At 45.8% G+C, this 57,671-nt stretch carries 46 protein-coding genes (1 of these 46 running past the window's edge); 24 read left to right on the top strand and 22 right to left on the bottom strand.

Annotated features, from left to right (window positions below):
• Positions 1-85: 85 nt before the first annotated feature.
• Positions 86-1,357, bottom strand: a complete 1,272-nt coding sequence (locus tag ACYQ2M_RS11205) for an FAD-dependent oxidoreductase (protein WP_459916429.1) — start codon at positions 1,355-1,357, stop codon at positions 86-88.
• 70 nt (positions 1,358-1,427) lie between these two features.
• A complete protein-coding gene (locus ACYQ2M_RS11210; protein ID WP_459916430.1) occupies positions 1,428-3,134 on the bottom strand; it encodes a thiamine pyrophosphate-binding protein in 1,707 nt (568 codons plus the stop codon).
• A gap of 660 nt (positions 3,135-3,794) precedes the next feature.
• Here ACYQ2M_RS11210 and ACYQ2M_RS11215 point away from each other — a divergent pair.
• Complete coding sequence (locus ACYQ2M_RS11215; protein ID WP_459916431.1) at positions 3,795-4,496, top strand: GntR family transcriptional regulator; 702 nt, start codon at positions 3,795-3,797, stop codon at positions 4,494-4,496.
• A 66-nt stretch (positions 4,497-4,562) separates the two neighbouring features.
• On the opposite strand, the gene ACYQ2M_RS11220 is transcribed toward ACYQ2M_RS11215, so the two are convergent.
• Positions 4,563-6,602 (bottom strand): acetate--CoA ligase family protein, encoded by a 2,040-nt coding sequence (locus ACYQ2M_RS11220; protein WP_459916432.1) that lies wholly within the window; start codon positions 6,600-6,602, stop codon positions 4,563-4,565.
• Positions 6,603-7,708: 1,106 nt separating this feature from the next.
• Between ACYQ2M_RS11220 and ACYQ2M_RS11225 the strand changes: the two genes are divergently transcribed.
• Complete coding sequence (locus ACYQ2M_RS11225; RefSeq protein WP_459916433.1) at positions 7,709-9,109, top strand: MFS transporter; 1,401 nt, start codon at positions 7,709-7,711, stop codon at positions 9,107-9,109.
• Positions 9,110-9,690: 581 nt separating this feature from the next.
• On the opposite strand, the gene ACYQ2M_RS11230 is transcribed toward ACYQ2M_RS11225, so the two are convergent.
• The 16 genes from ACYQ2M_RS11230 to ACYQ2M_RS11305 form a co-directional block, all read right to left on the bottom strand.
• Positions 9,691-10,407: a GntR family transcriptional regulator gene (locus ACYQ2M_RS11230; RefSeq protein ID WP_459916434.1), complete on the bottom strand. Its 717-nt coding sequence runs from the start codon at positions 10,405-10,407 to the stop codon at positions 9,691-9,693.
• Positions 10,408-10,587: 180 nt separating this feature from the next.
• On the bottom strand, positions 10,588-11,538 hold the full coding sequence (meaB, locus tag ACYQ2M_RS11235) for a methylmalonyl Co-A mutase-associated GTPase MeaB (protein WP_459916435.1): 951 nt from the start codon (positions 11,536-11,538) through the stop codon (positions 10,588-10,590).
• Between the two features lie 50 nt (positions 11,539-11,588).
• The gene (locus tag ACYQ2M_RS11240; RefSeq protein ID WP_459916436.1) at positions 11,589-13,220 is read right to left on the bottom strand and encodes a hypothetical protein; all 1,632 of its coding nucleotides are present in this window, start codon (positions 13,218-13,220) and stop codon (positions 11,589-11,591) included.
• A gap of 314 nt (positions 13,221-13,534) precedes the next feature.
• Positions 13,535-14,854 carry a hypothetical protein gene (locus tag ACYQ2M_RS11245; protein ID WP_459916437.1) on the bottom strand — a complete coding sequence of 440 codons (1,320 nt, stop codon included), beginning with the start codon at positions 14,852-14,854 and terminating at the stop codon, positions 13,535-13,537.
• A 66-nt stretch (positions 14,855-14,920) separates the two neighbouring features.
• Positions 14,921-15,106, bottom strand: a complete 186-nt coding sequence (locus tag ACYQ2M_RS11250; protein WP_459916438.1) for a hypothetical protein — start codon at positions 15,104-15,106, stop codon at positions 14,921-14,923.
• Between the two features lie 234 nt (positions 15,107-15,340).
• On the bottom strand, positions 15,341-16,654 hold the full coding sequence (locus ACYQ2M_RS11255) for a TRAP transporter large permease (RefSeq protein WP_459916439.1): 1,314 nt from the start codon (positions 16,652-16,654) through the stop codon (positions 15,341-15,343).
• A gap of 3 nt (positions 16,655-16,657) precedes the next feature.
• Positions 16,658-17,200 (bottom strand): TRAP transporter small permease, encoded by a 543-nt coding sequence (locus ACYQ2M_RS11260; protein WP_459916440.1) that lies wholly within the window; start codon positions 17,198-17,200, stop codon positions 16,658-16,660.
• 68 nt (positions 17,201-17,268) lie between these two features.
• Positions 17,269-18,291, bottom strand: a complete 1,023-nt coding sequence (dctP, locus tag ACYQ2M_RS11265; protein ID WP_459916441.1) for a TRAP transporter substrate-binding protein DctP — start codon at positions 18,289-18,291, stop codon at positions 17,269-17,271.
• Positions 18,292-18,649: 358 nt separating this feature from the next.
• Positions 18,650-20,671 (bottom strand): 3-hydroxyacyl-CoA dehydrogenase/enoyl-CoA hydratase family protein, encoded by a 2,022-nt coding sequence (locus ACYQ2M_RS11270; protein ID WP_459916442.1) that lies wholly within the window; start codon positions 20,669-20,671, stop codon positions 18,650-18,652.
• 235 nt (positions 20,672-20,906) lie between these two features.
• Positions 20,907-22,097: a thiolase family protein gene (locus ACYQ2M_RS11275; RefSeq protein ID WP_459916443.1), complete on the bottom strand. Its 1,191-nt coding sequence runs from the start codon at positions 22,095-22,097 to the stop codon at positions 20,907-20,909.
• 24 nt (positions 22,098-22,121) lie between these two features.
• Complete coding sequence (locus tag ACYQ2M_RS11280) at positions 22,122-22,655, bottom strand: hypothetical protein (protein ID WP_459916444.1); 534 nt, start codon at positions 22,653-22,655, stop codon at positions 22,122-22,124.
• A complete protein-coding gene (locus tag ACYQ2M_RS11285) occupies positions 22,655-23,317 on the bottom strand; it encodes a nitroreductase family protein (RefSeq protein ID WP_459916445.1) in 663 nt (220 codons plus the stop codon). The genes ACYQ2M_RS11280 and ACYQ2M_RS11285 overlap by 1 nt, the downstream gene beginning before the upstream one ends.
• 47 nt (positions 23,318-23,364) lie before the next feature.
• Positions 23,365-24,303 carry an amidohydrolase family protein gene (locus ACYQ2M_RS11290; RefSeq protein ID WP_459916446.1) on the bottom strand — a complete coding sequence of 313 codons (939 nt, stop codon included), beginning with the start codon at positions 24,301-24,303 and terminating at the stop codon, positions 23,365-23,367.
• Positions 24,304-24,455: 152 nt separating this feature from the next.
• Positions 24,456-24,854, bottom strand: coding sequence for a cobalamin B12-binding domain-containing protein (locus tag ACYQ2M_RS11295; protein ID WP_459916447.1), 399 nt, complete (start codon positions 24,852-24,854; stop codon positions 24,456-24,458).
• 41 nt (positions 24,855-24,895) lie between these two features.
• Entirely contained in the window at positions 24,896-26,566 is a 1,671-nt protein-coding gene (locus ACYQ2M_RS11300; protein ID WP_459916448.1) for an acyl-CoA mutase large subunit family protein, read from the bottom strand.
• 618 nt (positions 26,567-27,184) lie between these two features.
• On the bottom strand, positions 27,185-27,928 hold the full coding sequence (locus ACYQ2M_RS11305; protein ID WP_459916449.1) for an SDR family oxidoreductase: 744 nt from the start codon (positions 27,926-27,928) through the stop codon (positions 27,185-27,187).
• Between the two features lie 349 nt (positions 27,929-28,277).
• On the opposite strand from ACYQ2M_RS11305, the gene ACYQ2M_RS11310 reads away from it, so the two are divergent.
• Entirely contained in the window at positions 28,278-28,916 is a 639-nt protein-coding gene (locus ACYQ2M_RS11310; protein ID WP_459916450.1) for a TetR/AcrR family transcriptional regulator, read from the top strand.
• A 93-nt stretch (positions 28,917-29,009) separates the two neighbouring features.
• Here the strand turns inward: ACYQ2M_RS11310 and ACYQ2M_RS11315 are convergent, their stop codons facing one another.
• Together ACYQ2M_RS11315 and ACYQ2M_RS11320 are read right to left on the bottom strand one after the other, a co-directional pair.
• Positions 29,010-30,344 (bottom strand): CaiB/BaiF CoA transferase family protein, encoded by a 1,335-nt coding sequence (locus ACYQ2M_RS11315; protein WP_459916451.1) that lies wholly within the window; start codon positions 30,342-30,344, stop codon positions 29,010-29,012.
• Positions 30,345-30,346: 2 nt separating this feature from the next.
• Complete coding sequence (locus ACYQ2M_RS11320) at positions 30,347-31,696, bottom strand: CaiB/BaiF CoA transferase family protein (RefSeq protein WP_459916452.1); 1,350 nt, start codon at positions 31,694-31,696, stop codon at positions 30,347-30,349.
• A gap of 674 nt (positions 31,697-32,370) precedes the next feature.
• On the opposite strand from ACYQ2M_RS11320, the gene ACYQ2M_RS11325 reads away from it, so the two are divergent.
• The 13 genes from ACYQ2M_RS11325 (at position 32,371) to ACYQ2M_RS11385 (ending at position 45,735) form a co-directional block, all read left to right on the top strand.
• Entirely contained in the window at positions 32,371-32,577 is a 207-nt protein-coding gene (locus ACYQ2M_RS11325) for a hypothetical protein (protein WP_459916453.1), read from the top strand.
• A 29-nt stretch (positions 32,578-32,606) separates the two neighbouring features.
• On the top strand, positions 32,607-33,401 hold the full coding sequence (locus tag ACYQ2M_RS11330) for an SDR family NAD(P)-dependent oxidoreductase (protein ID WP_459916454.1): 795 nt from the start codon (positions 32,607-32,609) through the stop codon (positions 33,399-33,401).
• Positions 33,402-33,422: 21 nt separating this feature from the next.
• A complete protein-coding gene (locus ACYQ2M_RS11335) occupies positions 33,423-33,560 on the top strand; it encodes a hypothetical protein (protein WP_459916455.1) in 138 nt (45 codons plus the stop codon).
• 246 nt (positions 33,561-33,806) lie between these two features.
• Entirely contained in the window at positions 33,807-34,928 is a 1,122-nt protein-coding gene (locus tag ACYQ2M_RS11340) for a sodium ion-translocating decarboxylase subunit beta (RefSeq protein ID WP_459916456.1), read from the top strand.
• Positions 34,929-35,153: 225 nt separating this feature from the next.
• Positions 35,154-35,369, top strand: coding sequence for a biotin/lipoyl-containing protein (locus ACYQ2M_RS11345; RefSeq protein ID WP_459916457.1), 216 nt, complete (start codon positions 35,154-35,156; stop codon positions 35,367-35,369).
• 365 nt (positions 35,370-35,734) lie between these two features.
• On the top strand, positions 35,735-36,136 hold the full coding sequence (locus tag ACYQ2M_RS11350) for a VOC family protein (protein WP_459916458.1): 402 nt from the start codon (positions 35,735-35,737) through the stop codon (positions 36,134-36,136).
• Positions 36,137-36,294: 158 nt separating this feature from the next.
• The gene (locus ACYQ2M_RS11355; protein ID WP_459916459.1) at positions 36,295-37,860 is read left to right on the top strand and encodes an acyl-CoA carboxylase subunit beta; all 1,566 of its coding nucleotides are present in this window, start codon (positions 36,295-36,297) and stop codon (positions 37,858-37,860) included.
• 222 nt (positions 37,861-38,082) lie between these two features.
• Entirely contained in the window at positions 38,083-39,291 is a 1,209-nt protein-coding gene (locus ACYQ2M_RS11360; protein ID WP_459916460.1) for a thiolase family protein, read from the top strand.
• An 11-nt stretch (positions 39,292-39,302) separates the two neighbouring features.
• On the top strand, positions 39,303-40,082 hold the full coding sequence (locus tag ACYQ2M_RS11365; protein ID WP_459916461.1) for an enoyl-CoA hydratase/isomerase family protein: 780 nt from the start codon (positions 39,303-39,305) through the stop codon (positions 40,080-40,082).
• A gap of 64 nt (positions 40,083-40,146) precedes the next feature.
• The gene (locus ACYQ2M_RS11370; RefSeq protein ID WP_459916462.1) at positions 40,147-40,998 is read left to right on the top strand and encodes a 3-hydroxyacyl-CoA dehydrogenase family protein; all 852 of its coding nucleotides are present in this window, start codon (positions 40,147-40,149) and stop codon (positions 40,996-40,998) included.
• A gap of 41 nt (positions 40,999-41,039) precedes the next feature.
• Positions 41,040-41,813 (top strand): glucose 1-dehydrogenase, encoded by a 774-nt coding sequence (locus ACYQ2M_RS11375; protein WP_459916463.1) that lies wholly within the window; start codon positions 41,040-41,042, stop codon positions 41,811-41,813.
• Positions 41,814-41,863: 50 nt separating this feature from the next.
• The gene (locus ACYQ2M_RS11380; protein ID WP_459916464.1) at positions 41,864-43,648 is read left to right on the top strand and encodes an acyl-CoA dehydrogenase family protein; all 1,785 of its coding nucleotides are present in this window, start codon (positions 41,864-41,866) and stop codon (positions 43,646-43,648) included.
• 278 nt (positions 43,649-43,926) lie between these two features.
• Positions 43,927-45,735: an acyl-CoA dehydrogenase gene (locus ACYQ2M_RS11385; protein ID WP_459916465.1), complete on the top strand. Its 1,809-nt coding sequence runs from the start codon at positions 43,927-43,929 to the stop codon at positions 45,733-45,735.
• A 556-nt stretch (positions 45,736-46,291) separates the two neighbouring features.
• Here the strand turns inward: ACYQ2M_RS11385 and ACYQ2M_RS11390 are convergent.
• Positions 46,292-46,645, bottom strand: a complete 354-nt coding sequence (locus tag ACYQ2M_RS11390; RefSeq protein WP_459916466.1) for a PilZ domain-containing protein — start codon at positions 46,643-46,645, stop codon at positions 46,292-46,294.
• Between the two features lie 1,025 nt (positions 46,646-47,670).
• Between ACYQ2M_RS11390 and ACYQ2M_RS11395 the strand changes: the two genes are divergently transcribed.
• The 8 genes from ACYQ2M_RS11395 to ACYQ2M_RS11430 form a co-directional block, all read left to right on the top strand.
• Positions 47,671-48,549: a 3-hydroxyacyl-CoA dehydrogenase family protein gene (locus ACYQ2M_RS11395; protein WP_459916467.1), complete on the top strand. Its 879-nt coding sequence runs from the start codon at positions 47,671-47,673 to the stop codon at positions 48,547-48,549.
• Entirely contained in the window at positions 48,550-50,337 is a 1,788-nt protein-coding gene (locus tag ACYQ2M_RS11400; protein WP_459916468.1) for an acyl-CoA dehydrogenase, read from the top strand.
• Positions 50,338-50,354: 17 nt separating this feature from the next.
• Positions 50,355-51,608 (top strand): acetyl-CoA C-acyltransferase, encoded by a 1,254-nt coding sequence (locus ACYQ2M_RS11405; protein ID WP_459916469.1) that lies wholly within the window; start codon positions 50,355-50,357, stop codon positions 51,606-51,608.
• Positions 51,609-51,800: 192 nt separating this feature from the next.
• On the top strand, positions 51,801-52,991 hold the full coding sequence (locus ACYQ2M_RS11410; protein ID WP_459916470.1) for a thiolase family protein: 1,191 nt from the start codon (positions 51,801-51,803) through the stop codon (positions 52,989-52,991).
• Positions 52,992-53,350: 359 nt separating this feature from the next.
• The gene (locus ACYQ2M_RS11415; RefSeq protein ID WP_459916471.1) at positions 53,351-54,505 is read left to right on the top strand and encodes an acyl-CoA dehydrogenase family protein; all 1,155 of its coding nucleotides are present in this window, start codon (positions 53,351-53,353) and stop codon (positions 54,503-54,505) included.
• Positions 54,506-54,563: 58 nt separating this feature from the next.
• Positions 54,564-55,718 (top strand): acyl-CoA dehydrogenase family protein, encoded by a 1,155-nt coding sequence (locus ACYQ2M_RS11420; protein WP_459916472.1) that lies wholly within the window; start codon positions 54,564-54,566, stop codon positions 55,716-55,718.
• 18 nt (positions 55,719-55,736) lie between these two features.
• Positions 55,737-56,510, top strand: coding sequence for an enoyl-CoA hydratase-related protein (locus tag ACYQ2M_RS11425; protein WP_459916473.1), 774 nt, complete (start codon positions 55,737-55,739; stop codon positions 56,508-56,510).
• 185 nt (positions 56,511-56,695) lie between these two features.
• Positions 56,696-57,671 carry the 5' portion of an acetyl-CoA hydrolase/transferase family protein gene (locus ACYQ2M_RS11430; RefSeq protein ID WP_459916474.1) on the top strand. Its footprint extends 413 nt past the window's final position, so 976 of the gene's 1,389 nt are visible here — the first part of the coding sequence; it begins with the start codon at positions 56,696-56,698; its stop codon lies beyond the right edge, outside the window.

A 57,671-nucleotide genomic window follows, 5' to 3' on the forward strand; every position in this document is an offset into this window, starting at 1 on the left:
ATATGAAAGCATAGGCATGCCTAACATAGCTTTCATCCTTTTTTATGGGTGAACCCGGAACGGAATTTTGATTCGCCCGTGGCGGTTATTGTTTTAGGAATACATCCGTAAGTCCTGCATCTGATACCCTTCTTTTAATGACGTCAATATCGGTGGTATACAACCCCTTTTCCTGCATTCGTTCAAAAAGAACCGACCCTGAAAATGTAAATTTTAAATCCAGCCGGTTGTGGTCGATCATCTGATTGCGTACATAGGCAATGGCATCTCCGATTGCCAGGCTTTCAGGTAATGTCATGGTTTTGTTTTCTTTCCTGGCCGCATTAAAACCTGCCAGTGTTCCGGTACAGATGGCCTCGGTATGGCCCACCAGAAGCCCTGCTTTTTCACCGCCACAAAACAGATTTTCAACCCCCTCCACCTTGAGATGGTTGTCCCGGGGAGACATGGCCATGAATCGGACTGAATTTCCAATTCCCCCGGCATAGGGATCTTCATATCTTGCATTTTCAAGACCGGGAATTTCCCGTAACCGATCCAGGGGAAAAAACGGGCTCATAAGCTTGGCATGGCCGGTATCGAGCAGCACAATATTCTCTGCAAACGCTTTGATGGCATATTGCTGGCAGGCCTTCATGGCTAACTTCTCTTCGGTTCGAAGTGATGTCGGAATGGGGATAACAGCCTTTCCCTCTTTTTCAAGCATTTCCTGAATTTCAGGAGACAATGACCCCTTGTGCAATTTGCAGGAGCCGCTCATGGCACCGGTCTGATCCGGTTTGCGGCCCACCATCTCCGTGACTCCGGCTTTTTGGGCCACGCTCACCCGGCCCCCAAAACTGTGGCACCGGAGAATACACATGGCACACCCTTGCCCATGCTGGATGCACAAAGCAGGCGGCCCGGCCGTACCGGTTGTGTCAATGAACACATCTCCCTGAAGTTCAAACGGCTCCTTGTGGCTTTTTCCAGTAACGGATCTGATTCGATTTTCATCCATGGCGACATCGGTGATGCGGCTGCTCAATTTCACGGTCACGCCCCGGGCCGTCAGATACTTGCGCACTGCCGGTTCCATGGTGCCGACATTGTACAGGCTGGCATGGCGATGACCGGGAAAATCAATATTTTTGTGCAGCAGATGGGTATCAATCAGCTGGAAAAGCTCACCCCCTCCCATGGCAATCAACTCCTCTGTTGCCGTAAATCGCCCGTTATTTCGCATGATTCCGCCGACAAGCCCTGTGCCTAAGAGCATGTCTGTTCGTTCCAGCAGAGTGACATTTGCCCCCTGTTTTTTAGCCGCAATTGCTGCAGCACATCCTGACCATCCCCCGCCGATAACTACTATTTCCATCTCTATATATCTCCTTTTGAGCGCTGTGCCTTATTGTGTGTATGGGTTAAGTTCCTGCCTCTGATTTTCATCAAGTTTTGTTTTTCTTGGCCATCCAGGAATAGACCGGCGGCAGTTCGGTTACCTCGGACTCTGTGATTACATCGATGAAAACAGGACCTGACGATGAAAAGGCTGTTTTAAAAACAGAATCAAGCATATCAGGCGATGTAACCCTCATGGCGGTCATTCCAAACCCCTCTGCCACCTTTGCCGGGTCCGTGGGTGAGAAATCAACGGAAAAGAACTTGCCATCGGCATGCAGGGCCTGAAGGGCTTTGATCCAGCCGAAACAGGCATTGTTAAAGTGAATCAGAACCGCCGGAATATTCAGCCGAACCAGGGTTTCCAGCTCACCGGCTGACATGCCGAGGCTTCCGTCACCGAACAATCCCACCAGGGGCGCATCCGGCCGGGCAAAATGGGCTCCGACTACGGCGGGAATGGCATACCCCAACCCCCCAAAGGCCCTGGGGATAATAAATGTGGATTGATGATCCACCAGTTTTAAATACCGGGTGATATAGGGAGTCGGTGTACCGGCATCGGAAATGACAATGGCCCCCGGTGCCAGATATCTGTTCATGCATTCAATCACCTGCTGGGGCTTAATGGGTGAGGCCGCGGAGCGTATATTTTTTTCTGACTCCTGCCAGAAAAGTTCCCGACTGTGGTTCAGATCATTGAGCCAGGTTGTTGGATATTCTCTGCTTTCGGCAGTTTCCAAAAGGAGAAGCAGATCCCTGAGAACAAGCTTGGCATCCCCGGCCACACTGATGCTGTTTCTGTAATTATTACCCAGCATCACCGGGTCAAGATCTATCTGAAGTATTTTTCTATGGGGATTGTAGGAAGGAAGGGTCCACTTAATGGTGGATACGGAGCCGATTTTACATCCAACATACAGCAGAGTCTCACTCTCTTCAACGGCCCGAATGGCATGGGGATGGAACCCATTATCCCCGATCACCCCCAGGGCCATGGGGTGGTCATCAGGCATGATCCCCTGACCGGAAATGGTTGTCACCACCGGTATCTGCATTCGCTCGGCCAATGACTTCACTTCCATTTCCGCCTGGGAATGTTTGGCACCTCCCCCTGCGACGATAACCGTTTTCCCCCCGGTATTCAGTACCCGGGCAAGCTGTTCAAGACCGGTTCTACTGCCCCGGGTCCTGAAGGCCGGATAACTTACGCATTCATCTTCACTATAAATCGTTTCGCTTTCCTGCTCATATGTACCTTTCAGGCTCTCCTGGGGGATGGCCAGATGGACAGCCCCGGGACGACCGGTTGTGGCAATCCGGAATCCCCGCCGGATAATCTCCGGTATTCTGGAAGTGTCTTTGACCAGGCAGGACCATTTGGTAACCGGCTCGAACAATCGCTGGCAGTCAAGTTCTGTAATGGTCTTTTTACCCTCCCCATTGATGGCGTTATCCGAGGTAAGAAGGATCACGGGCACGGAAGAGGCATCTGACTCTGCCACCCCGGGAAGAGAATAAAGCGCCCCGGCACCGCTGGGGCATTCGCAGATGCCCGGCTTGTGAGAGATCCTGGCATAGGCATCTGCCATAAATGAAGCGGAGCGCTCATCCCGGGCCATGATATGCCGAAGGCCGTCCTTTGAATCATAGAGCGCTTCATATAAGGGGATACTTGTGTCACCGGGTACACCGAATATCACCTCGACTTCATAAAGCGCTAACATTTTGACAAGAACTTCTGCACCTTTCATATTTGTATTCCTATGATTTAATGTGTTGGTATTATGCAAAATCAGACCTTGAAATTTAGGAAAAAATATATTTTTAATTAAATTATATAATTTTAAATACTTTATTTTATTAAGAATAAGAATTTATATTTTTTTTAAATATATTTTTTGTTTAAATTTAATCAAATTTGAATAAACATTAATCAATTGCTTTCGCATGTGTCAAGTGTTTTTTTTAATATTATATTTTAAATGGGCATGATTTGAAGATAACATCATATATATTCAGCACATTATGAATTTAAAAAATATATGATGATTGACAATTTGAATCGTTACAGGTATTTTGGTTTTTGATTAAATTTGAAATTTTACATTATGATCTTGTCAATCATACGTTCTTTGCGTTTTTGCTTAATGGATACCGGATCAAAAAATCGATACATATAGCATGGACAAGGAGAATTTTTGATGCACGAATTGAGATCTTAATTTTGAATAACTGCCATGGGCAGACCTTATTTTGATCTCGTTCTGCCCACAACGAAGCATGAAAGAGTGTTAGACTTACCTACTCTTTTTTATAAACCAACATGGCAGAAGCACCTGCCACAACGAAAAATGAAACTTCAATCATGACAGCCTATTGGACGGAGTTTCTTATGAAAGGCAAAGAAATACGTGACCGGAAAAAAAAATAAACCCACCAAGTCAGACTCCAACCACACGCAAATTGCTTATGAAGGCATCAAAAAGATTCTTTTTACCAATGAAATTCCTCCCGGCCGAAAAATATCCTATCGCCAGCTGGCAGAACATCTTGGCATGAGCCTGACGCCCATCATTCAAGCCCTTAAGCGACTTGAATTCCAGGGGCTTGTCAGGTATGAGCCCAATAAGGGCTATTCCACTGAACCCATGAGCATGCAGGAGATTGCGGAGATCTATGACATGAGGGAACTGATTGAAGTGTCCCTGCTGCCGGATGTCATTAATAATCTCAATGAAGACGGCATTAGAGCACTTCAAGCACTTTTAAAAAGCAGGGATAAATCAGAAGGAGTTCCTTCTCGCGAAGAGGAGCCTTATCTCAACGAACGATTGTTGAACGACAAGGAGTTCCATTTAGCTTTGGCGGGGTTGTCAGGAAGAAGAATTCAAGTGCAGATGCTCCGATATCTTTTTGACCTGCTGTATCTCAAGTATGGGGGAAGCCTTCTTTTTATACAGTCCAAAGAGCCTGTGGGGTCCCAGCACCAACGAATTTTCAATGCAGTGGTATCCCATGATATGGAAGAGGCAGGTAAGGCATTAAAAGCGCATTTCACACAGATAAAATCCCAGGCGCTCAAAGTGCTGGGCGAAATGATTGCCGACAATTAAGGGACGGGCGGCTGAAAGCTCAGTTGCCACCGGAGACACAGTCCGCCTGTCTTTTCAAGAGCAATTTTAAATTATCAGTGCGTCCAATACCATTATTCCCTTTTCATAAACCCTCACAGGATTGAGGTCTATTTCTTTTATTTCATCATGGGTTACCAAAAGAGAGGCAATTTTTACCAAGGCATCGGCAACGGACTGTTTATCGTACTTTGATCCCCCGCGCCATCCATCAAATAGAGGACTGAGTTTCAGCCCATCAATCATATCCATGGCATCATCAAGAGAAAGCGGTGCCAGGCGAATGCTGATATCATCCATGGCTTCAGCCACCGTTCCTCCAATACCCAGCAATACCGTTGGCCCAAAACTATCATCATTTTTTCCGCCAATTATGATTTCAAGGCCTTGAGCCGCTTCTTCTTCAAGCAGATATTTTTTTTCATCTGCCGTTTTGATGTTATCAATTTTTTGCAAAGCGTGAACAAGCTGGGTTTCGTTTTTAATATGAAGGTGAACACCGCCTAACTCGGTTTTATGCGAGATAGCTGCAGAAAGAATTTTCACAACACATGGCTTTTTCAACTCCTTGAAAGCAGCAATGGCCTCTGTATGGTTTTTACATATTTTATTTTTGGGTATTGGAATATTTAATTTTGTCAGTAACGTTTTGGCCTCAGCTTCATCAAGGTTGCCCGGCAATGGTTCAATGGGAAGCTTTTGTTCCCTTGCATTACTTTGATGCTGTTTTCGGTATAAAGCCCTGGAATCTTCCACCAGTGCCCAGGTTGCGATCGCGGCACGCTCCGGTGAAGAAAAGGCGGGAATATCTATTGAGCCAAGATCACGCAGTGTTGTAGCAAGATCTTCCGGTGCACCCGAGGTTGCGAATATCATTGGTTTGTTAATACTTTGTTGCATTTTTTGGTAAAGTTTTATCGGGTCCACGCACATGGGCTCATACATGGCGTAGGTCAGCATTGCATCGATATTTGCATCTGCCGCTATCTTTGAAAAGACATTTTCAAAAATATGATGAAGGGGCCGAGCTGTATCAACCGGATTTTTTATAAATGTTTTTATCGGCAGCTCTTCTCGTATCGCATCCACAGTTGCCACCTCTAATTCCGGAACACTTACTTTATGGCCACGCAAATAGTCAGTCATTATCAGGGCAGGACCAGCTTGCCCGGACAATATCCCAATTCCGGGATTTGGATTTGGAGCAAGCCGCATTTTGGATAGAATATGAGCAGCATCAATAAGATCATTGCTCGATGAAACAACGACAGCTCCGGCCTGAATTAAAGCAGCTTTCTTAAGCGCATAAGAACCCATAAGGGCACCGGTATGGGAAGCGGCAAACTGACCGATATCCGCCTGGCCGACGGTAAATACAACCACCGGTTTTTTGGGGGTTGTTTTTGCGATAGCGTCATAGATTTTTCGTCCATCGACGACCCCTTCCAGATATACCGCAATTACTTTTGTCTCCTGGTGGTCGGCCAGATATTCCAGTATCTCGCCTGCTGAAATATCCGGGCTGTTGCCGACGCCAACTCCGATGCTTATTCCGAGGCGATTGGTCTGAAGCACGGTGCCAAGAACAATACTCATGGAACCGCTTTGGGAAACAATCGCCACATCCCCTGATGGAAAATAACTGACCAGGGGATTAAAATTTGCCATGACACCCAGCTTTGGATTGAAAAAACCAGCTGTATTGGGGCCTAACAACCTAATTCCGTGTCGCCGACAGGCAGCGACAATTTCATCCTGCAGGGATTGCCCTTCATGGTCCGCCTCAGCGAACCCCCCTCCAGTAATAACGATCACGCCTACCCCGGCTTTAGCTGCTTCCTCGATTGCATGCAGACAGGCTTTGGCCGGAATACATAACGCTGCCACATCGATGGGATGACCGATTTTTTTAAGGCTGGAATACGCTTTTATTCCTTGTATCTCCTCAGACTTTGGGTTGATTGGAAATAATTTGCCGGGAAAGTTCCTTAAAGCATACAGCAACTGATAACCAACCTTATCTTGATTGTTGGATGCTCCAACCACGGCAATTGATTTAGGTTTGAAAAGCTTATCCAGATGACTCATCACAAAAAATGTTCTCCCTTGATAGCTGAATTTGCAACCGTTCATCGGGTATGATAAGTGCTGGTTGGAGGGACTTACTGCGCTCGCCTTCCAACCAAAAGTTGCAACAGACACGCTTAGCATACTGATGAACTTTTGGCTCTACCCGATATCTGTAAGCGGCCAGCGAACAGCTCATGCTTTTACCTGGGCGTCAAAACGCTAAATTTAGTAAGGCTATGCACATTCGTTTTCTTTATTTTGCAGGTAAATATGTTTTATTCACTGTTTATATTAATTTTAAATTTAATGAAATAGTGGTGTATTGTCAAGGCGTATTTGTTGTTTGATATAATGCTCAAATTTATTTATAGTGATAACATGTTGATATAAAATTTAAAAAGATAGATCTCTATTATAGACTCAAAAAAATATTGATAATTTGTAAGGCTTTTGGTTAAAAGCGCTTCTTATAATTTAATTAAATTTATAGGTGTGTATACAACTGCCATGGGCAGACCTTATTTTTATGCCCGCAACGAAGCATGAAAGAATGTTAAATTGATTTATTCTTTTTTATAACGGCCATGTCCTTACGAACACAACGAATATTGGGTTGTAGACGCGGAGCCAAATGGCATTATGACGGTCAATGGGCCCGGACCGGAACTGTCGACAGCTCGATTGTCCGGTTCCTATTGCCCATCGGGGGAGGGGCTCTGCTGAGGTAGACTTGAAGGCTACCTTTTCATATAAAAAAACATAAATGGTTGTAAGCACCAGTCACAACGAAAATTGAGAACCCCAACAATTCAAAATTATTAGACAAAATTTTAGTAAGTTCTCAATAACACCGGGGTGGGGAGTGATAAAGCCCTCTTTGGCCGTAAACCCAGGGGATATTCAAAAGAATCACCTGAATGCCCTGACTTATTGAGAATTTACAAATTTTATATAACCCACATGGCAGTAACCAGCTGCCACAACGAAGATTGAAACACTAATGATTCCAAATGTCTGGTCGGAGTTTCATATAAAAAATTAAATAATGTCGCATGTTAAAAGGCAAAAAAGCATGTATTGATTTTTTTTCTTAGCAACTTATACTCAATGTGGAGGGCTTCCAGGTGTCGAAACAAAATATTCGTGTAGGGGATATGTTTAACGAAATACCATTTTCATTATTTCAATATCGTGTCTGCTCACTGTGTTTTCTTATATGTTTGCTTGATGGATTCGACCTGACTGTGATCAGCGTAGCCCTTCCAAAAATTTCTGAACATCTGCACTGCACTTCATATTCTCTGGGGATAGCGCTCGGAGCCGGTCAACTCGGCCCCCTGGTCGGGGCGCTTGTTTTGGGCACACTCGCCGACCGTTGGGGCCGTAAATGGATGCTCTTTTTTTGCACGGTGCTTTTCGGTTTTTTTACCCTGGCGACTCTAACTATTACCAGCGCCGAAGCGCTTGCTATTTATCGATTTTTGGTTGGTATAGGTCTTGGCGGTGCCATTCCTAATTCCCTTGCCATTTCCTCTGAATATGCTCCTAAACGATCAAGGGCTTTTATTGTTGCAACCATGTATACAGGTATGCCCACAGGGGCAATGATGGGCGGATTACTGGCGGCTTATTTCATCCCTCAATATGGTTGGCAGTCTCTGTTTATGATCGGCGGTTTGGCTCCATTTGTGCTGAGCTTTTTCATTGCCTTTCTGTTACCGGAATCCCTTGAATTTCTGGTCTCCCGTAACAGCGCTAAGGACAATGCACGTATCCGTCATATTGTCAAAAAAATTAATCAGTCCATTCCCAATGATACCTCTATCGAATTTATCAGTACCGAAGATGTCAGCTCAGGTACTCCAATAAAACGACTGTTCACAGAAGGACGAGCAACGACCACCCTGCTTTTATGGATTATCGGAACGGGTGCGCTTTATCTTCTTTGGGTACTCAACACATGGGCACCAACCCTGCTAAAAAATTCAGGGGCTACTGTACAACAATACAGTATTGGCTTTGCATTCCTCTCTCTTGGTGCCATTATTTCCTCTCTCTTCATCGGGCGAACGATAGATCGCTACAATCCGTTTCGTGTCCTTCAGATCGGCTTCATACTGGCTGCTACAAGTTTAGTCGCCTTTGGAATTGGTGCAGAAAATGGTTCTTTTATGCTCATTACGGTTCTGTCCGTAATTTGCGGATTATTCATTTACGGCAGTCAGACCGGCACACTCACTGTGGCCGCTCTTGCTTACCCTGCAGATATACGAGGCACAGCTATTGGTTGGGCCTATGCCGTTGCCAAAACCGGAGCTATGCTGGCCCCGGTTATTGGCGGGTATCTGCTTGATATGCACTGGAGTATCAGTGAGATATGCGGTGCCAATGCGATCGTGGGGATATTTACAGCGGGAGCTCTTGTCCTTCTGCAAAAAAACGTAGAGACACAGGACAGGAAGCGGGAAGAGATACGAGTACATGAGTCAATTTATGTAGATAAAAGGAGCCCAGCTTCTCACTGATGCCGATTTTTATGGCCGAGGTCCCATCAATCCAGTCCTGCTATTCCGGAGTAAAAGAAGGATTACCCGGAAAAAAATTGTCGAAAGGGCGAAAAGCTTAATCGTTAAACCGAGCTTATTGAAAACTTACTATTGGGAGATATGCAATGGCGTTGGTTTCAAAAAATGATAATTGGTTTCCACAGCCCATCGGCAAAATCTTCACTTATTTGGGCGGTGCCTGCGTAGCACTTATGATGTTCGTAGTGGCGATTGACGTAATCCTACGCTATGGGCTATCCATGCCAATCTCATTTAGTGTAGAATTTACTCAGATTCTTTTGTTGATTGCCATCTATGGGAAATGGCAAAGCTCATTGCCGAGGTGGCCGCCCGACGGGGACATGCATAACCAGCTTAAATTCTTTCTCAAATTTTTCAGCTCCGCCCAGATGTATATATGCCGGTGGGGAAAAAGGTGGTGATTGTGGGCGGCACCCTTCATGGATTCGAAATGCCCAGAAGGGTATATTTGCGCATATCCGGCCGGAGACGGTTTTTCCTAATTTAAGCCTTGAGCAAAAGAAACTCATACAGCAACTCTATAGCTCATCTTCCATTGCCAGATCCTGCTCGGAGAGGCAGGCGATGACATTGTCCCTGTCATTGATAATATGATTACGAATGACCTCTACACTTCCAAGTACATCTTTTCTTGTCATGTGTGAGATAAGGCGCTGGTGTTCTTTGGGGGCCTCTTCCATGCGAGCCTTGTTGTAAGCATCTAAATTGGCTCTGAGATAAACATGTTCCAGATTGACTTTTAAATGCCATGTCAAGATGCGGTTTCGGGTCATCCTGGCAATTTGCAAATGAAACTCCGCATCCAGTAAAATTTTCTTTTGATCATAATAATTGGGGGCATAGTCTTCATGGGCCCGGAGCTTTTTTTCGAGTTCCTGCATGTCCTGGGGACCACCTGTTTTTATTGCCTCAGCAACGGCATAGGTCTCTAAGGCTTCACGCAGACCAAACGCATCCCAAGCTTCCTGGATATTCATGGGTTTGACACAGAATCCTCGATATGATTCAGAAATGACAAGCCCCTGCTGCTCAAGTCTGTTAAGGGCGTTGATGATCGGGGTACGAGACATGTCAAGCAATTTGCCCAGGTCGTTGTAGACAAGACGTTGCCCGGGAACAAGTTTTCTTTGGAAAATTAGCATTTTTATTTTTCTGTATGCATCTTCGATTAGCGGCTTGGATTCTTTGCCTGAATGTTTTTTCCCGGCATCGTTTTTTGTTTTTTTCTCTTTCATCAATGTTCTCTTTTACCCAATCAATTATTGTCAAGTTAAGCGCATACTGAATTTAAAAATATCTTTTTAAGTTTTTAAATTGACAGTCCCCTATGAACGCTTGATGAATAATTTAATGCAAAAATTAATTTTGTCCATCCCTGCCCCAAGGAAAGGGGCTGATTTGCCGATGAGCGGGTTTCAAGGCATCGGGGGGAAATATTGAAAAATCAAATCATCAATAACGGTGTAAGTGTCCTGACAACGAGACATCGCTCGCTCAACCGCTCGTTCAAATTCACCCGTTGGTAAACAGTTTTGGGTAAAGTGATCGGCCAGTTGTTTTTGTAAGAGTTCAAGCAGTTCTCTGCGGATTAAAGTGCTGTGTTTCTCGCTTCTTTTTTGGTGGTAGGATAATAACTCATGGAGATTGTCGACAATGGCGGATATCCCCTCACCCTGGGATGCAGATACCTTCAGTACAGGTGGTTTGTGCCCGGATGGGTTCTCCAGTGAAAGCATGGACTGAATTTCATGGGCTGCCGCATCGGCACCGGGCAGGTCTGCCTTATTTACCACAAACAAATCAGCCGCTTCAAGAATGCCGGATTTAAGAGCCTGGATACTGTCACCCTGCCCTGGAGCGCACACCAGCATAACCAATTCAACAATATCTGTGATATCCACTTGGTTTTGGCCGATTCCAACTGTTTCTACCAGCACGTAATTTTTACCAAATGCATCCATGATGCGGATGGTATCCATGGCCGCCCTGCAAATGCCACCTGGAAAATTCCGGGATGCCATGGAACGAATAAAAATTGAGCTGGAATGGGAACTTACCTGCATGCGAATGCGATCCCCCAGAAGGGCACCGCCGGTGAAGGGGCTGGATGGATCAATGGCTATGATACCAACTGTTTTTCCCTGTTGAGCCAGTATTGTGGCCAGTTGACCGGTGAGCGTGCTTTTACCGACACCACCAAAGCCTGTAATACCTATAACACGGGCGTTGCCGGTCTTTGGAAAAATAACTTGCAGTATTTTGTTCCACCCGGGTTTGCGGTTCTCCACATGGCTGATCAATTTGGCCAGCCTGGAATCCGAACCGAAATTTATGTTCTCAATATATTTTTCCCAATCGTTTTTCATAGGTATCTCATTCTTGGATGCGTTTGTTTTTTGATAAGAAATACCCCTTACTATAATGGAAATAAAGTCAGATAACTTCTGCCTTTGGTTTTTATTCCCCGGGCCTGTTTGACCACTGCGACCACCATCTCAAGCCTGCCGTCGCCATCCATATCCACAAGAGCTGAATCGGCAATAAATTTGGATACATTCAAAGTTTGCATGGCCGGTCGAATTCCCTGGCCATAAAATTTAAGCCACTCCAATCGCCCTTTGTTGTAAGACCGCTTCCCAACAAGTGAGCTGATACCGAATTCCGACTCATTATTGATGACCATCATTTCCTGGATACCGTCGCCATCAATATCATATAGGTGTATTCTTGGGGGCAGGAAAACAATGTTTTTTTCATCCCATTGATCTTCAGGTGTATATGAAATTGAATTTACCCCCCCTCCATATTTTTCACTGGTAGACCACACCGTTTCTCCAGCCTGATTCTGGATTTCCACAAAATTGTCCGGATTGTAGCATACCACGTCCCGACTGTTTGTAGAACGGACGGTGCCCCAGGCAAATCCAAAAATGGGTAGTTGCCGTGTCAGCGGCAGCGCTTTTCCTGGGATATATTTGTTGTCCCGCCATATCATTTTATGGATGCCCTCACCAAAGAGAGCCTCCATCCCCTGGCGCTGCCCCACCAGTATTTTATTTCCATGTGAGATAGTAATCGATCGGAAATACCAGGGCATATGCGTTGCCAGCCGCTGAAATGTGTTGCCATCCCATTCCAGTATAAATGAACTCGCTCGACTTTGCATATTGTCAAAATTAGTTATAAAAATTTCTTCTCTACCATTTTCATTGACATCTGCGGTGTCAACCCCGATAAAATTACCGGAACCGTTAAATTGGGCCAGGATATTCCATTGATCTTTTATCATGGTATAAATCAACAGGTCATCGGCAGTGATGACAACAATATCCATGGTGCCGTTGCCATCCACATCGCCTGCTGCCAGACCATTTAGCTGGGCTTTGAATTCAGGAATACCATCCATTGTAATGGGTATGATTTCCCGGGGAATCCGGTTCTGATTGTCAACCAATGCTTTTTGGGGGAGGGTGCCGGGTAATTCTTTGTACGTTCCATGGGTATGCGTAGATATTTCAAGGGAGTGTGAAACAGGTGCGGTGGATGTCGATTCCTTTTTCAGCATTTTACCGCTTTCAATTAATTGACTGTTGATTGTGGAGACCAGTTCCTCCAGATGAGCAAAGACATCTGAGTGTTGTTGGCCGGTTCGAGCAAAAGACAATACAGAGCGGTCTACATCCCCCCCATCCAGAACACGGATATTGGTACTTATTCGATTGCCCAGTACAATGAGGCTTCCGGTGATGATATAATCAGCTGTATTTTTAAGCGCAAGGGCACGGATGTCGTGATCCGGATCTGAAATCCTCATGACAACCATATTCTTTTTAGTTTCCAGATTCGAAACCAACATGTCGGAAACGCCCTCTTGTAAAAAGCTTAAATCTTCTCCTGCATGAATAGTAAAAGGCATCACAAGAATGCGGGGATGCCCGTCACAATTGCCTGTGTGCATGGTTGCAAGGATGATAAAAAAAGTCGTAACCATGATTTTTATGCCAAGGAAAAAACATTTGCCTGAGTGGAGACATTGTAATCTATTCATTGGGTACCATTCTTGTCATTTTAGTGTTGCCTTTTGGGGTTGGATTTTTATTTCTGATTTTCTTGCGGAAACAACATGAAAATCAGAAATAAAAATCTAAAGCTTAAATATAACGGCCATGGGCAGATTTTATTTTGATCTCGTTCTGTTCACAACGAAGCATGAAAGAGAATTAGGCCTATCTACTTTTTCTTATAAAATAAAATGCTGGAGATAGAACACAGTATAAAAGGTTGATAAATTCAGGAAACCCGCCATTGACAGGTTCCCTGATTACACATGATTATGATCTTATGCGGTTTGGGCCAATCACTTTAAAACATTACTCTCATCCGGATGGTATAAATAGAAGCCGGACCGGGATCTCTGTCGTCCATGAATGATGCATCCACTCTTTCATAGACCCCATGCAGAGAGGTGTGGGCGGTAAGCTGATAACCTGCATATAAAACTAAATTGGTGGCATTGTCAAATTCACCCACAATACCCAGATCGTTGTCTGCTGCAGTCATGTACTGGGCAATTCCCATAAATGTCCAGGAACCAAAACCCGTGTACATTGCGCCGAGGCCTCCACCAATGGAGCCGGCCCCTGTTTTATAGGGATCAAAAACATCTCCTCCACCCAGTGGTCCCCCTTTACATACGATGGCAATGGCGGGCAATCTTGCCGTTATAAGATCATCCCATCCCATGGAGCCACCGGCAAAAATGTCTTTGGTTGCAAAGGGATTACCCATCAATGTGATTTTGGTTTCATCGGAATCGGCGGCACTTGAATACCAGGCATCGGCCATTAAGGTAAACGCATCACCGAATTTTTTGGAGCCATTTAGATTCAATTGGGTACCGGTGTAATCCGTTCCATTTCCATTATCACCACCAAATACGGCCAACTCGCCTTTTACATAGATGTCTCCGAGGTTGCCCCGGGCATATATACCGGCGACACTGGGTTCATCTTTATAGTTGCTTACCCCATCGGTGCTGTCATCTTTTTGCATAACGTAAAAAGCATTGACTTTTAATGAATCGCTTTTATAGCTCAAATCAATGAGAAATCGATCGGTATCTTCATTGGTGCTTCCATCTTCGCTGAGTGCGCTTGTGGCACCCGTTCCGATACTTTCACTGACCTTAATATATCCAAGTCGAAGGCCAAACGGGGTCGGGGTGTTGATATTAAGCTGAATGGCGGGTTGATTGTCCCGGAACACTTGCATTTGCCCTACGTTGACAAATTGCAGTCCCACTCTCAATCTGTACATTTCTTGTGTGATATCAACATATGCACGATCGACCTGAAGCTCGGCACTGTCACCATTTGTAGTGGTATCTCCTGCCCGGACAGAGGCAAATCCCTGATCTTGTCCCCAGATGCCCTCAGCAAAATCAAATCGCAATATCCCTTTGATACCTTTTGAGGCTTCAAACATGGGTTGAACACGAAATCGCTGGTAAAAAAAATTGAGATTATCGCTATCTCCCTGATCTGTTCCGGTTGATGATCTTACTTCATCGAAATCATTTACGCTGAGCCCAACAGCTTCGTAACTTGCTTTTAAGGTCAATTCACTTGCCATAACCGGGGTGATAAACGCCAGTAACAGCAATCCTACCATCATCTTTTTCAATTTTCTCTCCTTTGGTGGCACTGGGTCCATACGATTTCGCACACAAACTATGGTGGCATGAAATCACTAGAAAATATCATCTTCTGTTAATTTTCCAATGCGTGGAACGGTATGAACCCGAAGGCCTTTTCCTGGGTTAAAATAAATTGAGCAGTATGCTCCTATGATATCAGCACTCTTGAGGCTATTTATGTCAAAGAATAGAATATCGTGCTTATCTTTTTCTCCGTCTTCTGCCTTGGGCTTTTCCATACATTAACCACTATGTATGGAAAGCCCTGTCGTGAATACGAATAAAAATCCTGTGCAGTCCGAGATATTATTATTTGCCAATAGCCTAAGCGCAGAATGCTCATATGATCGGCATCCCCATATCAGGCATACCGAATCATTTGATGATCGGATGTTGGTTTTTCCCTCTGAAAATATTAAATATGTGTCAAAAACAAACGGTTTCAAAGGCGAGGTTTAGACAATGTCCAGGTCCTACATCAGACCTGGAAGCCACAACGCTATTTGCGGAAATGTCATGATCAGCAAAATACCAATGATGTCGATGAGGATAAAAGGAAGCGTTGCTTTGTAGATGTCCATCATGGACACATCCGGGGGCACAATGGCTTTCATAACAAATAAAAGAAAGCCGAAGGGAGGCGTTTTCATTGAAATTTCCATGCTTATCAGTGTGATTAAAGCAAACCAGATCTCACTGAATCCCAGATTTTTAACCACGGGAAGAAAAATCGGCATGCTGATCATCATGATGGCAACCGGTTCCATGAAAGTACCCAGCACCAAAATAACGCCTTGCATGATCAGCAGGATTACCAGCGCTGGAACGTCTAATGAGGAGGTGAATTCAACCAGACCTGCGCTGGCACCACTGTACGCCAGAATTTGACTGAAAGCCAGCGATCCTGCCAGTATCATAAACATCATGGAGATGATTTGGAGGGTGCCTGATACTGTTTCATAGATGATTTTTTTGTTTAGTTTTCCGGAACATCCTGCAATTATCAATGATGATAATGCGCCAAGGGCCGAGGATTCCGTGGGGGTTGCGATGCCCAGGAATATAAGCCCGACCACCAGAAAAATAATTGCTGCAAGGGGAATAAAATGTACTAACGTGAAAGTTAATTTTTCTTTTAGGGTGAGGCTTTCTTCTGCCTGATCATGACGAGGTGCCAGGCTAGGATTTAGAACGCATCGCCCGACGATATACATGCAATACATGATCGCCAGGAAGAAACCGGGGATAATTCCGCCCACCAGAATCTTTCCAACGGATATTTGACAGATGGATGCCAGAACAACGGCAAGGGCACTGGGTGGAATGATCATGGCAAGACCACCGCTCATGCATGAACCAATACCGATCCTGTAGCTGTATCCGTTGCGTTTCATTTCCGGCAGCATGGTGGTGCCAAGCATGGCTGTGGTTCCCATGCTGGAACCGCTGAGGCTGGAAAAAAGTGTTCCGGCACCGATGGTTACAAGGCATAATCTTCCGGGAATTTTTCCAAGCCATTTGTTTACAACATTGACGGCATTAAAGGCCAGTCCGGAATGGAACAAAATTTCACCCATAAGGACAAACATCAACACCGGCAACATGGTAAAACTTGACACCGATGTGTAGATGCTGTGAATCATTTGAGCCAGGCCACCCACGCCCCCCCATAGAAGATAGCTGCCGATGATATTGAGCAAGAGAAAGCAGAAGGCAACGGGCAAGCCTGTTGCCAGAACTAAAATCAGCGCACCAAAGATGAGCATTAAAACAGTATACCACTCCATTTGTTAAACTCCTTTTTCCGTGACTGATTTTGTTTGTGTGTCATGGGGGTATTTTCTGATAAGTTGAAATTTCGTGAATGCCTGTCTGAAAAATTCCAGAGTCATCAATAGAGCGCCTATGGGGATAATGGCATAGAGTATCCATTTGGGTATACTAAGCGTCTGAATGGATAGAATGTTTCGAGAAAAATTATCCAATGTTACCATAAGGCTGAACCATGTTAGAATTGCGCAGGATAAGCCACCCACAACTGAGGTAAAGACTCTCATTACTTTTTGTTTGTATTCGGAAAGCCAGGAGAGAAAAAGATCGACCCGCACATGTCCGTTTTTGCGTAGCAGCCATGTGGCGCTTAGAAAGGTGATGTATATGAGCAGATATTCGCAAATCTCCAGAATCCAGGCAGGGGGACTGGAAAAAATATAGCGCATAATCACCAAGTAACAAATCAATACCATGATGGCTATGGAAAAAAGCCCGGCGATAAATGCCATACCGTCCACAATCAGGTCGAAGATGCGGGCCATTGTTTCGAAAAGTTTCATCTGCCAGTCCTTTTTAAAGAATCGTTTACGGCTTCACCGAAAATGTTGGTGAAGCCGATATCCAAGAATTATTTTTCTGTCAGCTTCCGAAATTTTGGAGCGTATTCAGGGTCTCGTTCATTTAAAATGTTCCAGGTTACTTCCTGGGACAGAGTCTCAATTTTTTCAGCATCTGCGGCAGATAAAGAGATCACCTGCATGCCACCTTTTGTGGCAGCCTCTTTTTCCTGTTGGACAAGCTCATCGAGCATGCCGTTGCCAACGACTTCCATTTCCTGCATGGTGTTATGCAATATCGCCTGCAGATCCTGGGGCAATTTATTGAATTTATCCAGGTTAACAGCCACCGTGGCCTCGCCTCTGAAAACAGTGGGTTCGATCATGTAATTGGTTACTTCATTCCATCCAAAGGACACCGAACCGACTTCCAGCCACATATATCCATCCACAACATTACGCTGCAGTGCCGTATAAAGTTCCGGCGGGGGGATCATCATGGGGCTTGCGCCCAATGCTTCGATGAATGGCGCATAAAGCGGCATCACGCGGATGGTTTTACCTTTCAGGTCATCCAGTGTTTTGATTTTGTCCACGGTGAAAAGTTGAAAACGAATGTTTGTGTCCCAAAAACCAAGATGTTCCGCGTTGCAATTCTTTCTAAATACCTTCTGCCATAGATCATAGGCTCCGGAGGCCCTTTCCTCGGGGGCCGTTAACCGGGAAAGCCCTTTACAGTCCGCCACAGGTAGAATGGGGCGAAAGTAAGAGGTGGGAATATATAAAATCATATCGATCATTCCCATTCTCAAGGCTTCCGGCTGGTCAAAACCCTTCATTACTTCGGGACCGCCGATCCATTTTATTTCCAAACGTCCCTGGGAAGCGTCCTTAACACGTTTGATAAATTCCGGAATGGGTTTGTAGGTAATGTGGTTCTTGGGAAATGCCGTGATTGCCTTCAGTACAATGGGCTTGTCACCGCAGTTTCCTTGGAGTGGCATTGCCAGCATGAAAAAAAACAAAACAAATACACCCGTTACTAAAGGTTTCAAAATCCGGTGGAGCTTAGACTGTACATGAAAGCGTTCCATTGGCAACGTTCTCCTCTTCTTATTGTTGTTTATATGAAAGAGTAGATAGGTTTAACATTCTTTCATACTTCGTTGGGGGCAGAACCGAATCAAAATAAGGTCTGCACGTGGCGTTGATAAATTTAGATATCCTTTAAAAGTGCTTAATACTTTTTGCGCCAATCCCTCATTTGTAGACGCTTAGTCCCAAACGATGGTAAAATACTGTTGGGGTTGTTTGAAGGATATCTAAAGTTATGGAAAAAATGATATGCTTCATTTCCACTTTACACTTCCCAGAGCAATATCTCCATTTTGAGGGTTCGTTTTCAAAAAGGTGTAAACTGGTTTTTAAATCATATGAAGGATATCGAAAAAATTATTTAAAATTAGGTTTGCGTCTTTCCTGGAAGGCACGTATCCCTTCCGTTGCGGCGGCTGTACAGGATATTTTTCCAGCACCCTGGAAATTAATGTCCATGGCCTTGGTTAAAGAATCCGCTGCTGCTGCATTGGAGATTGTTTCTGCTGCTATGGTAACCGCTTCCGGACTGAGTAAAAGTTTGCCTGCTGCGGGGCTGTCTGAAACAGCGATTTTCGGAATGCTGATCGGGCCTTGTTCCGTTTTGGGAATATTTCCCTGCAGCCGGTTAACTTCTGCCAGGGCGGTTTTAATAAGGTCGGGGAAATTGTTTTCAATTTTTGAAATCATGCCCACTTCCAGCAGCTGAGCACTGGTGGCTCTTTGGGCGGAACAGATCATTTCATTAAACAGGGAAGCACCTGCGGGCCATCGGCGGTAGGGAATAACACATCCACCCATGCCCGGCAGAATGCCCAGGGTAATTTCAGGAAACTGGAAAACCGCACGTTCCATGGCCACCAGGCTATGACATCGAATGGCCAGCTCCAGTCCTCCACCCAGTGCCATGCCGTTAACGGCAGCCACCACCGGTTTGGGACAGGTTTCAATAACCGATAATAGTTCGGAAGGGATCTGGGCCAGTTTAACGGCTTCATCGTGATTACCCAGGGTTTCGGGAAAACTGCCGATATCCATACCGGCGGAGAAGGCATTTTGTCCGTAGCCGGTCAGAATGATTCCCTTTACAGAAGCGTCCTCAGCGAATTTTTTTACGGCCGTATTCAGTTCTTCTATAATTTCCGTGTTAAGAGCGTTCATGGCCTGGGGACGACGTATGGTGATAATTTTCACACCATCGATTTCATCAATTAAGAGGAAACGATAAAATTCCTGGTAGGCGGATAAGGGGTTTTTGGCTGTGGGGAATCCGGGGCGGCTTTTTTCATAAGCTGCCATGATACGTGCCACCTCTTTTTCTCCAAGGCTGCGCATGATGTCAAAGGAGCCGGCTTTAAATCCAAGGGCGATCTGGCATCCAAAGTTAAGATCTTGCATGGTACCGATGCCCCGGTCTGCTATGTCCACGGATTGGGAGAACAAAAGACCCAGCATGCGGTCTCGAACATTGGCTTTTTGTTCAACGGCGATATCGGTTTTTGTTCCGGGACGTCCCACTGCCCATTTTTCCACGGAACGGAAAATGGCAGCCGGGCGATAACACTCTCCTTCTTCCATTTTGCGGGTATTGGCTTCATGGATGAGGGGGTTTCCATTGCCCATATTAAGGACAAAGAAAGGCCCTGCATGGACAAATTCTTCGGCAACGGTATTGATCTGGGCAGCCGTGGCAACATCCAGGAGATGACCGGCTTCATTACACCAGTTTTCAAAAATTCGATTAAACATGAAACTGATCACATTATCGGTGATTGCCGGTGCTTTACCGGTTTGCCCGAAGAACCAGAATAGATAATCAATGGTTTCCTGGCTTGCTTTGGGCCAGTTAATGACTTCCACCGCAGGACTTCTCCAGGCCGGTGCAAAAAAATGTGTTACGGTGCACCGTTCCGGGTGCTTCATGTTCGTAAAAATGCGGTCAGCAGGAATGGAGCTTGTGTTGGAGGTAAGAAAGGCATCCGGACTGACGATTTCTTCCAGCTGTTGAAAAATTTTTCTCTTTAGATCCAGATTTTCCGTGGCCGCTTCTATGACGATCCTGCAATTTTTTATCAACTGATAATCTGTGCTGAAAATAATGTTTTCAAGTACGGCTTCGGCTTGTTCCGGTGTGATTTTTTTACGATCAACAGCTTTTGAAGCATATCCGGCAAGGCGTTTTTTTGCTTTTTCCAAAGGGGCTTCCGCCACATCAATAACGTATAGTTTTCGATCCGGAAGTGCATTTTTAAGATAATAACCGATATCCGGTCCGATGGTGCCTGCGCCGATCACTGCCATCTCATCCGGCAATGGAAACGAGGGAGTGATGAGTTGAGGATTCATATGGGACGGATAAATTTTTTTTCCCGTTTGCATTCTTTTGCTCCTTTTTTTATCAATGGACATTGATCGACAATGTCGGATACCCGTCATAGGTAATGGCCGATGATGCCTGTGTTTATGTTTTTGCTGCAGTGTGTTTGGGGGGCTTGATCATATTATCCGGGGATGCCGTTGTGATCAAGCCCATCCATGTTGTTTAATGCCTGCGCTGAGGAAACCGACGTTTGTGCTTTTTCTTCCCGAGTCGGCATCACATACACGCTGTAAATTAAGAGACTTTCAATACCAGGCCTGCAGCTGTGTCACCGGCAGCACATCCTGCAAATAATCCATAGCCACCGCCTTTGAGGACTAGTTCTTCAATCATTTCAATCATGCATCGCATGCCGGTGGGACCCTGGGGATGACCGAAAATCAATGAACTGCCGTAGTTGTTGAAAATGGCATCATCAATTCCCATTAATTTGGCCATGACAATATCATTAACGCTAAATGGGTTATGGGTTTTAACTGAAGACAGATCAGATACTTTGATTCCTGCCTTTTCCAGTGCCATTTCTGCGCAAGGGGTTACTGCTGCAGCCATATGGGCTTTTTTAGCCCTGGAATAACCAAAGGAGAGCAACTGAATGGTGATATTGGAATCGGTGGAGAATTCAACGGCTTTTTCCTGGGTGGTGACGATCATACCTGCATTTCCGTCTGCAGGATGGGTCTGGGCACCAAAGGTCAGTATGCCGTCGGGTACCACAGGACGCAGACGCTGCAACCCTTCCTGGGTGCAGGGGGTAATGCCCTCATCTTCTTCCACCATTATTGATTTTTTTCTGGAGATCTTAACTTCAACAGGCAGCATATACCGTTTCTGAAATTCACGATCATTGTCCAGCGCTTTCAAATATTTTTCGTAGCGGTTAATGGCCATGGCATTGGATTCTTCCAGGGTAACGCCATGCTCTTTACCCACATTTTCCGCTGTCTGAAGGGCGGAAACGCCTGCCACGGGATCTTCATTAAACCCATCAAGCATCCAGCTTTCATATTCGGGAGCACCACCCATGCCGTTGGGTTTCTGCCAGAGCAAACTTGGTGAATTGGAGCAACGATCCATGGTTGCCACCAGCATGGTCTCATAGGCACCGGTTTCGATGGAGCCGACTGCATCTTTTACTGACACTGCAGAAGTTGCACATGCCTGTGCCATCAGCGGGCCACTGATCTTGTCATTGCCGATCAGCGATGCATAACGGGGGGGGACAAAGAACCACTTGTGCTGGGGAACCGTAGTACCGACCACCACACCGTCAAAGACCTCCGGCGAGATGCCTCTTTTTTCAAGAAAAACTTTAGTCGTGGCAGCAGCGCAGTCAACGGCATTTACGGTTTGCAGTTTTCCCTGCCAGCGGCAGAAAGGGGAGCTCCAGTATCCGCCATAGGGAATGTAGCTGTTTTGAAACATTAATGTACCTCCTGATTATTGTTTTTAAGCGTCACAGATAACGGTCTTCCATTCATCCTGTTCATCCACCAGCTGACATTCCGAGGACCAGTCACAAACATTACCAATTTTTTCAGGTGTTTCAAAGATACCACATTTCAGAACACATTCATTAGAATTTTCATCTATTTCAACATCCGCCACATAGGTGGTTTCGAAATTTAATTTTTCGATCAATTGATCTAAGATCATATTGATGATGGGGCAATTATATGGTTTGATGCCTCGTTTTTTAAGAATGACTTCTTTGGGCATGTGAAGACATCCTTTGATTTTGACATAAAGCAGAATGTCATTTCCACGAATGGAGTATGAAATCTTTTCCGTAAAACCTGCGGCAACAATTTCCCGGATAGAGTTTTCAATGATTTCTTCGGGTGTGCTTCCCTGAATGTTTTTGGACTGGATGAAATCTACACCAATAAATTCCGTTTTCCAGCAGGCACAATCAGATAGTTCATGGTAGAAAAGTTCTTCGGTTCTGGCCATCACTTCGTTGAAATATTGTGTTTTATCCATTAGGGTCTCTCCTGGTTACCAAATTTTTCCCAATATACAAGATCTTTTAACGGATATTTGGGGCGTGGGTGTTTGCGTTGTTCTTTGGGCCATCCGATGGCGATATAACAAATGACTTTATAAGCGTTCATTTCATGGGGGACGCCCAGAATTTTTTTAAACTTGATGGCATCCCGGGAAGTTGCCACCGGACCGTGTACCCAGCATGCTCCCAAACCAAGGGAATGGGCTTCAAGCAAAATATTTTCAGCGGCTGCGGATAAATCATAGGGAACATCCACGGAGCCCACCTGCAGGTCACCTAACAGGGCGATGATCACCGGAGCCTGTTTGCAGAATTCCGAAACCTCACCGGAGTACATGAAGCGTAAAACTTCGGCACGTTTCTCAGGGTCTGCTATCTTTTCAAAGCGTTTTTGCATTTGACCCAGACAATACCAGGATGTCATGCGTGATCCGCTGCCCACCTTGGAGAGATCGCCGATCTGGTTTTTTATTTCCTGATCCCGAATGACAATGAAGCGCCAGGGCTGGTAGTTTTCACCTGTGGGAGCCCAGCGGGCCGCCTCTAAAATTTTATCGATCATCTCTTCGGGTACAGGGTCCTCTTTGTACCTCCGGATGCTTTTTCGACTGGTTAATATGTCCAGTATATCTTCCATGGTTTATCTCCTACGTCCTTTTATTCTGGTTGATATTACAATCTTAATCAGTTAAGGCGTAAAACCTTTTTCGCTGACTCGCCCAGGATCATTTCAATTTCTTTGTCGGTGAATTCAATATCTGTTTCGCGATTTTTAAATGCCTGGACCCACTCTTTCAGGGGGCACATAAGGTTGGGATAGAGGGCATCTGTGGCAAACAAAATTTTGTCTGCGCCTGCCAGATCAATGATATCTCTAAGCCACTGATAGAAACGGGGTTTGGGCCATTTTTTATAAGGTTTCTGCCACAGGGAGAGGTCCACATAAACGTTGGGTAACCATACGGCAGCGGTAATTGCTTCCTGCCACCATGCCACATCTCCGCAATGGGCAAAGATAAAATCCGTTTCAGGGAAACGGGCCGCAGCTGATGCAAAATAAGCAGGTCTTGAACATTCCCATCGCAGGGCCGGGACGGAGTTGGGTGCACCGCCGGTGTGTACCATGATGGGGATATTCCATTCGGCCGCCTTTTCGTATACCCAGTAGCAGCAAGGATCATCGGGCATGTAACCGACGCCTGCATGGAGTTTAAACCCTTTCATTCCCCATTCTTGATATGCCTGCTCACAATGTTTCAGTGCGCCGGGACGACGGGGGTCAATGGCCATGAAAGGAATCAAGCGGCCTTCATGCCGTTTGGCTGCATCTGCATAAAGTTTGTTCTGATCAAAGGCATGGATGGGTGCTTCTCCGAACAATAGACCGTAATCCACTGGAAAGATAACGGTTTTATCAACGCCGGCTTCGTCCATCTCTTCAACGATATTATCTGCATGGGGATCTATCCAGGGACGGATAACCTTGTCGGTGAAGTCTTTTGGGCTAATATTTGTGCCGTGGGTCTTATTATACATCATAACAAAGCTTTTTTGCGCGCCTCTAATGTATTTTCCTTGAACAGTGCCTTTAACAATCATATGCCTGTGTACATCGATTACCATAAGGTTTCTCCTTATAAGTTTGTTTTTCTCGGATTGATTTGAGTGTACCTTTTTTGCGTGATTTTCTCCCTCTCAAGTATTAAAAAACACTTTGGGGACGAGGTGCCGAGCAGGCTCTTTCCCCCAGTTTAATCTACAAAGGGTACACTCGATTAATTTAACCGATTTTTCATAAATTCCACAATTTCGTCAATGGGGGTTCCCGGCAGCATAACCTTGTGAACTCCCCAGTTTAGAATGGTGTCGACCTGCTGGGGAAGAATGATTCCCCCCACAATGACTGGAATATCTTCCCTTCCTTGTTCCTTGAGCTCTTTCATGAAGTTTGGGAGGATCACCATATGATCACCGGCAAGGAAACTCAAACCAATGGCATCCACGTCTTCCTGGATCGCGGCAGTTACGGTGCCCTGCACACTTTGTCTGATGCCGGTATAGATGACCTCCAGGCCGGCATCTCTCAAGCCTCTGGCCACGACTTTTGCGCCGCGATCATGGCCATCCAAACCAATTTTTGCAATTAAAATACGTATTTTTCTTTCTTCCATCATTTTCGCAACCAGCCTCACTGCTTGGGGTGATATCAATTGTGTTAAATGGTCAAAGGTGCCTTATACTCACCCCATTGATCCCTCATAATCCGGCATATTTCACCAATGGTTGCATAGCTTCGGACGGATTCAATGATAAACGGCATGAGATTTTCATCCTTGGGGATGGCATCGGCAAGCGCTTTGAGTGCATTTTCTACTTTTTGATTGTCACGTCTGGACTTCAATGCCTTTAGTTTTTCTTTTTGATGCGTTTCCACATTTTCATCTATCTCAAAGATATCCTGCTGATCCATTTCGTTTTCTTCATCCATTTGAAAACGGTTTAAACCAACGATGACCCTTTCTCCGGATTCTACTTTCTTTTGAAAGGCAATGCTTGATTCCTGAATTTCACGATAAACATACCCGTTTTCAATGGCGTTGATCATGCCTCCCATTTCATCAATGGTGTCCAGACAGGTTGAAATCTGTTTTTCAATTTCGTCGGTGAGTGATTCAACATAATAGGAGCCTCCCAGGGGATCGATGGTATTACACAGACCACATTCATGGGCCAGAATCTGCTGGGTTCTCAATGCAATACGGGCTGAATTTTCTGAGGGGATGGCATATCCTTCATCCCAACAGGCCGAATGTATGGCTTGATGACCACCTAAGATTCCCATCAGGGCATGCATGGTTACACGAACGATATTGTTAATAGGCTGCTGGGTTACCAGGGTTGATCCGCAGGAACCGCTGAAGATTCGGAATTGATAGCTTTTGGGGTTCTTCGCTTTGAAGCGGTCTTTCATTATACGGGCAAACAGTCTGCGCGCAGCCCGGTATTTAGCCACCTCCTCAAAAAGATCCATATAACAGCCCAGACTGTAGGAAAGTCGGGGGGCAAAGGAATCAATATCAAGGCCCCGTTCACATGCTTTTTCGATATAGGTGATTGCATCGGCGATGGTAAATGCCACTTCCTGAATGGCCGTGGCCCCGGCTTCCCGGAAATGGTAACCGGCAATGTTGAGGGTGTTCCAGCGTGGCACATGTTCGGAACAGTATTCTACGATATCCAGTGCCAGACGCAGACTGGGTTTCGGTGGAAAAATATAAGTTCCGCGTGCGATGAACTCTTTTAAAATATCATTTTGGGTGGTTCCCATCAGACGATCCGCAGAAACACCTTGTTTTTCCGCCACAACAATATAAAGGGCCAGCAGTATGGGTGCCGTCGCGTTAATGGTCATGGAAGTAGATACCTTGTCTAAAGGAATGCCTTTAAAAATGATTTCCATATCTTCCAATGAATCCACAGCGACACCCACCCGTCCAACGGAGCCTTCGCAGAGCGGATCATCCGAATCGTATCCCAGCTGGGTGGGAAGATCGAAGGCCATGGACAGCCCCACCATCCCCTGATCAAGAAGATAACGATAACGTTTGTTGGTGTCTTCGGCCGTTCCAAAACCTGCGTAATTACGCATTGTCCAGTGTCTTCCTCGGTACATGGTTGGATACACGCCGCGCGTATAAGGGTACTGCCCGGGAAAGCCTTCATCGTTGGAGTAATCATGACTTTCCAGATCTTCGGGGGTGTACAGACGTTTTACCGGGATTCCGCTTTCTGTGGTGAAGTGTTCTTTGCGTTCCGGGGATTTTTCCAACACCTTTGCAACGGTGGTTTTTTCCCATTGCTCTTTCTGTGTGCGAAGGTTCTGCATAAAAAAATACTCCAATAGAAATTCTAATTTAATGATAGGGTGAGCATTACGTTGACCATTTTATGAATTGACATGTGACGATAATTAAAAAAAATATTGAACACACAGGCATTTTTCACATGATCCCGAAAGCATTTTGCTGTCTTTTGGGAAAAAGCTCCTGTACGTGGGAATAGATCTGAAAAAGTGTTGTGTTTTTGAGGGGTGCCCAAAAACAAATCAATATTAAGACCAAATTTTGATAATACTTACAGGATCTTTTTCTATGTCTAATTAATACTTAACACCCATGAAACGACTTTTTTCTTTAAATAATTTTATATTTAATGAAATTCAAAAATGATGTCAAGTTAATTTTATCGTGTTATGTCGGGGGGTATCTAGATGTTTTGACATAAATCACTGATTTTAAATGTATAATCGATTATTAAATATTTTTTTTAATAGAAAAAAAAGCGTTTTTTTGGTGTGTTAATTTAATGAAATATGTCTATTTCATTAAATTTAGCCAAGTGGTTGAGATGGATTGATTACAAGTTTGAGGGCTGTGTTGACCTGTAAGTTGCAGGGGGGATACTTCAGGATGAAGGTGTTAATGCGGGGTTAAATGTCGGGGTTTTATATCAACATAGCCCCACCATCAATCACCACGGATATTCCTGTTATATAAGGGCTTCCCATCAGATAAATATATGCGTCAGCTACTTCTTTGGGCGAAGCAATTTTTCCAGCAGGAAACTGTTGGGCATATTTCTCAATTTCTGGCGATTTAGGTGCAACAAAACCGGGACTTACAACATTAACTCTTATTGGTGCCAATTCTACTGCCAACGACCGACAAAATGCTTCGGTGGAACTGTTGATAATGGTCATAGTTGAAAAGTTTTTGAAAATCTTTTCACCAGCGATACCGGTGGTCATCACAATGCTACCATCTTGGCTAATGTGACCTTGTGCCTTCTGGATAAGCTGGTATTGACCCCAAAATTTTGATTCAAATGCCATTTTCGCCTGTTCAAAACTAGTTTTGACAAAGGGTGCCGGGGTTATCTCTGGCCTTGTGGTAATGACAAGATGATCGATACCCCCAATTTTTCTTAATTGAGTTTTTGTTTCGATTTCGGATGTCACATCAAAAGAATATGTCTCGATCTCAGGACCAACAATAGCAGCTAAAGTATTATGGTTTTTTACGGCGTTTCTGGAAGCTATAATAACTTTGCCACCCGCTTTGAATGCCTGTTTTGCAACAGCGAGGCCGATGCCAGAACTGCCACCGACTATAAGTATTCTTTTGTCTTGTAATGAATTATTCATTGTTCTCTTTTGGCCCCTAACAAGTGCTTGTGCAGTTCTGCACATCCCACACTCCTATGATATTTTTGTTTTGTGCCGGGCGCGGCACACGTCTTAAAGGCGAGCCTACACCTTAGAATCATGAAGGTCAAGGCAGGTCCCAAATCCAGCCTGATGGAGGCGGGTCAAAGACGCGAAGCTGCAACAAAAACACAATTTCAGATAAAACTTCAGTACGCTGAGCAATAGAATTTTGAAAAAACGATCATAATAAAGACGAGGGAAGATTATTTACTGTTGAAAGTCTGACCGGTTTCAACACCCTTTATTTGTCTTGCGAATTTAAAAAAAATTTTATATTTATTTGGTCGATCATATAATTTATGAACTTCATTCAAAATAGACGGGATATGATATGGGTATTTATGAGCGTAAACTACGAGAAAAAGAAAATAGAAAGCAGGAAATACTGACTGCGGCACATAAGGTTTTTTCAGATAAAGGATTTAATCGTGCGACAATGGAAGAGATTGCTACCCAGGCCGAATTGAGTCCGGGAGCATTGTATCTCTATTTTAGAAGTAAGGAGGAGCTCCACGCATCGTTGTCCATTGATATGTTGGGACAATTGAGCCGTGAAACTCAAAAGGCTATGAATGAGGATATTTCATTTGAAAAGAAAATCATGAAATTCGGGGATGTCTTCATTGACATGTATGATTATGATCCCAATATCCTGATTAATTTATTCCACCTTCAGGCTGGTGAAACATTGCTCCATCTTTCAGATGAAGCTCTGGATCAGTTAAAAGAATTTTCTGTTCAAGCCCATACGGCTATTGCGGAGGTGTTAAGAAAGGGAATTGAAGCGGGTGTGTTTATTGATGAAAATCCGGTGGTGCTGGCGGATATCCTTTGGGCATCCTATTCCGGTGTGGTGCTCTGGGTGGATTCCAAACGTATGCTCAGTGATAATAAGAAAAATTTTGTAAAATCAACCTTGCAAACAACCTTTAAAATTATTGTTCAGGGTCTTAAAGCCAAACAAAAATAAGAGAAGTGTTCCTGATTCTTTTACCCCAAAATTAAAAATTAACCAAAGCCAGGCCCCTCCTTGGAGGGGCCTGTTTAACAATTTCTGCCTGCTTTATATCACTCCTGCATTTTTAAGTTTCTTCAGTTTTGAAGGTCCGAATCCGAAATGTTTCAGGTAGGTATGTTCATTGTCATAGCCCACTGGCCGACACAGCCATTTGGTTCGTATGGGTGTTTTTGTCATTTTATGCTGGGCTTGTGCCGCCACGATATCGCCGTATACCGGATCCATGACAGGGGTAAAAACGCCTCTTTCCATCCAATTTTCATCTTTCATGGTGTCCAAGGGAGAGCACACCGGTGCCACTACAGGTGAGATCGGTGCCAGGCGGCCGCTTTTGCCGTATTCTATGGCCATGTCCACCAATTGTTCGCTGGTATATTTTTGCGTTTCGGCAAAGACAAGGGCCGACCATTTTAGTTGCTGTTCTTTTGGGGTAAAAAGAGTTAAGTCTTTCCAGTCCTCTGCGCCCCATTCGTCCCATTTGCCGATGATATCGACAAAGGCCTGCCACATTTCCAGCCTTAATCCCCCCAGGAAAACGGCACCATTTTTGGTGGGGGCAAAGCAATATAGCCAAGAGCCTGTATCCAGGTTCCCAAACCGCTCGGAGACAAAATTAGAGCCGTAATACCACACCGGGTTGATATCATCAAAACGGGCATAGGATTCCGATGTGGACACATCAAGGGCCTGACCTTCTCCACTTGATTCCCGCCAGTGAACGGCTGCCAGGATACCCACCGCCATAAAGGTTGCGGGTTGAGCCCATCCAATCCACGGACCTGCTTTGGTGGGGACGGCCCAGGGGCAGTCATCATAGGTCTTTCCTTCGGGCATGATTGCACCGGTAGCTCTCTGAATTCCTGATTTTGCCTGGATGATATTGTCGTAATCCGGCATTCGGCTTTGGCTCAAAGGACCAAACTGACCATTGGCTGTAATGGAAGCAAATATTAACCTGGGGTTGATTTCTTTCAATTGCTCATAGCCGATACCCCAGTCATCCATGACCCCTGGTAGAAATGTTTCGATGAGTATATCTGCCTGATTTACAAGCCCTTTTAAAATTTCACGGCCTTCAGGATCTTTCAGATTTAAGGTGACGTGTGATTTATTTCGGCCCTCCGTCAAATAATTGAGGCCTTCTCCTTTGTGCAATATGCCATAGGGGGTACAGGTTCTGATAAAATCACCCTCCGGTGGTTCGATTCTTATGACCTGGGCGCCGAATTCGGCTAAAAGAGAAGAGCAATAGCAGCCGGCAAAGCTTTTATAGCTTAAATCCAGTACCGTAAGATCATCCAGGGCTTCAGGTTTAACATGTGCCATTCGCGGGTCACTGTTATATTTAGCCCAATCATTCCAGTTTTTTCCGGTGTCCATGGTTACTCCTTCTCCTGCTCTTCTCTGGCCAGAATAAGTCCGGCCTTGCCATCCCAGTCCTCGGGGGGTTTACGTCCCGGCAGATCACCCCATTTCCCCAGGGCGCCGCATTCATATAATTTTTCAATTTGTTTTTTGTTTCTACCCAGATATTTTGTCATGACGTATTCGTTATCAAAACCCACCGGTCTCACCGACCACTTGACCCTGGGAGGCGTTTTTGACATCATTACGGGAAATCCATAATCGTGGTACTCGCCCAAAATAGGATCGTCAATTTCTGCAATAAATCCTCGTTCTTGGGAGTGTTTGTCCGTCATTACGTCTTTAACGCTTTTTACACGAGAGGCTGCAAAACCGTATTTTTCTGCTAATTCTTCGATTTCAGCGGCGGATTTGGTTCTTACCCAGCCCGAAATGATGTTAATAATATCGTCGGCATTTTCTTTTTTTAGGCGCGTTAGATGGTCATTAAATCTGGCGTCTTCCGTGAGTTCCGGCTTGTCCATGGCCATGCATAATCCTTTGAATTCATCCGGGGCCGGTGCGGCAATTGCCACAAAATCATCGTCGGAACAATAAAAGGTATCCGCCGGGCATATGGAAACATCTCTATTGCCTGCGGGCATGGCTTCTTTGCCCGTTATCTGCTGGTAGGGCCAGACCCAGGACATTGTTCTCATGATATTCTCAGATTGCGACAGATCTATGAACTGGCCCTGCCCGGTTTTATCTCGGTGGTGGAGCGCTGCTAATACCGCCACTTCTCCCATTACACCACCATAATCATCGCAGGGATAAATACTGCTTTTAATCGGTGGTTGGTCCGGAAAACTCGACATCCATGCGTATCCGCAAAGCCCCTGACCTGCGCCGTCATTGGACGGTCGATTTTCTGCAGCATAGGGTCCCCATTGTCCGTAACCTGTTTTGGATATATAAATAATGCCCGGATTAATTTTTTTAATCTGGTGATAACCGACATTCCATTTGTCCATAACTCCCGGACGCAGGTTTATTTCAATAACATCGGATTTCAGTGCCAGTTCCTGGAAAATTGTCTGGGCTTCAGGTTTATGTAAATCAAGGCCCATCCAGTATTTGTTCGTATTATTATGGACAAATACCGGAGGAAATCCTTTGTAAAAATAGCCGAAGGGTGCCATATTACGTCCTGTGTCGCCAATGGGTGGAATTTCGCATTTGATTACTTCAGCCCCCATGCTTGCTAAAAAACCCGGTCCGACAGGGCCAAGAATCAAAGTTCCCACTTCAAGAACTCTGAGGCCTTTTAACGGCAATGGCTTTGAATATCTTGTTTTTTTATAATCTTTCCATGTTTCTTGCCCCATAGCAGTGGATCATCTCCTTTTAAAAAAGTCCCATGATGGATATCGTTAATCTTTTATCACCATTTTTCCGGTTTAATCGTTTGTCGGGCCTGGTCATAACACTCGACACCCATTGTATTTACAGGCCTGCTCATGATTTCGGCCACTTTACATGAAACAAATACGATTTCATGCGGTTTTGAAATGGTGTCTTAAACTTAGATGACCCTGTTTTATATAAGAGTTTCCCCTTTTTAGATTGTCGGAATGAAAAGATAGGCCAATCCTCAGCCCCAGTTTCCTTTCCATGATGACAAATATAATAAGGGCACACTCTTTATATATGTGATCGTATTTAAAATCTCTTTCTTTTTGAAGTCTATTTAAATGACCCTTTGTCTTTTTGCTTATATTAATTTTATATTTAATGAAATTATGGTGGGTTGTCAAGGGGTATTTATCGGTTGAAGCTTTGAGATTTTTTTTATGTTTAAATGTAAATTATTGATATAGATATGTAATGATGTGGTTGTGGTGGTCTCGTTTAAAAAAAATCTTGACAATGCTTAAACGTTCTTGTTAAAAGCATTTCATTTAATTTAATTAAATTTTGCCAAAAGGCGAAGCGCTATGATGGGGTGGCTGCTCCACGCTCCACCCATCCACGGCGTTGAAGCCTACTGCGATTCTCAGCCATGAAAGGAAATAAAAAGCCATTTCCTTTCATGGCCTGCGAGTTTCGCGGCTTAACAGCCCGGCCCGTTGGGTTCGCTCCGGCTTTGGTCGATAAGGCCAATAACACAAGCCTGACCCCGTTCTCGTTCTCGCAAAATCGCCAGAAAAAACTTGAACATCCAGTGAAAGGTCATTTGAACCATGTGGTTCAATTAGACATCACTTGAAAAATATACCACATCTAAGGAGGAGCGATATGCTTGAGATTAAAGGTTCTGTGGCGGTTATCACCGGCGGAGGGAGAGGCATTGGTTTGACACTTGCCAAATACTGGCTTTCTAATGGTGGAAAGGTGGTGATTGCCGATATTGCTGAAGATGTTCTTGAATCGGCAAGGGTTGATTTAAAAAAAATAAGTGAAGATATTACGACGCTTGTGTGTGATGTCACCAATGAAGATGATTGCGCTAAACTGGCGGATACAGCCATTGAGCAATACGGAAAAATTAATTTGGTTGCTCCTTTTGCAGGAATTATTAAAGACGGACTTATGCTTTCCAGGGACAGGGAAACGGGGAAGGTTTCTGCAAAAATGAGTTATGACCAGTTTCAGTCGGTGGTGAATATTAATTTGGGTGGGGTGTTTCTGACGGTTCGGGAATGTGCGGAACGAATGATTAATAATGAATGTAAGGGTCTTATCTGTCTGATTTCATCCACAGGATCAATGGGAACGGCGGGGCAGATCAATTATTCTTCAACCAAGGCGGCTGTTTCGGTGATGCCCAAAGTTATTACTGCGGAATTTTTTCGTCGTGGCCTTGGAAATCAAATTCGTTGTGCGGCGGTTGCACCGGGATATGTGGCAACGTCCATGGTCAGCAATATGAATCAAAAAGCCCTGGAAAAAATTGTGAATCAGGTGCCCATAGGTCGTTTGATAGAGCCTGAAGAAGTGGTCTCGTTTGTGGGGGATATCTATAAAAATGAAGCCTTGGCCGGCGAGGTCTTTTTTATCCATGGTGGATTGCGTCTTGATTCCAGGGGATGATGAAAAATTGTGGAGGTCATAATGGTGAATAATGCGTTAACGGTTTTTATTTCCGGTATTGCCGGTGTTTTTGGTGGGATGGCATTGCTTTATTTCTCTTTAAAAATAACCTCTTTTATTACGGACAGAGTTATGTCCTCTGTTGGTTATGCAAAATAACACAGATAAGAATCTAAGGGTCCGTTAAATATCAATATAAAAAAAATTGAACATCGAGTAACGGTTCCTAATCGGCGAAGAATCTAACTGACGAAGGCTTAGTAAATATTTGGTCACCACTCCATCTTTACCTGTTTTGGGCTGCTCATATAGGATTCGTATGCTACGCAGGTCAAAACAGTCGAATATGAGGCATTGCCCAAACATTTACATGGCCAATCCGAATCTTTACAAGGTTTAATATAAATGTTTAATAGTTTACAGTTTTTAACAACGACCACCGGCTTCTGGCACCTTACCCCCGGCATGATGTTCATGTGGGTTGTTGGGCTGGTGTTGATTTATCTGGCCATTGCCAAACAATACGAACCGCTTTTGCTGCTTCCCATCGGTTTTGGTATTGTCCTTGCCAATCTTCCCCTGGCCGGTCTTATGGCCCCGGAAGAGGGGCTTTTATGGAAATTCTATGAATACGGCATTCACTGGGAGATCATTCCGCCTCTGATCTTTTTGGGTCTGGGAGCACTTACGGATTTCGGACCTCTTTTGTCCATGCCTTCGCTTATTTTTCTGGGAGCCGGGGCCCAGGGCGGGGTGTACCTGACCTTTTTCATTGCCAACAGTGTTCTTGGGTTTGACCTCATGGAATCGGCCACCATCGGCATCATCGGTGGTGCGGATGGCCCCACCACCATTTTTCTGGCTTCCAAACTGGCCCCACATATGCTGGGGATTTGCGCCGTGGCCGCCTACTCCTACATGGCCCTGGTTCCCATTATTCAGCCCCCTGTGATGAAGGCCCTGACCACACAAAGTGAACGAAAAATCCGAATGAAAAAGGGCCGCAAGGTGAATAAGCTTGAAAAGCTACTTTTTCCTATCATTGCCACCTTTGTTATTATTCTAATCGTGCCTGCGTCGGCCCCGTTAATATCCATGTTTATGGTGGGGAACCTGTTCCGGGAGTCCAAGGTGGTGGAGCGATTGACCAAATCTTCCCAGGAAGAGTTGCTTAATATTGCCACCATTTTTTTGGGGCTGCCCGTGGGTGCCACCATGAATGCCGAGAATTTTCTGCAATGGAAGGTGATTTTTATCTTTGTACTGGGGCTTTGCGCTTTTATCCTCAGCACGGCGGTGGGGGTGTGTATCGCCAAGGTGATGAATCTGTTTCGTAAAGATAAAATCAATCCGCTGCTGGGCGCAGCCGGTGTGTCTGCGGTTCCCATGGCAGCCCGGGTGGTGCACAAAGTCGGTCAGGAAGCGGACAAGAAGAATTACCTGTTGATGTACGCCATGGGTCCCAATGTGGCCGGTGTCATCGGCACCGTCATTGCCGCCGGTATTTTCTTGACCCTGTTGCAGTGATTTTTAAACCCAATGAAATACCTAATACTCGATGTTCAAGTTTTTTCTGCCGATTTTACGAGAACGGGGTCAGGCTTGTGTTATTGGCGTTATCGACCAAAGCCGGGGCGAACCCGAACCGCCACCGATAATGCCCATAATGCACGCCTGATCCCTCCCGGTTATATGTCAATATAAAAAAACTTGATTGTCGAGTAATACAAATCCAAACCAAAGGAGATTCCCATGAGTGAAAAGTTATTGGCCCCCCTGGCCGGAAAAATTGTTCAGATTGACGTAAAGGTTGGCGATAGTGTGGAAGAAGATGGCGATGCCATGGTCATAGAGGCCATGAAGATGGAAACCCCCGTCTATATTCCCTGTGATGGTACTGTTGCCAAAATTAATGTGAAAGAAGGTGATACGGTTGAGGAAGACGCTGTGCTTTTGATTGTCGAATAAGTTTTTTTTGTGGTGGCTGTCGGTTTGCAGGTAGGGATGTGCTCTTTCGGTGTGTTTGTTTCGGGGAGCACATTTTTTGTTGAAAAAAGTCCTGATCGTGTAAGGCAATTATTTTTTGAGGCGGTTTATTTGTTTAAAATTAATTTTATATATAATGAAATATAGAGAAAATCTGCAATGTAAAAAACAATCCATTTGGAGCCGTTTGGATGCTTGCATATATAATTAGTTGATATAATGGATAAATATTGAAATGTTACCTTAAAATATAAAAAAATACTTGACACTATTAAAATAAAATGATTATAAAATAATACCAAATTTAATTAAATTTGATATTCCCGTAAAGAATAAGAGGATTGCCCATGATTAAACGCATCAATCATATTGGTATTGCAGTGTCGGATTTGGAAGAGGCCAGGCAAAAAATGTCTAACCAGCTGAACACAACCGTTTCTCAACCGGAAAGTTTTGGAGAACTCCTGTTTTCATTCATTGGTATGGAGGGAAGTAATCTGGAACTCCTTCAATCCACAACGGAAGAAGGGGTTATTGCTAAATATATTCAGCATAAAGGACCGGGAGTACATCATATTGCCCTGGAAGTCGACGATATCAATGCTGAATTAGCACGTCTGGAAAGCATGGGGGTAAAACTGATCAACAAGACCGCTTATCGCAATGCCCATGACGATCTGGTGGCGTTTATTCATCCAAAGAGCACCTTTGGTGTTCTTTTTGAGCTGATTCAATTATCGGATCATTGATATTTTTTTATAAGAAAGAGCCGATATATCTAACACTCTTTCAACCTTTGTTGTGGGCAGAACCGGATCAGAATATGGTCTGCCTGTGACAGTTAAGATACCAAGCCTTTTAATTCGATATTCCGGCCGCCACTAAGCTGGAAAGAGAGGAGGAACGCATGATTACACAAAAGACCTGGGAAGATACTATTTCAATATTGCAGGAAAAGGAAGACCAGGCCAGGCTGGGTGGCGGCGCAGAACGGCAGGAAAAAATAAGAAGCCGGGGAATGCTCACCGCTCGGGAAAGAATTGACTATTTATTGGATGCCGGTAGCTTTGTTGAATTAAATATGCTGGCGGAACATCAATGCCACGATTTCGGCATGGAGAAAAAGAAATTTCCCGGGGATGGTGTTATTACGGGTTTTGGCAAAATTAATGGGCGTGAGGTTTTTATTTTTTCAGAAGATCCTACGGTACTGGGGGGATCTACCGGCAAAACCCACGGAGCGAAGATTCATTACGTGCTGCGACTGGCCAGGGAAAATATGAAGCCTGTTATCGGGCTATATGCCTCTGCCGGTGCCCGCATCCAGGAGGGCATGGATAACGTATACGGTATCACCGGCATGTTTTTGGAAAATACGCTTAATTCCGGGGTCGTACCTCAGATTGCAGCCATTATGGGCGATTGTACCGGTGGTGCAGCATATTCCCCGGCCCTGTGTGATTTTATTTTTCAGGTGGAAAACACCAGTCATGTATTCATTACCGGACCTGCAGTTATTAAGGAAGTTACTGGAGAAGAGGTCAGTTTTGAAGAACTTGGTGGTGCGGATGTGCATAGTTCAATATCCGGTGTTGTGCATATGACGGCGGAAGACGATTGGCAATGCCTGGATAAAATCAAACATCTGATGGGTTTTTTGCCCCAGAACAACACTGAAAAACCAATTTCTTATACTCCTAATGATCCCATGGATCGAGAGGTCCCCGAACTCATTGACCTTGTTCCCATTCAAATGAACAAAACCTATGATATGAAAGCAGTGATTCGGGTTCTTGTGGATAACGGGGAATTTTACGAGGTTCACGAAAAATTTGCACGTAATTTGGTTGTGGGGTTTTGCCGTATGGGTGGCCAGGTGATCGGTATCGTGGCCAATAATCCATGGGTCCTGGGTGGTTGTCTTAATATTGATGCCTCGGACAAGGCGGCACGGTTTATCAGAACCTGCGATGCCTTTAATATTCCCATTCTTTCCCTTGTGGATGTGCCCGGATTTTTGCCGGGAATGAAACAAGAGCACTTGGGAATTATCAGGCATGGTGCAAAGATGCTTTATGCATGGACAGAATCCACCGTGCCCAAGGTTGCCATGATTTTGCGAAAAATGTATGGTGGTTCCATTCCAGCCATGGGGGTACATGAAATCGGATTTGATCAGGTCTTTGCGTGGCCGTCTGCAGAAATGCAGATGATCGGTGCCGTTCCTTCCGTAAAAATCCTGTACCGACGAGAGCTTGCAAAGGCCTCGGACCCTGATGCGTTTTTTGCAGAAAAAATCAAACAATACCAGGATACTTACCTTACACCCTATCATTCTGCTTCCCGATCCGTCATTGATGCGGTGATTCATCCCAAAGATACGAGAAAACGGCTGATCGCCACTTTTTCCATGTTGGAAAATAAAACACCTGCGGCACGTCTGGAACGTAAACACGGGAATATTCCGCTTTAATGTTCATTCTATTCGCTAAGAGATGCAGGTTCTTTTTATATGAAAAGGCAGCCTCCAAGGCAACCTCAGCAGAGCCGCCCCCCCGATGGGCAATAGGAACCGGACAATTGAGCTGTCTACAGTTCCGGGCCGGGCCATTGCCCGTCGGGGGGCGGCATGATAGCATATTTCAATATTCGTTGTGTCGGTAGACAGACATGACCGTTACAAGGAGAAAAAACGATGTATCAGGACATAGTCATTGTCAGCGCGGTTCGTACCCCTTTTGGACGTTATTGTGGTTCGCTTAAAGCGTTTGATTATTTTGATCTTGGGGCGATCCCCATGAAAGAGGTATTAAACAGGGTAAATCTCCCCGGAGACCAGGTGGATGAAGTGTTCTGGGGAGTAGGAGATACGTCTGTGTGTAAAGATGTTTATACCTCCGTGGCGGCCAGGCAGACGCTTATTAAAGCCGGTCTTCCGGTTGAGACGCCCTCCATTGCCTTTGATAAAGCCTGTGTTTCGGCCATGTCCGCATTACATTATGGTTGTCGTGCCATGGTGGCGGGGGAGATTGAATGTGCCATCGGTGGTGGAGCAACCTCGTTCAGCCAGGAACCTCTCATCGTTCGGGGCCTTCGGTGGAAAGGGTTTCGCATGGGGGACGTAAAAATGGAAGATCCTCTGTTCGCTCTGGGTTACAAGGATTTTAATCCTGTTTCAGTGGATACGGATAATATGGCTGCGGAATACGGCATCAGTCGAGAAGAGCAGGATGAGTGGGCCATGAGAAGTCATCACAATTATGGGACAGCCTGGGAAGCGGGAAAATTCAAGGACGAAATGATGCCTTTGACCATTCCCCAGAGAAAAAAAGAGGATTTGATCCTGGATAAGGATGAACAATATCGTCCCCAGATAAATATGGAGCAACTGGCGAAACTGCCTGGTATTTACGGTTGTAAAACCATTACCGCCGGCAATGCCCCCGGCTTGAATGATGGTGCCACAGCCATATTGTTCATGACCCGGAAAAAAGCTGAAGAATTGAAACTGGAGCCCCTTGCAGAAATCGTATCCATGGCTTCCATTGCAAGAGATCCGGCTCGCATGGCGGAAGCGCCTGCCTATGCTGCAAGAAAAGCACTTCAGGCCGCTGGAAAATCCATTGACGACATAGATCTTATCGAAATCAATGAGGCCTTTGCAGCCGTTCCCCTGGTCAGTATTTTAAATCTGGCTGAAAATGACCGGGCAAAAGCCGCTAAACTTCACGAAAAAACAAATATCAACGGCAGTGCCATTGCCATTGGTCATCCCAATACGGCCAGCGGTGCCAGGGTGATGATGAACCTGATTTATGAGCTCCGAAGAAGGGGCGGTGGTTATGCCATGGGCGGCATTTGCGGCGGTCTGGCCCAGGCTGATGCCTGCGTGTTAAAGGTATAAGATGGTGAGCCATGAGTAAAAATTACGTTAGTTTAACTATTGATAATGGTGTGGGACGGATACAATTCAACCGGCCTGAAAAATATAATGCTGTGAATCCTGAAGTTCTCCTTGATTTAGAAAAAGCGGTGGTGGCGTGCGAGTCCGATCCGTTGGTGCATGTGGTGGTGTTGACAGGAAATAAGAAGGCATTTGTTGCAGGTGCGGATATTGCCCACATGGCCACCGCAGATGTTGCCGTGGCCTGCGAGTTGGCTGACCTTACCCGGAGGGTTCAGGAGCGGCTGGCCGATTTGCCTAAACCCACCATAGCCTCTATTTCCGGTTATGCTTTGGGTGCCGGGTGTGAATTGGCATTGTGCTGCGATTTTCGTGTGGCCGATGAAAGTGCTGTTTTGGGTTTGCCGGAAATTACACTGGGCATCATCCCCGGAGGAGGGGGAACCCAGCGCCTTGCTCGTTTAGTGGGAATGAGTGCCGCAACCCGTATGGTGCTTCTCGGGGAAACCATTAATGCAAAAGAGGCAAAGCAAATCGGGTTGGTTGATTCCCTGGTTCCGCCGGAGGCTCTTGAGGCAGAGGTGGCGGCATTGGCGGATAAAATATGTAAACGTCCTGTGATGGCGCTGCGTGCGGCCAAGACTGCCATGCGAAAAGGGATTGGGGTTTCTCTTAAAGATGGTCTGCAGATGGAACAGGATCTGTTTTGCATGCTGTTTGGAACCATGGATCAGAAAGAGGGCATGGCCGCGTTTATGGAAAAACGTAAACCTCAATTTAAAGGCGTGTAAAATGAGCGTTTAAGATTTACGAAATACATTCATGGGCGCTGTTTAAAACATAAAGGAAAAGAAAATGGAAATCAAAACCGTTGGAGTTGTGGGTGCAGGTGTGATGGGCAGTGGTGTGGCCCAGGTCAGTGCCGTGGCCGGATACCGCGTGCTGGTTCAAGATGTTAGTGAAGCAAGTTTGGAACGTTCCAAAAGCGGCATTGCTGCAAGCTTGAATAAATTTGTAAGTAAAGGGAAAATGACCCAGGAGCAAGCAGATACGGCCCTGTCCAGTATTGAACATACAACGGATTTGACCCAGGTATGTGAACAATCCGACCTGATCATAGAAGCGGTGTTTGAAAATTTAAGTATCAAGCACGATCTGTTTACAAAATTTGCTGCGGCTGCCCGTCCAGAAACCATTTTGGCTTCCAATACCTCGGCTTTGCCCATTACTGAAATTGCCGGTGTCACGGATCGTGGTGAAAAAATTGTGGGCATTCACTTTATGAATCCTGTGCCTTTGATGAAGGGTGTGGAAGTGATCCGGGGCCAGCTGACCACCGATGAGACCATGCAGGTAGCCTCGGACTACATTAAGAGGTTGGGCAAGGAACCCATTCCGGCCGTTGATTATGCCGGTTTTATCGTTAGTCGTTTATTGGATGTATTAATGAATGAAGCAGTTAAAATGGTCCAGGAAGGAAATGAACCAGAAGCCATTGATCGGGCCATGGAACTTTGTGCCGGACATCCCATGGGGCCCTGTCGATTGCTTGATCTGGTGGGTGCGGAGATTGCCATGCACGGGATGGAAACCATGGCACGTGATTTTGGTGATGCCTATAAGCCCCATCCTTTATTAAAAAAACGTGTTTTGGCCGGGCTGCTTGGGAAAAAATCAGGCTCCGGCTTTTACGATTACAGGGCTTGATCTATCCATTGACCAACTGAGTCATACTTATGGAGGAATTCATGAAAGTACCAGAACTTTTTGACTTGAGCGGCAAAGTGGCAATGGTGTCCGGAGGCGGCGACGGTATCGGTCGCTCCATGACCATGGCATTGGCACAGGCCGGTGCGGATATCGTGGTTTTTTCACGCCGGGCGGAAAAGTGCGAGAGCGTTGCCCACGAAGTGGAGAAAATAGGCGGTCGAGCCATGGCCATGGCCTGCGATATCACAAACCCGGAGGCGGTTGATAAGATTGTTTCCAAAACCATGGAAGAGTTCAAACACATTGATGTCCTGCTCAATAATGCAGGGCGCACATGGGGCGGAGCGCCGGAAGAGATATCCGATGAGGCCTGGGAAAAGGTGTTTGCTTTGAATGTCACCGCCACTTTTCGTTGTACCCGACAAGTGGGAATTGAGATGATCCGGCAAAAAAGCGGTAAAATTATTAATATTTCCTCCTACTCAGGTGCCAGGGGAACGGATCCGCGTTATATGGATGCGCTTCCTTATAATACCTCCAAGGGTGCCATCAATACCTTTACAAAGGATTTGGCAGTAAAGTGGGCATGTCACGGTATACAGGTTAACGCCATTGCACCGGGATGGTTTCCCACCCGCATGACCCAGGCAACCTTTGATCAAAAGGGCGAGGCTATTCTGGCTGATGTTCCCATGGGACGTTATGGTAAACCCGAAGAGCTGGGCGGGATTGTTGTCTTTCTTTCGGCAGCGGCTTCAAACTATGTCACGGGACAAATTATCGGCGTGGATGGCGGAATCAGCGCCTGGTAATGGCATGATGCCGCCCCCAACAAAATTACTAAAAAAAGGAAAATAAAAATATGGGTAACTCAGTTGCAGGCGGGCAATTTTTGACTCGTGAAATATCCTCCGAAGATATATTTATTCCGGAGGACTTCACCCGTGAACACAAAGCCATCGCCAAATCAGTCAAAGAGTTTATTGTTGGAGAACTTCAGAGTCGCGGAGATGAGATCGAGCATGTAAACAATGAATTGAGTCGGCTGTTGATGAAGAATGCCGGTGAGATCGGATTGTTGGCTGCCGATGTGCCTGAAGAATACGATGGCATGGCCCTGGACAAGATCAGCTCTTTGATTATTTCCGACAAGCTGGGAGAGGGAGCCGGATCGTTCACCATCACGGAACTGAATCATACCGGCATCGGGACCTTGCCACTGGTGTTTTTCGGCACAAAAGAACAAAAAGAAAAATATCTGCCGGGATTATCATCCGGAGAATTAATCGGAGCCTTTGGGCTGACTGAGCCGGATGCCGGATCAGATGCTCTTAATCCCCGCACCACGGCTGTATTAAGTGAAGACGGATCTCATTACCTGATCAACGGAACCAAGTGCTTTATCACCAATGCCGGTTTTGGCGATCTTATTTTCACCTTTGCCAAGGTGGATGGAGAGAAGTTCACCGCCTTTATTGTGGAATTTGATTCCCCCGGTCTTTCTGTGGATGCCGAAGAAAATAAAATGGGCATGAAAGGTACCTCCACCCGTTCCGTTATCTTTAACAATGTCAAGGTTCCGGTGGAGAATGTCCTTGGAGAGGTTGGCCGAGGAAGTGTTGTGGCCATGAATGCGCTGAACATGGGACGTTTCAAGGTGGGTGCGGTGTCCATGGGTAACGCGCGCAGCACCTTTGGTGAAGCGGTTCGCTATGCAAAGCAGAGAGAACAGTTCGGCAGATCCATCTGCTCGTTTGGCATGATTCAGGAAAAAATCGGCATGATGGCCGCCAAACTTTTTGCCGGTGAGAGCATGATGTACCGCACGGCCAAAATGATCGACGATGTGATTAAACATGGTCCCATGTCCACATCAGACATCGGTCGGGCGACTGCCGCTGGTCTGGAAGAGTACCTTATTGAATGCTCAATCATGAAGATTTTTGGTTCGGAAACCCAGGGGTATGTGGCTGACGAGTCCATCCAAATCTTTGGCGGTTACGGTTATATATACGAGAATCCCGCTGAACTGTCCTTTCGCAACGGACGCATCAACCGCATCTGGGAAGGTACCAATGAGATCAATCGCTTGACCATTGCCAACACCTTATTTAAACGTCTTGTTAAAGAAAGGCTGGAGATGGAGTCGGATCTGGATGTCCTTCGTTCAGTGCTTAAACAACTTGAGCCTGTCAAGCAGGATGACGGAAGTCTTGATCTATCCAAACAAATGCTTGCCACGGGCAAAGGCATTACTCGATATGTGGTGGGGCTGCTTCGTCAAGTTCATGGAAAGTCACTGGGTGCAGAGCAGGAGCTGGCAGGTATGCTCAGTGATATGCTCATTGAGCTTTATGCCTTTGAAAGCGCATATCTCAGGGCGGTCAGACTCAGCAGCGGGAAAAAAGCTCGCAATGGAAAAATCGCAGCCCAGATTGTACGGTACCTTGGTTGCCGTTTGTATGATCGTCTCATAAGCCTTACCAATCGCATTTTACCGGCTGTTTGTGACGCTGATTCCCTTGGTGATGAATTGTCCGCGGTTTCAGGGCTCTTGGTTCCCCCACCCGTTGATACCATCCGGTTGCTGCGGGAAATTGCCGATGACTGTGTTGCAAAAAAGGGCTATCCTTTTAAATTACTATAGAAATCAGTTCTCAATAAGTCCGGGCATTCAGTGAGTTCTTTTGAATAGTACCCGGTGCTTAAAGGGTAGTCAGCCTTTATCAGCCCGAGGTTATTGAGAAGTTACCTATAAAACCTGTTTAAGGGACTCAGCAGTTTTTAATCCACCGTTGAATCAGGCCCAAATTTAGGAACAATGGCAGCCTGGGGTTGATAAACAGAAAGCATCTTTGATGCTGACCCCTCCCCATTATATGTCAATATAAAAAAACTTGATCATCGAGTAATAAGGAGTTTTTCATGGCGCAAATACTTGCCGATCGCAGAGATATCACCTTTGTCCTCCATGAAATGTATGAAACGGGAAATCTAAGCAAACATGAAAAGTTTGAAGAATTTCCCCCTAAAGTCATGGATATGGTGGTTAACGAGGCCAGAAATCTTGCCATAAAAGAGATCTACCCCACCTGGAAGACCGGTGACGAAGAAGGCTGCCATTTTGAGAAAGGTGCCGTCACGCTTCCTGAAGGCTATAAGCATGCATGGCAATGCCTTGTGGAAGGCGAATGGATGGCCATGGATCGCAGCGTGGAATACGGTGGCCAAGGCATGCCGGAAACTTTGGCCATGGCGGCAAGAGAATACCTCGTGGCCGCCAACATGTCTCTGTTGATGCTGGCCGTTACAAACCACGGCAGCGGCAAAATGATCGAAGCGTTTGGAACACAAAAGCAAAAAGATCTTTATTTAAGAAAAGTTTACAGTGGTGAATGGGGTGCCACCATGCTTCTCACCGAAGCCGAAGCCGGATCGGATCTTGCCGCAATGACCACCATCGCCACCCCAAACCCCGATGGTACATATAACATTGTTGGAAATAAAGTGTTCATCTCCGGCGGCGAGACCGACCTTGCCGATAACATTATCCATCCGGTTTTGGCACGCATCGAAGGGGCCCCACCCGGCATTCGAGGAATCTCTTTGTTTCTGGTACCTAAATTTCATGTTAATGACGACGGAACCCTGGGTGATAGCAATGACATTGTCTGTACCGGTATCGAAGAAAAAATGGGACTCCACGGAAGCCCCACCTGTTCCATGACCTTGGGCAGTAAGGGCCCGTGCACAGGTACCCTGCTCGGGGAAGAGAACAAGGGCATCGCCATAATGTTCATGATGATGAACGAAGCACGCCTCTTGACCGGGGGCCAGGGGTTGTCTTGTTCATCTGCCTCATATCTTTACGCCCTGGACTATGCCCGGACCCGTTTACAGGGCTCCATGTTGGGAGATAAGGATAAAAAGCAGGTCGCCATAATCAATCATCCCGATGTTCGTCGCATGTTGATGACCATGAAGATGCATGTGGAGGGGATGCGTAGCCTGCATTATTACATTGCCAGTCGAGAGGATTGGAAACATCTGGTGGACGATCCCAAAGAGAGGGAAAAATATCAGAACCTCATCGATATTCTCATTCCCATTGCCAAAGGATACGTGACAGACCGGGCCATTGATGTGTGTAATCTGGGGGTTCAAATTTTCGGCGGATATGGTTTCACCAAGGAGTTTCCGGTGGAGCAGCTTCTCAGGGACGTTCGCATTACTTCAATTTATGAGGGGACCAACGGCATTCAGGCCATCGATCTTCTGGGTCGGAAGCTCTCATTGAAAAATGGACAGCTGTTAACCGATCTGATCGGTGAGATGGAAAAAACCCTGAACGCGGCGAAAAATCTCGATGGGACCAAGGGGCTTGTGGATAAGATCCGGTCTGTGATGGAAAAATGGACAAAAGCAGCCCGGCATCTTCATGGGGTCTCAACGGGAGGGGACATACGGAAAGGGTATGTTCATGCATCTCCATTCATGCAGCTTACCGGTGATGTGGTCATGGCCTGGATGCTTTTATGGCGGGCAATTGTGGCCACGGAAAAACTTGAGGGGAAAGTCAAGAAAAAAGACAAAGCTTTTTACGAAGGCCAAATTAAAACCGCCGAATTTTTTATTCGTTCAACGCTGCCGGTCAGCGCAGGCATTGCAGATAGTATTCTGGATACTTGTGGAGCGCCGGTTGAAATGGATGATGAGGGATTTGGGGGTAAATAATTGCCATGGTCAGCTCATGATGTGATTTGTTTTTTACAAGTGTGTCAAAGATCATTTTGAAGAGCCGGAAAGAGCTTGGGATGGCATGTACATATCCCGGTATGAATTTTATTGGCTCAGTAAAAATCCTAGCCCAGAGGGCCAGGTTTTCCATGTTAGAATAAAAAGGCCTACCGTTGTCGGTAGGCCTTTAATTTTATTGTCTGCCTGCCGAAAAATGGCTCAAGCAAGATGTTTGTGAGGGGGTAGGCTTGTGTTCGGGGAATTATCGGTGGGTTTCAAAATAAGTTCTGCCTGTGGTAGTTATTTAGGACCTTCTACCAAGCGAATTAATTCCGCTACATACCCTTTCATGTTAATCGCCTAGGCATTCATTTCTTCGGATGCACTGGCATTTTCTTCAGCACTGGCATGAACAATCCTTAAGGTTGGGAAGAAAACCCCTTAATTTTTAGCTCAGGGGATGAACTGCCGGGTGTGGTATGCTTCTATACTATACGTTTTTGAAAAGCCAATGAAGTGATCAGGCCCGAAAAAAATTTATGTAAGCACTCGTTTACCTGGACTCTTCCGTACAATTATACTTTACGATGTTTTTAAGGTGGGCATAGGTATCCACATCCATGGAATCAAAAATAATGCCCATGCCTTTATCTGTTTGCCTGCTAATTGACGCCTGCATTTTCAATTCTATTTTTTCATTGCTTCCGGTCAGATGGATTTTCACCGAGCAGCGAGTACCCGGATCGAATCGCTGGTTGGTGTCAACATAGATTCCTTTCAGACTCAAGTCCTTTGAGTTGCCGGACAGCACCACGGCTTTTCCATCAATATCGACTATGATTCTTATGGGGGTTGAAAATTCGACCCTGTCAAATTTGCGTCTGTTGTCAGAATTGGAAGGTTTCATGGCAGATTCCTTTTTGCCCTGTTTGTTGGCATCCTTCATATGAGCCCACAACGAATCTATTTTTTTTGCCCCCCCACTGCAAAGGGCGGGCAAGAAGGTGTAAACTGTTTTTGACGGATACCTGTTTTTTTACCCTGTTGCACTGTCAAAGTTTCAATTTTAGTGTTGGGGATCTCCAAAGATGCCGTGGCGTAACACTTTGCAGTATGTACACTTCTAAATTTTAGCCTTGAGCATGAACTATACCGCTATAGGTGTTTTTCCCAATGCTTCAAAACATATCATGACCAGTCTGAAATGGGCAAGTCCGAATGGAATTTTGATGATGTTCAGGCAAATGATTTTGATCTGGTATTTTACAGGAGAATAACATTCACTCGATGTTCAAGTGTTTTCTGTCTATTTTGCAAGCCTGATCCTTCCCCAAAGTGGCCCATGTTGTGATTAAGCCCCAAATTAATAAGATACCGTATATAATCCTATATAGGTATAGAATTGTATGCATATCTATTCTTTATCTTTTTATATTAAATACTTATGGAACTGATCGTCCGAATGCGTAGATGATTCTATACAAAGGGATCACAAAAATTCCAGATGTTCAGATGCAAAAATAAGTGTCCCTGAGAGTTTGCGCAATATTTTTGTAAGATTTCGATATAATTTAATATTTAACTTGTTTGGGTTCTCAAGATATCTGTTGGAAGCGTTTTTTTATCTATTGTGAGTTCAGTTGGCAGAGTAGTTGCTATCTGTATTAAGTTAAAAAAACCGGCCAACAAAAACGGGCGCATTCCCATTTTTCCGGTTTGATCACAATAAGGTTTATTTGTCATAGTTGGTGAGGCCAACGGGGTCAGGTTTGTATGATTTTGATTTGGTCAAGGCCCTGTGTTTCAAGTCAAATTAAACAAAAGCGCCAATAGCGCAAGGCTGACCCCTCCCTGATTAATCGTCGAACCGGGAAAATGGGACTGCGCCCCCAAAAACTTGAACCTTGGGTTAAATAAAATCAGGAGAATAATATGACTATCCATAAGATTATGGTGGTGGGATCAGGATTGATGGGAAGTGGCATCGCACAGGTCTGCGCCCAGGCAGGTATCCAGGTGATCCTGAATGATGTTTCCCCGGAGGCATTGGACAGAGCAAAGAAAAGTATCGCATGGTCCGTGGGGAAATTTGTTGAAAAGGGAAAGGTTTCCGAGGACAAAGAAACCATCATGAACCGGATTCAAACCACAGGCGATTATGAGATGGGCGCAGATGCGGATCTGGCCATTGAAGTGGTGTTTGAAAACATCGAAATCAAACATGAAATTTTTAAAAAATTTGATGCCGTCTGCCATGCCGATACCATCATTGCCAGCAATACGTCTGCCATCCCCATAAGTGAGCTTGCCGCCGTAACCGGTCGTCCGGAAAAAGTCCTTGGCATACATTTTTTCAGCCCGGTTCCCATGATGCCGGCAGTGGAGGTTATCAAAGGCATTGAAACCTCGGATGAAACGGCCGAGATGGGCAGGGCCTTTGCGTTGAAAATAGGCAAGGAGCCCATCATGGTCAATCGTGATATCGCTGGGTTTGTCATAAATCGCATTAATTTCCCTTCCACCATTGAAGCCATTAAGCTGGTGGAACGGGGCATCGCAAGCTGCGAAGACATTGACAAGGGATTGCGCCTGGGATCCGGACGAAAAATGGGAATTTTTGAGACCGGAGACATGGTCGGTCTTGATGTAACCTATGGTGCCATGATGGCGGTTTACAAAGAGACGGGAGACAGTCGATTTTATCCTCCCTTACTGCTCAGAAGAAAGGTAAAGGCCGGACATCTGGGACGTAAGACAGGTAAGGGGTGGTATGAATATAATGAAGACGGGACACGGAAGGGATCAAAATAGATGGGACATTATAAAGTTAATCAGAAAGATATCTTTTTTATTTTAAAAGAACAATTGAACTATGGGCAACTTTGCGAGCTTGATAAATACAGCGATCTTAATGAGAAAACCCTGGATCTCCTGGTTTCCGAAGCATTTAGTTTTGCCAAGGGTGTCCTGGATCCCCTCAACGAAATAGGCGAAAAATGGGGGGTTAAATTTGAGAAAGGTAAGGTAACTTGTCCCCCTGAATTTAAAAAGGCATTTAAGCAATATGGTGCCGACGGCTGGACCGCCGCTGCCAGGGACGTTAAATACGGGGGACAGGGCTTTCCCACCATGATGCGTGTGGTCATAAACGATCTTATGTATGGTGCCTGTCAATCCTTTAACATGGCACCCAGCCTCACCCATGGGGCAGCCCATCTCATTGAGTCCTTTGGGACAGAGGAATTAAAAGAGCTTTATGTCCCCAAAATGTTTAATGGTACATGGTCCGGCACCATGTGTCTTACGGAAGCAGATGCCGGTTCCAATCTTGCAGCCACCGGTACCACAGCCACGCGTGAGGGAGATCATTTCAAACTTGTGGGCACAAAGATTTTTATTTCCTGGGGAGACCATGACCTCACCGATAATATCATTCATCTCGTACTGGCAAGAATCGAAGGTGCCCCCCAGGGTGTGAAGGGCATCAGCCTTTTTGTGGTCCCCAAATTCAGGCTCAACGATGACGGAACTCCCGGCGAATTTAATGATGTTACCTGCGGCAATGTGGAGAAAAAGCTGGGGCTTCATGCGTCCCCCACGGCAGTGCTGAATTTCGGCAGCAACAATGATTGCATCGGTTATCTGTGCGGGAAAGAAAATAACGGTCTTGCCCACATGTTTCAGATGATGAATGCCGCTAGAATAAACACCGGTGTCAGCGGAATGACCTTGGGCAGCACCGCTTACAGAAATGCCCTGGAATATACAAAAAGTCGTGTTCAGGGCAGGGATATTGCCGGCAGGAAAAAAGGGGATGTTTTCATCATTGATCATCCCGATATTAGGCGGAATCTGTTGTGGATGAAGGCCTGTGTGGATGGTATGCGCTCCATGATTTATACGGCGGCGATGCGGGCGGATTTGGCCGCAGAACTGCCGGAAGGTGAAGAAAAAGAGCACCATATGAATCTGGTGGATTTTTTTACGCCCATCATTAAAGCCCATTGCTCAGACATGGGATTTCGCGTATGCGAAACCGCCATTCAATGTCTGGGAGGATATGGCTTCTGCAAGGATTTTCCCCTGGAACAATATTTAAGGGATGCCAAAATCATGTCTCTGTATGAGGGGACAAACGGTATTCAGTCCATGGATCTTCTGGGACGAAAAATGACCCATAAAAATGGTGCTGCTTTTAAAGCCTTTCAAAATGAGATTAAACGGTTTTGCGATAAAAACAGAGAACATCCCGAGCTGGGAGATAAGGTAAGGGCCCTTGAAGGGGTTGCAAATAGTCTGTGGGAAACCGCCGGAGAACTTCAAAAAAGAAAAGAAAGCGACCCCCTGCAGTGGGCATCTTATACCTATCCTGCCCTCACCGCATTTGCGGATATTGCCATGACCTGGGTGCTGCTGGATATGGCCCTCATCGCTTATCCCTACACAGAAAAGAAAGGCAAAAAGAACGATTTTTACAGGGGGAAAGTGCTCCAGGCTACCTATTATGTGGACATAACCCTTCCGCATACCTTGGCCACCCTTGAGATCTGTCAGCGTAACAGCAGGGAAATCGTCGTGGTACAGGACAATGCCTTCTAAGTAAAAGGATACGGGATATGAAAGAAGCAGTCATTATCAGTGCCGTTCGAACCCCGGTGGGCAGGTATATGGGGGCGCTTAAATCCGTAGAAGCCTATGATCTTGCATCCCTGGTACTTGGGGAAGCTGTGAGAAAAATTAATCTTGACCCTGGACAGGTGGATGAGGTCATCATGGGCCAATCTTATCAAAATGGTGAATATGTTAATATCGCCAGGATGGCGCTTTTAAAGGCGGGTTGGCCGGAAAAGATCCCCGGAGTTACCCTGGACCGTCGATGCTGTACCGGGCTGGATGTGGTTCGTTTTGCCGCATCTTTGATTCGATCAGACGAGGCGGAAATCGTAGTGGCAGGCGGTGTTGAAAGCATGAGTAACGCGGAATTTTATCTTCCCGGCAGCATGAAATGGGGCATTGGTGGTAAAAAAGGTATGCCCAGGGGACATGGCGACCTGTCCATGTGGGGCCTGCCCTTTTATGATCGTATCCAGAGGGCCAGAGTCATGTCCCAGCCCGAAGAACGATACGGCATTCTTCCTTCCATGATGTCCTGGGCCGAAACCGGGGCCAAAGAAGAGTCAATTTCCCGACAGGCCTGTGATCAATGGGCCATGGAAAGCCATCAAAAGGCCTGTGCCGCCATGGAAGCCGGTAAGTTTGATGATGAAATGGTGCCGGTCACTGTTCCCCAGCCCAAGGCAGATCCCCTGGTGGTGGACAGGGATGAAAATCCGAGACCCGACACGACCATGGAAAAATTGATGCGATTAAAACCGGTAATGGGCGGTGTCTGTACGGCGGGGAATTCTTCCACGGAAAACGACGGTGCCGCAGCCGTGGTGATCACGTCCGCTGAAAAAGCGGCTGAACTGGGCATTAAACCCTTTGCCACCCTTAAAAGTTGTTCCGTTGCCGGAGAAGATCCCAAACGTGCCTATAAAACCGTTCCGGCGGCTGTGAAAAAAGCCTTGCAAAAAGCAGATGTGACCCTGGACCAGATGGACCTTATTGAAATCCAGGAAGCTTTTGCGGCCCAGGTGCTTGCGGATCTGAAAGAGATGGGTGTGGGGCCGGAACAGTATGGAAAAATCAATGTGAACGGTTCGGGGATTTCTCTGGGACATCCCATTGCCTGCACCGGCACCCGGGTACTTGTCACCCTGCTTCATGAGATGAAAAGACGAAATGCCCGATATGGGCTGGAAACCATATGCGGCGGTGGCGGTCTTGGAATTGCCGCTGTTCTGGAACGAAATGTATTTGACAGTTAGACGCGATGATCCGGTTGAACCTCTGCCTGGGGCTGCGGTCGGGCCTGTGTATGGGCATTATCAATAGTGTTTGGGTGCGTTTATTACTAACGCTTGTGCAATGGGGTCGGCATTGGTTGTCCCCGGCAGGGAATACAACCGGTTCATCGAGTCTGGCGATTTTGTTCGGTAGTCGCCTTAAAGGAGAAAACAATGGCGTTTAAAGAAAGTGATGTTTTGGTTATGGATGCGGTTCGTACAGCCTTCGGTCGAGCGGGTGAAAAAGGGATTTTCTGGAAAACAAGAGCCGAGGATATGTCCGTTGCCGTGCTGCAGGGGCTGATGAAACGAAATCCCAAGGCTTCCCCAAAGATGGTGGAGGATCTTATCTGGGGGGCCACCAATCAGATCGCAGAGCAGGGCGGTACCATTGGAAGAATGATTTCCATGCTGGCGGGCTGGGGATGGGAAGTTCCCGGGTGCTCAGTGGATCGAATGTGCGCAGGGGGACTTACCGCAGTGGGATTCGGTGTTTCTTATATTGCAAGCGGTATGGCCGATTGTGTCGTGGCCGGGGGTGTGGAGCATATGGGGCATTTGCCCATGGGCTACATGCGTGATTCACATCCCGGGGCAGAGGCGGCCATGGGCGGGGCATCAGCCTTTAATATGGGGATGACCGCAGAAAATATCCATGATCTGTGTCCGGAATTAACCAAAGAAATGACCGATGCCTATGCCGTGGCATCCCAGCAGAAAACCCAACAGGCCGTAGCTGCCGGAAAAATGGTGGATATGATCATTCCCATGGATGTGGAGCTGGCCGATGGTACAAAGATTATCGCAGATAAAGATCAACACCCTCGGCCTGAAACCACCATGGAAAGTCTGAAAAAACTTAAGACCCCCTTTCGTGAAAATGGACGCGTCACTGCAGGTAATGCTTCGGGTTTAAATGATGGCGCAGCAGCAGTACTTCTTATGAACGGCAAAAAAGCCAAAGAAGTCGGTATGGCACCCACAATGCGATGGATCTCCACAGCGGTGGCTGGCGTTGATCCCAAGATCATGGGCACGGCTCCGGTGCCAGCCACCTTGAAAGCACTGGACAAGGCCGGTCTTACCATGGACGATATGGATATCATAGAGGTTAATGAAGCCTTTGCCATTCAGGCATTGTACGATCTGGATCGCCTGGGCCTGAAAGCGGATGATCCCCGGGTGAATATCTGGGGGGGAGCCATTGCCTATGGACATCCGCTTGCCTCATCCGGTCCCCGGCTCATTGCATTTATGCAGAGACTTTTCAAAGAAAAACCCACGGCAAAATATGGTCTTACCACCATGTGTGTGGGAAGAGGTCAGGGGTATTCAATGATCTGGGAAAATCTGAACAGACAATAACTGCCACGGGCAGGCCTTATTCTGATCCCGTTCCGTCCACAACAAAGCTTGAAATATTCATAGGATTTGCCGAGTATTTTATATAAACCCACATGTTCTATCGGACACAACGAATATAGAAAATGGTATTATGCCGCCCCCCCGAGGGGTAATGGTCCCGGACCGGAACTGTAGACAGCTCAATTGTCCGGTTCCTATTACCCCACGGGGGGGCTCTGCTGAAGTAAACTTGAAGGCGACCTTTTCATATAAACCCACATGGCTGTAACCACCAGCCATAACGAATAATGAAAAAGTAGTTGCTGCGAATACCCAGCACCCAGTACCTGCTTTTTCATATAAAAAAAAAGAGGACGTTTATGCCAGGGCCGATGCCGGAAGAATTTGAAAAATTCAGATTAAAAATACGTGATTTTGTTGAAAATGAACTGGACCCCATCTCCCTTGAGATTGAACAGCATACGACAATTCCTGAAGGTATGGTTGATCGGATGCGTCAATTGGGGCTTTTTGGTCTTTCCATCCCCGGAGAATATGGCGGATTGGGGCTGAGCACTCTTCAGGAAGTCATCATATACGAAGAGATAACCAGGACCAATGCCTGTCATCGTTCGCGCATCGGTACCAGTAACGGAATTGGGTCCATGGGGATACTTTATGACGGCACAGAGGAACAAAAGCGAAAATACCTGCCGCGTATCGCCTCCGGGGAATGGACCGCCTCCTTTGCACTGACGGAACCCGACGCTGGATCGGATGCCGCCAATATTTCCACCAGCGCTGTCTTAAAAGAGGACCACTGGGTTCTCAATGGTACAAAACAGTTTATCACCAATGCGGATACGGCCCAGGTGTTTACGACCATTGCCGTCACCGATGAAAAAAAGAGGGCCCGGGGCGGCGTCTCCGCATTTATTGTGGAGCAGGGAATGCCGGGATTTTTCGTGGGACCTGCGGATTTAAAGATGGGCTTGAAGGGATCTCATACCCATGAATTGATTTTCAAGGACTGTATCGTCCCCAAAGAGAATGTCATTGGCGGCATGGAAAAAGTGGGGGAAGGGTTTAAAACCGCCATGCGGGTGCTGGACAAAGGACGTTTGTCCATGGGGGCCTGTGCCCTGGGGGCCTCCCAAAAGATGATGGAATTGTGTATGGAGGAAATCCGAAAGAAAATTAAAAAAGGTACTTCCGGAAACAAGCTCCAGGCCGTTAAATTTGATCTGGCGGACATGGGAACGCAAATCTATGCCGCAAGGCAGATGCTCTATCATACGGCATCATTGAGGGACAGTGGTAAGAACGTAACCACAGAAGCGTCCATGGTGAAGGTATTCTGTACTGAAATGGCAAGTCGCGTTGCAGAAAAAGCCATTGATCTTTTTGAGATGGACGGTGCTCTGACCATGAATCAAATGGAAATCTTTTTAAGAGATGTACGTTTGTATAGAATTTATGAAGGTACCAGTGAAATTCAACGGATCATAATTGCAAAAAATCTTTTAAAAAAATAAGCACGATTCCTGGTTGAGATTTTGATGGCATTCCTTATCCCCCCTTAGGAGAACGAAGGTGAAGTTTGAACTCAATAAAGAACAACAACAGATCATAAAAGCAGTTAAAGATTTTGTAAAAGGCGAATTTAAAAAAGAGATTGTCCATGAACTGATCAACAATAAGACCTATCCGGAAAAGATCCTTAAGAAAGCCGCTGAACTGGGTTTTTCAGGTATTGACTTTCCCGAAGCGTACGGCGGCGAAGAATTGGGACTTTTGGAAAAATTGCTGATTGCTGAAGGTTTGACCACCGCTAATTCCACGGTGGGTAGCTGTGTGGCTCTGGCCGGATATGGCGCTGATATATTACTTGCCCATGGCAGTGAGCAACAAAAAAAGACCTGGCTTCCCAAAATCGCCGGGGCAAAAACGATTTCAAGCTGTGCCTTTACCGAAGCGGGCATGGGCAATGACTTTATGGGGTGTAACACCACGGCGGTTAAAGAGGGAGATACCTGGTTGATCAATGGAAGCAAAAGCTTTGCCATCAACGGCGGGCCATTGGCGGGTTTCTACATTGTTCTATGCAAAACAGATCCGGATGTTCAAAGTCCGGCGCAGAGTTTGAGCACCATACTTGTGGAAGCCCATTGTGAAGGGGTGTCAACCGTTGATGTGGGGAATCGATTGGGGAGCAGACTTTTATATTTGAACCATGTTGATTTTAATAATGTTCGCGTCCCGTTGGAAAATCTCATTGGTGGGGAAAACCAGGGGCTTTCTCAGGTTGTTGAATTTTTTAATCATAGTCGCCTGCTTGTGGCTTCTCTGGCGGTGGGTACTGCCCAGGGAGCCTTTGACCGGGCCTTTGAGTACGTAAAACAACGGGAACAATTCGGTCAAAAGCTCATCGATTTCCAGATTACCCGGCATAAGCTTGCAGAAATGATAACGGCCATTGAAATGGCAAGGTTGATGGTTTTTCAGGGTGTTCTGGCCTGTGAAAAAGCCAGGGGTGCTACAAAATTTTGTACCATGGCCAAGCTTGTCGCCACCCAGACGGCCATGAAAATAACGGATCATGCCATCCAGCTTTTGGGCGGATATGGTTATGTTGATGAGTACGAGGTGGAAGGATTTTATAGAGACGCGAAGATGTTTGAAATCCTGGAGGGCAATGGGCATCTGCAAAAGGATGTCATCGCAGATACCCTGACCGGAAAAAAATAAATAGGAGGAGATATCAAAGTGGTTTCATATAATAATCTGACTTACGAACTGAAGGGTCACATTGCCGTTATCACCATTAATCATCCGCCTGCCAATACCTGGAATCTTGCCACCATGGAAGACTTTGAAGACTGTATTGAGAAGGTAAGTACGGACAGGGATGTTCGGGTGATCATTATAACCGGCAGTGGCGAGAAATGTTTTTCTGCAGGGTTTGACGTCAGTGATGCCGCCAATGCGGACATCATCAGCCCCAAGGGACGTGCGTTGTGGCGTAAGATTGATCGGTTGTCAAAGCCCACCATTGCCCTTATCAATGGCCATGCACTGGGCGGTGGGCTGGAACTTGCCATGTCGTGTCATTTCAGAATCATGGTGGACAATCCCAAAACGGTGCTGGGTCTCACAGAGCTAAATCTGGGCATTATTCCGGGATGGGGTGGAACCCAGCGTCTGACCCGTCTTGTGGGGCGATCCCGTGCCCTGGACATGATTCTTTTCAGCAAGCGAATCAATGCCTCCAAGGCACTGGAAATAGGGTTGATTAATCAAAAATCACTTCCGGATTCGCTTATGAAAGATGCCTTTGCTTTTGCAGAAAAACTTGCGGCTCGTCCTCCCATAGCCGTGCAATGCGTTTTGGATGCTTTTTCTGCAGGTCTTTATGAAGGTATTGAAAAGGGCCTGGAAGTTGAGGGGCAGGGCAGTGCCATCGTCAGGGAGACCGAAGATCGAAATGAGGGGTTTAAGGCGTTTATGGAAAAACGCTCTCCTGTATTCAAAGGTCGGTGAGGGTTTGCCTTAAATATTCAGGTGGGTAACGTAAATGTTTGGACAGGTCCCATATTTACGCTTTGCCGGGTTTTATCACAAACAAATAACGGCCATGTCAGGCCACCTGACACAACAAAGCATGAAAGTCTGGGAACCGCTAAACATAAGGACTTTTATATAAAATCCCTTAGGAATGCATAAGAATGAAAAAAAATCGATTAAGTGAATATAAAAATAAGCTGATTTCAGCAAAAGAAGCGGCCGGCATGGTGAAATCGGGGGATCACATTCACCTGGGCGGTTCCGCAAATATCGCTGCCGTGGTGGATAAGTACCTTGCCCAACGCGTGGGGGAACTGGAAGATATTAAGGTCAACAGCTATCTGGATACCATAAAATATAAGATCTGTGAGGCAGATCCCGAGGGAAGCGTTTTTCAGTGGGTCAGCGGTTTTTTACTGGGGCCCGTACGTTCTCTTTCAAAACAAAGAGGAGTGGGGGTTTATACCCCGGAAACATGGCACACCGCCCCCATGGTTTATCGGGAAAAACACCATTTTAAATTTTTCTTTGTTGTCACCTCTCCCATGGATGAAAAAGGATATTTTCATTTTGGTCTGACCAGTGGGCATAACATGGCCATTGCCGATGTCACCGATAAGATAGTGGTCGTTGTAAGGAAAGATATGCCGGTGATTAACGGGGGATACGAAGAGAGCCTTCACATTGATTCCGTGGCTTACATTGTGGAGGATGACGAATTTGAGACCTTTTGTCTGCCTGAAATTCAGTCGAAACCAGAGGATAAGATGATCGCTGAAAATATCTTACAGGCAGGATTAATTCAGGATGGCTCCACCCTTCAGATAGGTATTGGTGGATTACCCAATGCGGTTCTTGATTCCATCGCCTCTTCGGGAATAAAAAATTGTGGGCTGCATACTGAGATGCTCACCTCTAAAATGGTTGATTTGATAGAACATGGGGTGGTCACCAACAGTGAAAAGGTAAAGGATCGTTTCAAGACCGTGTTTACCTTTTGTCTGGGGGATCGAGAACTCTATGATTATGCAGATCATAATTCGGCCTTTGCTATGTATCCCGTGGATTATACCAATCATCCTTTCATCATCGCTCAGCAACCCAGGATGTTTTCCTTGAACAGTGCCATTAATGTGG

The sequence above is a fragment of the Desulfocicer niacini genome, assembly GCF_054657595.1.

Bases quoted from the DNA above. Each gene is read 5' to 3' on its own strand.
- ACYQ2M_RS11345 (WP_459916457.1), top strand. From the start codon at position 35,154: ATGAGTGAAAAGTTATTGGCCCCCCTGGCCGGAAAAATTGTTCAGATT.
- ACYQ2M_RS11290 (WP_459916446.1), bottom strand. From the start codon at position 24,303: ATGGTAATCGATGTACACAGGCATATGATTGTTAAAGGCACTGTTCAA.
- ACYQ2M_RS11260 (WP_459916440.1), bottom strand. From the start codon at position 17,200: ATGAAACTTTTCGAAACAATGGCCCGCATCTTCGACCTGATTGTGGAC.
- ACYQ2M_RS11275 (WP_459916443.1), bottom strand. From the start codon at position 22,097: ATGTTTCAAAACAGCTACATTCCCTATGGCGGATACTGGAGCTCCCCT.
- ACYQ2M_RS11370 (WP_459916462.1), top strand. From the start codon at position 40,147: ATGGAAATCAAAACCGTTGGAGTTGTGGGTGCAGGTGTGATGGGCAGT.
- ACYQ2M_RS11205 (WP_459916429.1), bottom strand. From the start codon at position 1,357: ATGGAAATAGTAGTTATCGGCGGGGGATGGTCAGGATGTGCTGCAGCA.
- ACYQ2M_RS11305 (WP_459916449.1), bottom strand. From the start codon at position 27,928: ATGTGCAGAACTGCACAAGCACTTGTTAGGGGCCAAAAGAGAACAATG.
- ACYQ2M_RS11310 (WP_459916450.1), top strand. From the start codon at position 28,278: ATGGGTATTTATGAGCGTAAACTACGAGAAAAAGAAAATAGAAAGCAG.
- ACYQ2M_RS11410 (WP_459916470.1), top strand. From the start codon at position 51,801: ATGGCGTTTAAAGAAAGTGATGTTTTGGTTATGGATGCGGTTCGTACA.
- ACYQ2M_RS11365 (WP_459916461.1), top strand. From the start codon at position 39,303: ATGAGTAAAAATTACGTTAGTTTAACTATTGATAATGGTGTGGGACGG.
- ACYQ2M_RS11350 (WP_459916458.1), top strand. From the start codon at position 35,735: ATGATTAAACGCATCAATCATATTGGTATTGCAGTGTCGGATTTGGAA.
- ACYQ2M_RS11335 (WP_459916455.1), top strand. From the start codon at position 33,423: ATGGTGAATAATGCGTTAACGGTTTTTATTTCCGGTATTGCCGGTGTT.
- ACYQ2M_RS11415 (WP_459916471.1), top strand. From the start codon at position 53,351: ATGCCAGGGCCGATGCCGGAAGAATTTGAAAAATTCAGATTAAAAATA.
- dctP (WP_459916441.1), bottom strand. From the start codon at position 18,291: ATGGAACGCTTTCATGTACAGTCTAAGCTCCACCGGATTTTGAAACCT.
- ACYQ2M_RS11230 (WP_459916434.1), bottom strand. From the start codon at position 10,407: ATGAAAGAGAAAAAAACAAAAAACGATGCCGGGAAAAAACATTCAGGC.
- ACYQ2M_RS11315 (WP_459916451.1), bottom strand. From the start codon at position 30,344: ATGGACACCGGAAAAAACTGGAATGATTGGGCTAAATATAACAGTGAC.
- ACYQ2M_RS11250 (WP_459916438.1), bottom strand. From the start codon at position 15,106: ATGGAAAAGCCCAAGGCAGAAGACGGAGAAAAAGATAAGCACGATATT.
- ACYQ2M_RS11325 (WP_459916453.1), top strand. From the start codon at position 32,371: ATGAAAGGAAATAAAAAGCCATTTCCTTTCATGGCCTGCGAGTTTCGC.
- ACYQ2M_RS11330 (WP_459916454.1), top strand. From the start codon at position 32,607: ATGCTTGAGATTAAAGGTTCTGTGGCGGTTATCACCGGCGGAGGGAGA.
- ACYQ2M_RS11240 (WP_459916436.1), bottom strand. From the start codon at position 13,220: ATGAATAGATTACAATGTCTCCACTCAGGCAAATGTTTTTTCCTTGGC.
- ACYQ2M_RS11280 (WP_459916444.1), bottom strand. From the start codon at position 22,655: ATGGATAAAACACAATATTTCAACGAAGTGATGGCCAGAACCGAAGAA.
- ACYQ2M_RS11300 (WP_459916448.1), bottom strand. From the start codon at position 26,566: ATGCAGAACCTTCGCACACAGAAAGAGCAATGGGAAAAAACCACCGTT.
- ACYQ2M_RS11210 (WP_459916430.1), bottom strand. From the start codon at position 3,134: ATGAAAGGTGCAGAAGTTCTTGTCAAAATGTTAGCGCTTTATGAAGTC.
- ACYQ2M_RS11405 (WP_459916469.1), top strand. From the start codon at position 50,355: ATGAAAGAAGCAGTCATTATCAGTGCCGTTCGAACCCCGGTGGGCAGG.
- meaB (WP_459916435.1), bottom strand. From the start codon at position 11,538: ATGAAAAACGATTGGGAAAAATATATTGAGAACATAAATTTCGGTTCG.
- ACYQ2M_RS11385 (WP_459916465.1), top strand. From the start codon at position 43,927: ATGGCGCAAATACTTGCCGATCGCAGAGATATCACCTTTGTCCTCCAT.
- ACYQ2M_RS11340 (WP_459916456.1), top strand. From the start codon at position 33,807: ATGTTTAATAGTTTACAGTTTTTAACAACGACCACCGGCTTCTGGCAC.
- ACYQ2M_RS11285 (WP_459916445.1), bottom strand. From the start codon at position 23,317: ATGGAAGATATACTGGACATATTAACCAGTCGAAAAAGCATCCGGAGG.
- ACYQ2M_RS11390 (WP_459916466.1), bottom strand. From the start codon at position 46,645: ATGAAACCTTCCAATTCTGACAACAGACGCAAATTTGACAGGGTCGAA.
- ACYQ2M_RS11400 (WP_459916468.1), top strand. From the start codon at position 48,550: ATGGGACATTATAAAGTTAATCAGAAAGATATCTTTTTTATTTTAAAA.
- ACYQ2M_RS11395 (WP_459916467.1), top strand. From the start codon at position 47,671: ATGACTATCCATAAGATTATGGTGGTGGGATCAGGATTGATGGGAAGT.
- ACYQ2M_RS11220 (WP_459916432.1), bottom strand. From the start codon at position 6,602: ATGAGTCATCTGGATAAGCTTTTCAAACCTAAATCAATTGCCGTGGTT.
- ACYQ2M_RS11355 (WP_459916459.1), top strand. From the start codon at position 36,295: ATGATTACACAAAAGACCTGGGAAGATACTATTTCAATATTGCAGGAA.
- ACYQ2M_RS11380 (WP_459916464.1), top strand. From the start codon at position 41,864: ATGGGTAACTCAGTTGCAGGCGGGCAATTTTTGACTCGTGAAATATCC.
- ACYQ2M_RS11360 (WP_459916460.1), top strand. From the start codon at position 38,083: ATGTATCAGGACATAGTCATTGTCAGCGCGGTTCGTACCCCTTTTGGA.
- ACYQ2M_RS11255 (WP_459916439.1), bottom strand. From the start codon at position 16,654: ATGGAGTGGTATACTGTTTTAATGCTCATCTTTGGTGCGCTGATTTTA.
- ACYQ2M_RS11270 (WP_459916442.1), bottom strand. From the start codon at position 20,671: ATGCAAACGGGAAAAAAAATTTATCCGTCCCATATGAATCCTCAACTC.
- ACYQ2M_RS11295 (WP_459916447.1), bottom strand. From the start codon at position 24,854: ATGATGGAAGAAAGAAAAATACGTATTTTAATTGCAAAAATTGGTTTG.
- ACYQ2M_RS11320 (WP_459916452.1), bottom strand. From the start codon at position 31,696: ATGGGGCAAGAAACATGGAAAGATTATAAAAAAACAAGATATTCAAAG.
- ACYQ2M_RS11375 (WP_459916463.1), top strand. From the start codon at position 41,040: ATGAAAGTACCAGAACTTTTTGACTTGAGCGGCAAAGTGGCAATGGTG.